Raw genomic sequence first — 55,831 nt, forward strand, 5'->3', positions numbered from 1 at the left:
GCCGTGCACGGTCGCCTCGCACCCGGCCAGCACGGCCGCGGCGCCGGCCAGCGCGATCGCGGTGTGGGCCGTGCGCGCCAACCGCCGCGGCCGTCGGATCACTGGACCTCCAAGGGTGTCAGGGGCCAGGCGCCGCGATCCTGCTCCGTCGATGGTTGCGCGCCCGGATGCCTAGAATATCGGGCGGATACCCACTTTGCGCTGGTCCGAAGACGTCGCCCAGGACACTGCGGTGGGCTGCCCGCCGGGCGGCCGGAGCCGGATTTCGGGGATGGGGCCTCCGTCTGGCACAATTGGGCAGTTGTCTGTGCATGGCCGGAGACGACATGCCGCGGCGGCCTCGCCGTAGTTGTCGCTTCGCCGCCGGACTCGCCCCAGACGCCCGAACACCATCGGCCCGCCGTGCTCGTCCCGAGCGCGTCACGGGCCGCCAACAGCAAGGAAGTGTGACCGATGAACACGCTGGATTTCGTCGACCAGACGTCGTTGCGTGACGATGTCCCGGACTTCGGCGCCGGCGACACCGTCAGCGTCCACGTGAAGGTGATCGAGGGCTCCAAGGAGCGCATCCAGGTCTTCAAGGGCGTGGTGATCCGCCGTCAGGGCGGCGGCTCCCGCGAGACCTTCACCGTGCGCAAGGAGAGCTACGGCGTCGGCGTCGAGCGCACCTTCCCGGTGCACTCGCCCAACATCGACCACATCGACGTCGTCACCCGCGGTGACGTTCGTCGTGCGAAGCTCTACTACCTGCGTGAGCTGCGCGGCAAGAAGGCCAAGATCAAGGAAAAGCGCTGACCCTGCCCGGGTGCCCCGCGCCCGGTGGGGTGCTGGCTACGCTGATCTCGTGACCGGACCTTCCGAACCCGACGACTCGCCCGAGCGCACGATCGAGAATCCCGATCCCGCCACTTCAGCCGAAGCTGCCGCTGATCCGGCGGACCCGGACTCCGGCACCGAGCAGGAACCTGCCAAGAAAAAGCGCGGTGCGCTGCGCGAATTCGCCATCCTGGTCAGCATCGCGCTGGTGCTGTACTACGTGATGCTGACGTTCATCGCCCGGCCGTACCTGATTCCGTCGGAGTCGATGGAACCGACTCTGCACGGCTGCAACGGCTGCGTGGGTGACCGCATCATGGTCGACAAGCTCAGCTACCGGTTCGGCTCGCCGGAGCCCGGTGATGTGGTGGTGTTCAAGGGGCCGCCGAACTGGAGCATCGGCTACCAGTCGATCCGCTCGGACAACACCGCCATCCGGTGGCTGCAGAATGCGCTGTCCTTCGTCGGGTTCGTGCCGCCGGACGAGAACGACCTGGTCAAACGTGTCATCGCGACCGGCGGACAGACGGTCGAATGCCGTGCCGACACCGGGCTGACCGTCGACGGCAAGCGCCTCGACGAGCCCTACCTCGACCCCAACACGATGATGGCCGATCCGGCGGTCTACCCGTGCCTGGGACCCGAGTTCGGGCCGGTGACCGTGCCCGAGAACCGGCTGTGGGTGATGGGGGACAACCGCACCCACTCGGCCGACTCCCGGACGCACTGCTCCAACCAGCCCGCCGACGCGCAGCGCGGCCTGATGTGCACCGGTGACCCGATGGCGGGCACCATCCCGGTGGACAATGTGATCGGTAAGGCCCAGTTCATCGCCTGGCCCCCGTCCCGGTGGGGAGGCGTGGACACGGTGAACCCCCAGACCTGACAGGAGCCCCTGACACGTGCCGGCTGCGTGGCCCCCGAGAGCGGTGATCCGCCGGTCATCGGGCCTGCGCACCTTCGAGTCCGCGCTCTACCGGGCCGGTCTGGGCCCGGTCGCCGGCGTAGACGAGGTGGGGCGCGGGGCGTGTGCCGGGCCGTTGGTGGTCGCGGCCTGTGTGCTCGGCCCCAACCGGTTGGGGAGCCTGGCGGCCCTCGACGACTCCAAGAAGCTCGACGAGGGCGAGCGGGAACGACTGTTCCCGGTGATCCGGCGGTATGCGCTGGCTTATCACGTGGTGTTCATCCCGTCGGAGGAAGTGGACCGGCGGGGGGTGCACGTGGCCAACATCGAGGGCATGCGCCGGGCGGTGGCCGGGCTGTCGGTGCGGCCCGGGTATGTGCTGTCCGACGGTTTCCGGGTGCCGGGCCTGCCGGTGCCGTCGCTGCCGGTGATCAGCGGTGACGCCGCGGCGGCCTGCATCGCGGCGGCCAGTGTGCTGGCCAAGGTCAGCCGGGACCGGTTGATGGTCGCGATGGACGACGAACACCCCGGCTACGGTTTCGCCCAGCACAAGGGGTACAGCACCCGTGCGCACAGCGCCGCGCTGAACCGGCTGGGACCGTCGCGGCAGCATCGCTATTCGTTCATCAATGTGCGGCGACTGGTCAACGGTGCCCTGCAAGCGGGAGAAGTGTCGGGAGAACACGCCGAGAAGGGGGAACCCGGGGAGCATGCAGACTTCGCGTGCGGGAAGATTGGGCCGATGAATCCGACGGACTCCGATGTACGGGGAGTCCGCCTGACTCCGATCTACATGAAGGACAGCTGAGCCGATGAGTGCCGAAGATCTCGAAAAGTACGAAACCGAGATGGAGCTCTCGCTCTACCGCGAGTACAAGGACATCGTCGGGCAGTTCAGCTACGTCGTCGAGACCGAACGGCGGTTCTACCTGGCCAACAGCGTGGAGATGGTGCCGCGCAACGCCGACGGCGAGGTGTACTTCGAGCTGCGCCTCGGTGATGCCTGGGTGTGGGACATGTACCGTCCGGCGCGCTTCGTCAAGCAGGTCCGGGTGATCACCTTCAAGGACGTCAACATCGAAGAGGTGGACAAGCCCGAGCTGCGGTTGCCGGAGTAGCCGGCACGGTGGCTGCCGGGCGGGCAGAACTCGACCAGGTCTTCGACTGGCGTGGCCGGCAGGTGCGGTGGGGGCGTGCCGGCCAGGGCCCGGCCGTGGTGTTCTGCCACGGCACGCCGTGGTCGTCGTGGCTGTGGCGGCCGTTCGCCGAGGCGCTGGCCGAGGACTTCACGGTGTACCTGTGGGACATGCCCGGCTACGGGATGTCCTCGAAGAGGGCCGAGCACCGGGTCTCCCTCGATGTGCAGGGCGAGCTGTTCGCCGACCTGTTGGCGCACTGGGGGCTGGCATCCGACGGCCGGCCCGCCCCGCATGTCGTCGCCCACGACTTCGGCGGCGCGGTGTCGCTGCGCGCCCATCTGCTGCACGACTCCCGCTACGCATCCCTGGCCCTGGTCGACGTCGTCGCGCTGTCTCCGTGGGGCTCGGAGTTCTTCCGGCTGGTCCGTGACCACGCCGACGTGTTCGCCTCGCTGCCCGCCGCCGTGCACGACGGTGCGGTGCGCGCCTATGTGTCCGGAGCCAGCCATGTGGGCCTGACCGCCGACCAACTCGACGGTCTGGTCGACCCGTGGACCGGAGACGACGGGCAGGCGGCGTTCTATCGCCAGATAGCCCAGGCCGACGAGGTCTACACCGATCAGATCGAAAGCCGCTATCCGAGTATGGATCTGCCGGTGCAGGTGGTGTGGGGGACCGAGGACACCTGGATTCCGGTCGACGCTGCGCGGCGGCTGGCCGCGACCATCCCGGGAGCCGGGTTGTCGCTGGTGCCCGGTGCGGGTCACCTCATCCAGCTCGACCAGCCGGTCGCGCTCGCGACGATCCTGCGGACCTGGTTGCCGGCGAGTCCCTGATCGGCGCCGGTCTGTCCTCACCGCGCCGGGGCGAGATCACCTGCTGGAAGAGTTCGGCCATCTCGTCGCCCGGTCCCGCGGGTCGCGATCGCCTGGCTGTTGACCAAAGGCAACCGGTTCGGCGTCGGCATCGCTCCGATTCCGGGCACCAATCGCGTCGGCCGCGTCGAGGAGAACGTCGCCGCCGACGCCGTCGAGCTGACCGCCGAGCAGATCGAGACACTGGACTACCTGACACCACCGGTGGGAGACCACCACAACGAGGCACAGATGGCGATGACCGACCGCTGAGCGCAGTCCCCGGCGGGGAACCGGGTTTCCTACACTGACCCGGTGACCGTCAACGCTGACCCCATGCGTCCCCTGGCCGGAGTGAGAGTCGTCGAGATCTCCAGTTTCGTCGCGGTACCGCTGGCCGGGATGACGCTGGCCCAGCTCGGCGCCGAGGTGGTGCGCGTCGACCCGATCGGCGGGGCCGCCGACTACCACCGGTGGCCGCTGACCGAGGCCGGCGACAGCATCTACTGGGCCGGGCTGAACAAGGGCAAGCGGTCGCTGGCCGTCGACATGCGCTCCGAGCAGGGCCAGCAGCTGGTCGCCCGGTTGATCGGTGACAGCGGGGTGTTCATCACCAATGCCGCCGGCCGGCAATGGCATTCCTACGAGGTCCTCAAGGGACTTCGCCCCGACCTGATCCAGGTCGAGGTGTCCGGGCGGGCTGACGGGGGCACGGCCGTCGACTACACCATCAACGCCGCCATCGGTTTCCCGTTGGTCACCGGGCCGGCCGGGCTGGCCGACCCGGTCAACCATGTGTTGCCCGCCTGGGATGTGTCCTGCGGGATCTACGCCGCGCTGTCGGTGGTCACCGCGCTGCGGCACCGCGACGCGACCGGAGCCGGCCAGCACATCGGTATTCCGCTGGAGAACGTCGCGCTCGCCACGGCCGGGAACCTGAGCCTGCTGACCGAGTCGATGGTCAACGGCACCTCGCGGGAACGCATCGGCAACGCGGTCTACGGCACCTACGGGCAGAACTTCACCAGCAGCGACGGCGTCGCCTTCATGGTCGTCGCGCTGACCGGGCGGCACTTCCGCGATCTGACCGCCATGACCGGAACCGAGCAAGCCGTTGCCGCACTGGCGGAGTCGCTGGGGGCGGACTTCACCGACGAAGGGGAGCGGTTCCGGCACCGCGACGCGCTGTCGGGACTGTTCGGCGAATGGTTCGGCACACACACCGGTGCCGAGGTCGCCACGGCGCTGGCGGCGACCTCGGTGCTGTGGGAGCGCTACCAGAGTTTCGCGCAGGCCTCCGTCGACCCCCGGGTCACCGACAACCCGCTGTTCACCGAGCTCGATCAGCCGGGTGTCGGGCGCTATCTCGCTGCGGGCCTGCCGCTGTCGATCGACGGCACCTATCCCGCGGCGGTCGCCGCCCCGGCCCTGGGTGACGACACCGCGGCCGTGCTCGGTGAATGGCTGTCGCTGGACGGCGGGGAGATCGAGGAACTGCTCGGGTCGGGCACCGTGGCGTGAGCGTGCTGCTCGACCTGCTCGACGTCACCGACGCCGGTTCTGACACCTGGCGCGGCCGGGCCAGCGGCCCGGCCGGCAAGCGGGCCTACGGCGGTCAGCTGATGGCCCAGTGCCTGGCCGCGGCCAGCCGCACGGTGGACCCGGTGAAGGCGCCGACCGTCATGCACCTGCAGTTCCTGCGCGGCGGTGACGCCGGCGAACCCGTCGACTACCGCGTCGAGCGGGTCTACGACGGCCGCACCGCCGCCTCCCGCCGGGTCGAATCGCACCAGGGCGACAGACTGTTGACGACCGCCACGGTCTCCTTCGCCGCCGCGCTTCCCGGCCCCGAACACGGTCAGCGCCGGCTGCCGCACGATCCGGCGTCGCTACCCGAGACCGGGCCGGCCGGGCCGGCGCCGTCGATGCCGCTCGACGAACTCGACATCAGGTTCGTCGACGACGCCGACGACACCGGGTTCGTGCGCCGACTGTGGTGGCGGACGAAGGTCGACGTTCCCGCAGACCCGTTGTGGCACAGCCTGGTCGCGGTCTACGTCACCGACGTGTACCTGATCGATCCGGCGTTGCAGGTGCACGGGCACTCGATGCGCTCGCGCAGCCACCGCAGCGGCACCACCGATTCCTCGGTCTGGTTCCACCGCCGGATCCGGGCCGACCGGTGGAACCTGCTGGAATGCCGCTCGCCGGCGGCGGGCCGGGGCCGCGGGGTCGTCTCCGCCAGCCTGATCGGCGCCGACGGCGAGATCGCGGCCACCCTCGTCCAGGAGGGGCTCATCGCCGAGCGCGAGTGACGAACTCGCGCAGCCGATCACATCCGTCCGTAGCGGCTGCGTACGAAGCTGTAGATGCCGAACGCGGCGATTCCGAGGGCCGCGAGGATCAACAGGAACTTCCCGAACGGCGCCTGGCCGAGCGTCTTGATCGCCGCGTCGAGCCCGCTGGCCTTCGACGGGTCGGCCTGCAGCGTCGCGACGATCACCAGGAGCCCGGCGCCGCCGAGCACGACTCCCTTGGCGGTGTAGCCCGCCACTCCGGAGGCGACGATCGCCGTGCCGCCGGAGACCCGCAATTCGTCGAGGAACTTGCGTGCCACCCCCTTGTAGACGTGGTAGCCGCCGACCGCGGCGATGCCGAGGCCGACCACGATGAGCACCGCCTTGCCCCAGCCGGACTGCATCAGCTGGGCCGACAGGCCCGCGTTCTGCCGGCTGTCGGAGGTGCCGCCGCCCATGGCGAAGCGCGCCGCCGACAACGCGATCCCGAAGCTGACGACGGCCAGCGCCAGCGATTTGGCCCGATCCCACCACGCATTGTCGTCCCCGCCGCTCTTCTCACCCGGTTTCGAGCCCAGCAGCGCCTCGGCCAGCCGCCAGAGTCCCAGTGCGGCCAATCCGATTGCGGCAGCCCACAACACGAAGGTGCCGCCGGGCTGGCCGGCCAGCGTGGCCAGGGCGCCGGATTGGTCGGCGTTGCCACCGCCGCCGCCGACGGCGAGCTGCAGCACGATGTAGCCGAGCAGCAGGTGCAGGATGCCGCTGGCGGCGAAACCCACCCGCGCGGTGTTCTCGAACGCGTTGCTGTCGGTGGCACGGTCTGCCGCGCTGTGCAGTGAGTCCGGTACCGAGCCGGATCCGGTTCTGGTGGCCATGCGGTCCTCCCGATCGACGATGGCAGCGGCATACCCCGCGGTTGACGATGCCGAAACCGCGTATCTCGGCTGGATCTGGGGATGAACCCCGGTTTGGGGAGCGATGCTGCGACCGGGCACCGACCTGTCGGGGCCGCGCCGCACGGTGAGCCCATGAGCACAACGGATCGCCGCGCCGAGATCGGCGCGTTGGGTGAGCAACTGGCCGTTGACTATCTGCAGCAGCAGGGGCTGCGGGTGCTGGCCCGCAACTGGCGCTGCCGCTACGGCGAACTGGACGTGGTCGCCGCCCACGACGCCACCGGCACCGCGGTGTTCGTCGAGGTGAAGACCCGCACCGGTGACCGGTTCGGCGGTGTCGAGCAGGCGGTGACCCCGGCCAAGGTCAGGCGGCTGCGCCGGCTGGCCGGCCTGTGGCTGGCCCAGCAGGACACCCGCTGGGCCGCGGTGCGCATCGACGTGGTCACGATCCGGCTGGGCCGCCGGCCCGCTCCCGAGCTCACCCACATCCAGGGGGTGTCGTGATGGCGCTGGGCAGAGCCTTCTCGGTGGGGATGCGCGGGGTGGACGGTCAGATCGTCGAGATCGAGGCCGACATCACCTCCGGTCTGCCCGGGGTGCATCTGGTCGGGTTGCCCGATGCCGCGCTGCAGGAATCGCGGGACCGGGTGCGCGCGGCGATCACCAACGCCGGGTTCGAATGGCCGATGGCCCGGCTGACCCTGGCGCTGTCGCCGGCGACGCTGCCGAAGACCGGATCGATGTACGACCTCGCGCTGGCCACCGTCGTGCTCTCGGCGCAGGACAAGAAGAGCTGGCCGCGGCTGGAGAAGACCGTCCTGCTCGGCGAACTCGCCCTCGACGGGCGGGTGCGTCCGGTCAACGGGGTGTTGCCCGCGGTGCTCGCCGCCGCGAAGCAGGGCTGGCAGGCGGTCGTCGTGCCGGTGGACAACCTGGCCGAGGCCAGCCTGGTGGGTGGCGTCGAGGTGTTCGGGGTGCACACCCTGCACCAGCTGTGGTCGTGGCTGGCCGGCAACCAGGACCTGCAACCGCGTATCGACAACCCGCCGGTGTCGACGAGCAGAGACATGGATCTGGCCGACGTCGTCGGTCAGACGCCGGCGCGTTACGCGATCGAAGTGGCCGCGGCGGGCGCCCACAACATCGTCATGACCGGTCCGCCGGGAGTGGGCAAGACGATGCTGGCCCAGCGACTCCCCAGTCTGCTGCCGGATCTCTCGCCGGCGGAGTCGCTGGAGGTCACCGCGATCCACTCGGTGGCCGGGCTGCTGACCGGCGAGGCCCCGCTGATCACCCGCCCGCCCTTCGTCGCGCCACACCACACCTCCAGCGTGGCCGCACTCGTCGGCGGTGGAAGCGGGCTGGCACGCCCCGGCGCGGTCAGCCGAGCCCACCGCGGCGTGTTGTTCCTCGACGAGTTCGCCGAGATCAACGCCAGGGCGTTGGAGGCGATGCGCACACCGCTCGAGGACGGTGAAATCCAGCTGGCCCGGCGCGACGGGGTCGCCCGGTATCCGTCCCGTTTCCAGCTCGTGCTCGCGGCAAACCTGTGTCCCTGCGCGCCACCGGACCCGCGCGATTGCGTCTGCGGGGCCGCCGACAGACGCCGCTACCGCACCCGGCTGTCCGGGCCGTTGCTCGACCGGGTGGATCTTCGCGTCGAGATGCACGCCTCGCGGGCGGGTTCGTTCATCACCGAGGACGGCGAGTCGACATCGGCGGTGCGCCAGCGGGTCTGGTCGGCCCGACTGGCTGCCGAGGAACGCTGGCGGCCCTACGGCATCAGCACCAACGCCGAGGTGAGCGGAGCGCTGCTGCGGCGCCGGTTCCGTCCCTGTGCGGCCGCGATGGCTCCGCTGCGCACAGCCGTCGACCGCGGGGCGCTGAGCATCCGGGGCGTCGACCGCACCGTGCGGGTCGCCTGGACATTGTGCGACCTGGCCGGGCGCACCTCACCCAGCACCGAGGACGTCACCAAAGCACTGTCCTTCCGACAGGCGGGCCCGCACTGATGGACGAACAGACCCGCCGTGCCTGGGCCTATCTGTCCCGGGTCGCCGAACCGCCCAATCCGCACCTGGCCGAACTGGCTGACCTGGTCGGGCCGGTCGAGGCAGCCGAGCGCATCCGGCGTGGCGACCTGGAAAGCCAGCCGCTGCAGCGCGCCACTTCGGCGCGCCGTGAGATGGACTGTGCACGAAAAGATCTAGAGACCCTGGACCGGCTGGGTGGCCGGCTGATGGTCGCCGGCGGCCAGGAGTGGCCCGGCGTCGCGTTCGCCGGGTTCGACCACGTGGACAAGCAACGCAGACCCCAGGGTCATCCGCCGGCGGTGCTGTGGGTGGTCGGGCCGGCATCGCTGGTCGACGTCGCCGAGCGCTCCGCGGCGCTGGTCGGGACCCGCGCGGCATCTGCCTACGGTGAGCACGTCGCCGGGGACCTGGCAGTGGGCCTGGTCGAGCGTGACGTCGCCGTCGTCTCCGGCGGCGCCTACGGCATCGACGGAGCCGCGCACCGGGCGACGCTGGCCGTCGAGGGGCTGACCGCCGCGGTGCTCGCCTGCGGCATCGACGTGCCCTATCCGTCCGGGCACTCGGCGCTGCTGCACCGGGTCGGCCGCCACGGCGTGGTGGTCAGCGAGTACCCGCCTGGGGTGCGGCCGACCCGCCGGCAGTTCCTGTCGCGCAACCGCCTCGTCGCCGCACTGAGCCGGGCCACGGTCGTGGTCGAGGCCGGGGTGCGCAGCGGTGCGGCGAACACCGCCGGATGGGCTGACGCGCTGGGACGGCCGGTCGGCGCGGTACCCGGGCCGGTCACCTCGGCGTCCTCGGTCGGCTGCCACGCGTTGCTCGCCGCCCAGCGGGCCGCGGTGATCACCCGAGCGGCCGACATCGTCGAACTGGCCGGGCGGATGGGTGAGATCGCCCCGGAGCTCGCACGCCCTGTCACCGACATCGACCTGCTCGACGACACCGAACTGTCGGTCTACGAGGCGCTGCCCCGGCGCGGCAGCCGCACCATCGACGAGATTGCCGTCACAGCCGGTCTACCGGTCACCGAGGTGTTGGGCCCGCTGACCATGCTCGACGTGCGAGGTCTGGTGAGACAGGCCGACGGCCGCTGGCAGCTGGCCAAAGGCTGACCAGATGCTGAGGCCCTGCGACCGGAATCGCGCTCGTATAGTCGAACAGGTCAACTCCAGCGCAAAGGACATGAAGTGGCAGGACGTCCCGTGCACACCTTCGAGGTGGTGCGTACCGAGCAGCTCACCCCGCATGTGGTGCGGGTGGTGCTCGGCGGTTCAGCGAAGGGAACGGGGTTCGACACGTTCACCCCGAACAACTACACCGACTCGTATGTGAAGCTGGTGTTCGTCGGCGACGACGTCGACATCACCGGGCTGGCGCGACCGCTGACCCTCGACAGCTTCAACACCCTGCCGCCGGACCAGCGGCCGACGGTGCGCACCTACACCGTGCGGCACGCCGACGTGGCGCGCCGTGAGATCACCATCGACTTCGTCGTGCACGGCGAGCACGGCGTGGCCGGACCGTGGGCCGCCTCGGCCACCCCGGGACAGCGGATCTTCGTAATGGGCCCCAGCGGCGCATACTCGCCCGACCCGTCGGCCGACTGGCACCTGCTCGCCGGTGACGAGGCGGCGATCCCCGCCATCAGCGCCGCGCTGGAGGCACTGCCCGACGACGCGGTGGGCAAGGCGTTCATCGAGGTGGCCGGGCCCGAAGACCAGGTGGAACTGACCGCGCCGGCCGGGGTCGAGGTGTTCTGGATCTACCGTGGCGGCCGCGCCGACCTGGTTGCCGAAGACAGCGCCGGCGACCACGCGCCGCTGATCGCGGCGGTCAAGGAGGCGGCCTGGCTGCCCGGCCAGGTCCAGGTCTTCATCCACGGCGAAGCCCAGACCGTGATGCACAACCTGCGGCCCTACATCCGTAAGGAACGCGGCGTCGACGCCAAGTGGGCGTCCTCGATCTCCGGCTACTGGCGGCGCGGCCGCACCGAGGAGACGTTCCGGCAGTGGAAACAGGAACTGGCCAAGGCGGAGTCGAAATAGCCCTGCCGCACCCGGTGCCGATGGCACGCTGGGGCCATGTCTTTCGGTAACTACCAACTCGAGATCTATCTGCAGGGCCTGTCCGGGGTGCTGCCGACACTGCCGATGGACTACGCGGGCTGGGAGGCCAAGGCCGAGGTGGCCATGCCCCCGTCGATCTGGTCCTACGTGGCCGGTGGCGCCGGAGACGAGAACACCCAGCGCGCCAACCGCACCGCATTCGATCGATGGGGTCTGATGCCACGGATGCTCGTCGGCGCCACCGACCGCGACCTGTCCGTCGAGCTGTTCGGCATGACCCTGCCGTCGCCGATCTTCATGGCCCCGGTCGGCGTGATCGGGCTGTGCGCCCAAGGCGGCCACGGCGACCTGCTTGCGGCCCGTGCGGCCGCCCGCACCGGCGTCCCGCTGGCGGTGTCCACCCTGACCGAAGACCCGCTCGAGGACATCGCGGCCGAATTCGGTGACACACCAGGATTTTTCCAGCTCTACACCCCGACCGATCGCGACCTGGCCGCCAGCCTCGTGTCCCGCGCCGAAGCGGCCGGATACAAGGCGATCATGGTGACTCTGGACACCTGGATCCCGGGCTGGCGGCCCCGCGACCTGTCCATGTCCAACTTCCCGCAGCTGCGGGGACGCTGCCTGGCCAACTACACCAGCGACCCGGTCTTCCGCGCCGCGCTGGACCAGCCTCCCGAAGAGAACATGGCGGCCACCGTCATGAACTGGGTGCAGCTCTTCGGCAACCCGCTGACCTGGGACGACCTTCCGTGGCTGCGTTCGCTGACCGATCTTCCGCTGGTTCTCAAAGGCATCTGCCACCCCGACGACGTCCGGCGGGCCCGCGACGGCGGGGTCGACGGCATCTACTGCTCCACCCACGGCGGACGCCAGGCCAACGGTGGACTGCCCGCCATCGACTGCCTGCCCGGCGTGGTGGAGGCGGCCGACGGTCTGCCCGTGCTGTTCGACTCGGGTGTGCGCAGCGGCACCGACATCGTCAAAGCCCTCGCGCTGGGGGCCACCGCGGTGGGCATCGGCCGTCCGTACGCCTACGGGCTGGCCATCGGCGGGGAAGACGGCCTGGTGCACGTGTTGCGCTCGCTGCTGGCCGAGGCGGACCTGACCATGGCGGTCGACGGCTATCCGACGCTGGCCGATCTCACTCCGGAAACGCTGCGGCGCGTCACCTGACCGCCACCGCCGCGGTCTGCGACGGTGGGCCGGTGGAGGCCTTCCTGGAGGAGTTCGACGAATACCTCGCACTGCAGCGGGGCCGCTCCGAGCACACCCGCCGCGCCTACCTCGGTGACCTGCGCTCGTTGTTCGCGTTCCTGGCCGAGCGCAACCCCGAAGCCGGGCCGGAGAGCCTGAACCTGCCGGTGCTGAGGTCCTGGCTGGCCGCCCAGGCCTCCGCCGGGACCGCGCGCGCCACGTTGGCCCGCCGCACCTCGGCGGTCAAGACGTTCACCGCGTGGGCGGTGCGCCTCGGCCTGCTCGCCGAGGATCCCGCCGCTCGCCTGCAGGTGCCCAAGGCCGGGCGCACGCTGCCGTCGGTGCTGCGGCCCGAACAGGCCGCGCAAGCCCTGGGCGCCGCGGAGTCCGGTGCACAGCAAGGCGATCCGCTGGCATTGCGGGATCTGTTGATCGTGGAGATGCTCTACGCCACCGGTATCCGGGTCAGCGAGCTGTGCGGCCTCGACATCGACGACGTCGACCAGTCCCGCCGGGTGCTGCAGGTGCTGGGCAAGGGCAACAAGCAACGCACCGTGCCCTACGGCGAACCCGCGCAGGCCGCGCTGTCGGCGTGGCTGGCCCAGGGGCGCCCGGAGCTGGTGACCGGGCAGTCCGGCCCCGCGCTGCTGCTGGGTGTGCGTGGCCGCCGGCTGGACCCCCGCCAGGCGCGCACCGTGGTGCACCAGACCATGGCGTCGGTGCCCGGCGCACCCGACCTGGCTCCGCACGGGTTGCGTCACAGCGCGGCCACCCACCTGCTCGAAGGCGGGGCCGACCTGCGCGTGGTCCAGGAGCTGCTGGGTCATTCCTCGCTGGCGACCACTCAGCTCTACACCCACGTCAGCGTGGCGCGGCTGCGTGCGGTGCACGAACAGGCCCACCCGCGGGCGTGACGCCCACAGGTGCTCAGGCGACCGGCTTGAGCCGGATCGGCGTGGTGGCCAGCAGCCCGACCGGGTCCACATAGTCGGCCCGCGCGGCCGGCCCCCACATCGCGCCCCAGTGCAGGCACGCCGGCGCCGCGCAGCCGGGGTGACCGGGGATGACCACCCCGAGCACCGTTCCGGCACCGACCGTCTGTCCCCGCCGCACGGCCGGGTCGACCGGCTCATAGCTGGTGCGCAGGCCGCCGGCATGCGCGATCGACACCAGCGGCCGGTCGGCGAGCTGCCCGGCGAACACCACGGTGCCGGCGGCGGCCGCATACACCGGCTGTCCGGCGGTGGCCGCCAGGTCCACGCCGCGGTGGCCGCGGTGCCAGTTCGGGGACGGCGCGTCGAACACCCGTAGCAGTGCCGGTCGTGGCCGCAGCGGCCACTCGAGGCGTGCGCCGTCGCCCCAGGCCGGTGCGACCGACAGCATCAGTGCCACACCCGCGAGCGTCAGAATTCGCATCAGCCCAGTTCAGCGGGTCGGCAGCGGTGCGCGCCAGGGCGAAGTGCCGACCCTGTGGACAACCCGGATGCGCTGGTCATCGGTGGTCAAAGCACCCTGTTACAGCGTGTAAACTGCTAACCGCAACTCGCTTGCGCGGGTTGACTTCGCGCGTCAGCGGCACGAACCCAATGGTTCGTTACCTCGCATGCCGGGCGGTCCCGTCCCCAGGTCGGGTCCGGCATCGAAGCAGGCGCCAGGGTCCGGCTCACCCGATGCCGGACGACAACCGACAACTGAAGGTAAAGCACAACCATGGCTGTTGTAACCATGAAGCAGCTGCTCGACAGCGGCACCCACTTCGGGCACCAGACCCGTCGCTGGAACCCCAAGATGAAGCGGTTCATCTTCACCGACCGCAATGGCATCTACATCATCGACCTGCAGCAGACGCTGACCTACATCGACAAGGCGTACGAGTTCGTCAAGGAGACCGTCGCGCACGGCGGCTCGATCATGTTCGTCGGCACCAAGAAGCAGGCCCAGGAATCCATCGCCGAAGAGGCCACCCGGGTGGGCATGCCCTATGTCAACCAGCGCTGGCTGGGCGGCATGCTGACCAACTTCTCCACCGTGCACAAGCGCCTGCAGCGGCTCAAGGAGCTCGAGGCCATGGAGCAGACCGGTGGCTTCGAGGGTCGCACCAAGAAGGAAATCCTGATGCTGACCCGCGAGAAGAACAAGCTCGAGCGGTCGCTCGGCGGTATCCGCGACATGCAGAAGGTGCCCAGCGCGGTGTGGGTCGTCGACACCAACAAGGAGCACATCGCCGTCGGAGAGGCCCGCAAGCTGGGCATCCCGGTGATCGCGATCCTGGACACCAACTGTGACCCCGACCTCGTCGACTACCCGATCCCGGGCAACGACGACGCCATCCGCTCGGCCGCACTCCTGACCAAGGTGATCGCCTCCGCGGTCGCCGAGGGCCTGCAGGCCCGCGCCGGCGCCGGCTCCGGTGCGGACAAGGCCGAGGCCGAATCCGCCGAACCGCTCGCCGAGTGGGAGCAGGAGCTGCTCGCGGGCGCGACCACGTCCGCACCCGACGCCGCGTCGGACGAGGCCGCAACCACTTCCTAATCGAACCTCGTCGCGAAAGGCTGAAATGGCTAACTACACCGCTGCCGACGTCAAGCGCCTCCGGGAGCTGACCGGTGCCGGAATGATGGACTCGAAGAACGCCCTGGTCGAGGCCGGCGGCGACTTCGACAAGGCTGTCGAACTGCTGCGTATCAAGGGTGCCAAGGACGTCGGCAAGCGTGCCGAGCGTGCCACTGCCGAGGGCCTGGTCGCAGCCAAGGACGGCGCGCTCATCGAGCTGAACTCCGAGACGGACTTCGTCGCCAAGAACGCCGAGTTCCAGACCGTGGCCGACCAGATCGTGGCGGCCGCCGCGGCGGCCAAGGCCACCGACCTGGACGCGCTCAAGGCTGCCAAAGTGGGCGACACCACCGTCGAGCAGACCATCGCCGATCTGTCGGCGAAGATCGGCGAGAAGCTCGAGCTTCGGCGGGTGGCGTTCTTCGACGGCACGGTGGAGACCTACCTGCACAAGCGTGCCGCCGACCTGCCGCCTGCGGTCGGTGTGCTCGTCGAGTACGAGGGTTCGGACAAAGAGGCCGCCCACGCCGTCGCTCTGCAGATCGCTGCTCTGAAGGCCCGCTACCTCACCCGTGCGGACGTGCCGGAGGACATCGTCGCCAACGAGCGGCGCATCGCCGAGCAGACCGCCAAGGAGGAGGGCAAGCCCGAACAGGCGCTGCCCAAGATCGTCGAGGGTCGGGTGAACGGCTTCTACAAGGACGTCGTGCTGCTCGATCAGCCGTCGGTGTCCGACAACAAGAAGACGGTCAAGGCCCTGCTCGACGAGGCCGGCGTGACCGTGACCCGGTTCGTCCGCTTCGAGGTCGGCCAGGCGTAGTCCCCGCGATCAGGCGCACAGGTCCCCGCACACCCCAGGGTGTGCGGGGACCTTTTTCGGCGGGAGGGTGGCGGGCTTTGCCGGTGACCCCCCACCGAGCCGCGGTACGCCCTGGTACCGTCGGGCCATGGATCGCATCAGCGCATTTGCCGACGACGCCATGGGCGAGCTCGACGCCATCGGTCTGGTGGACGCCCTGCAGGCGGGGGCGGTGTCGGCCGCCGAGGTCATCGAGGCCGCCATCGCCCGCACCGAAGCGGTGAACCCGGCGCTGAACGGACTGGCCTACGAGGCCTACGACCGCGCCAGGGCCCGCGTCCGGCTCCCCGCGCCCTACGGTGGATTCTTCGACGGAGTACCGACTTTCATCAAGGACAACGTGGCGGTCGCCGGGATGCCGACCATGGAGGGCACCGACGCGTGGGACCCGCGTCCGGCGGCCGACGACGGCGACTTCGCCCGGGCTTATCTGGCCACCGGGCTGGTGCCGCTGGGCAAGACGATGCTCTCGGAGTTCGGCTTCAGCGCGTCGGCGGAGCACCCCCGGCTGGGGCCGGTGCGCAACCCGTGGCACACCGAGCACACCGCCGGCGCCTCGTCGTCGGGCTCGGGGGCTTTCGTCGCCGCCGGTGTGGTGCCCATCGCCCACGCCAACGACGGGGGCGGGTCGATCAGGATCCCGGCAGCCTGCAACGGACTGGTCGGGCTCAAACCCACCCGGGGACGGCTCCCGCTGGACGCCAACATGCGTCAGATGCCGTTGCGCATCGTGCACAACGGGGTGGTGACCCGCACGGTGCGTGACACGGCGGCCTTCTACCGGGAGATGGAACGGGTGCATGCCGCGGCCAAACTGCCCCCCGTCGGCGACGTCACCGGCCCGAGCGCAGAGCGGCTTCGCATCGCGGTGTGCACCCGGTCCATTGCCCGCGAAGCCGACCCCGAGGTCGCCGAGCTGACGCGCAAGACAGCCACGCTGCTGGAACGGCTCGGTCACCGGGTCACGACGATCGACAATCCGGTGCCGCGCCGGTTCATGGACGACTTCCTGCTCTACTGGTCGTTTCTGGCGTTCGCCTTGGTGCGGGGTGGGCGGCGCACCTTCGGGGAGAGCTTCCAGCGCGACCGCCTCGACAACCTCACGCTCGGTCTGGAGCGCCACGCCGCGCGCCGTCTGCACAGGTTGCCGGCTGCGGTGACACGGTTGGCCCGCACGCACCGGATCACGTCGCGACTGACTTCGGATTTCGACGTGATGCTGACGCCGACGCTGGCCGATGTCACGCCGCGCATCGGTTATCTCGACCCGACCTCGGACTATCAGCAGATCATCGACCGGCTCATCGACTGGGTCGCGTTCACCCCGTTGCAGAATGCGACCGGGGAGCCGGCGATCTCGTTGCCGCTGGCCGAGTCGGCATCCGGGCTGCCGGTCGGGATGATGTTCGCCGCCGGACGAGGTCAGGAGCGGCGCCTGCTCGAACTGGCCTTCGAGCTCGAGCAGGCGCAGCCCTGGCCCACCGTGCACGGCTGACCCGCCCGTGGGGTGGGACGCAGCGGTGACGACGAAATCCGTTGCCGTGTAGACACATCGCCGTAACAGGGCGGCGGTCCTGTTAACTCCGTCGACACGGCGGACGGCTGCCGGTGAAACGAGGCGCTCGCACCATCGCTAGGTGTGGAGACCAGTCGGGCCGGCCGGGTGACTCCACGCGTCCGGACGTGCCGGGGCTCCCGGCGGCTTCCCACTCCCTGAATCGGACGACGCGAAGGATCCAGCCCGATGACCATGGACAGCACCGCGGTGCGCGACGACGAGGCCGCGGGCGCCACCGGGTATCCGCTCGACCCGCTCAGCGGAGCCGAGATCGAGGCTGCGGCCGCAATCATCGCCGGCAGTGAATACGCAACCCCGACAACTCGTTTCGTCATGATCCAGCTCGCCGAGCCGGAGAAGACCACATCGCTGACCTTCGCGGGCATGGATGTGGCGCGCCGGGCCTTTCTGACCATCTACGACTCCGCGGCCAAGATGGTCTACGAGGCCGTCGTGGACCTCGGTGCGCGGGCCATCGACTCGTGGACGCCGGTGCCGGGGCGGTTCCCGTCCTACCTCGTCGAGCACATGACCGGTGTCGAAGAGGTGGTGCGTGCCGACCCGCGCTGGCAGCAGGCGATGCGCAGGCGCGGGGTCACCGACTTCGACCTGGCGATGGTGGATCCCTGGCCGGCCGGCTACTACGGGCCCGAGGACCACTACGACGGCTCGGCGCTGATTTGCCGCCCGCTGACGTTCATGCGGGCCGCCCCGTCCGAACACGGCTACGCCCGCCCGGTCGAGGGCCTGATCGTGAAGTTCAGCCTCGACGAGATGAAGGTTATCGACATCGAGGATCACGGTGTGGTGCCGCTGCCCCCGACCGCGGGCAACTACACCGAGCAGTTCATGTTCGACCCCGACAACCGGCCGGCCTTCACCCAGTTCCGCGATGACGTCAAACCCATCGAGATCACCCAGCCCGACGGGCCGAGCTTCACCGTGGACGGCTGGAAGGTGCAATGGCAGAAGTGGTCCCTGCGGATTGGATTCAATCCCCGGGAGGGCATCACCCTGCACGAGGTCACCTACACCGATCGGGGCCAGACCCGGCCGGTCATGTACCGGGCGTCGCTGGCCGAGATGGTGGTGCCCTACGGTGACACCTCACCCACGCACTGGAACAAGAACGTGTTCGACATGGGTGAGGTGGGGATGGGTTTCTCGGCCAATCCGTTGACGCTGGGCTGTGACTGCCTTGGCGAGATCCACTACTTCGACGCCACGCTCAACGATTCGACGGGCAACGCCGTCACCATCCCGAACGCCATCTGCATGCACGAGGAGGACTTCGGGATCTCCTGGAAGCACACCGACTTCCGTACCGAAGAGGTCGAGGTGCGCCGCTCGCGGCGGCTGGTCATCTCGATGATCTGCACGGTGGGCAACTACGAATACGGCTTCTTCTGGTATTTCTACAACGACGCCTCGGTGGAGGTGGAGGTCAAACTCTCCGGCGTGCTGACCACCGGTGCAGTGCCCGACGGGGAGACGCCGCGATGGGGAAAGATGGTGGCGCCCAACATCTACGGACCCAACCATCAGCACTTCTTCAACTTCCGGCTCGACATGAGCATCGACGGGGCGCACAACAGCGTCTACGAGGTCGACTCGATCCCCGAGCCCGATCCGGCCCTCAATCCGCACCGCAACGCGTGGATCACCCGGGACAAGCTGGTGGCGTCGGAGGCCGACGGTGCCCGGGACTGGAACTGGCAGACCGGCCGGTACTGGAAGGTGGCCAACCCGTCGAAACTCAACGAACTGGGCCAACCGGTCGCCTACAAGCTGATGCCCCGCGACGTTGTGCCGGTCATGGTGCAGGAGGGCTCCTACATCTATGACCGGGCCCGGTTCGTCCAGCACAATCTGTGGGTCACCCGCTACGACCCGGCCGAGCGGTTCCCCGCCGGCGACTACATGTACCAGTGCGCCGAGCCGCAGGGCCTGCCCCAGTACATCGCCGACGACGCACCGCTCGAGGACACCGACGTGGTGCTCTGGTACACCGTCGGCGCTCACCATGTGGTGCGTCCGGAGGACTGGCCGGTCATGCCGTGCGCCTACACCGGATTCCATCTCAAGCCGATCGGTTTCTTCGACGGCAACCCGGCCCTGGACCTGCCGCCGTCCCCGCCCAAGGCCTGCCACGGTCACTGACCGGCACGCGTGGTGCTGTGTCCGGGGCGTCGCCTCCGGCGGCGCAGGCGATTTGTGAACTTCCTGACATGGGCTTTGCTGGGGAAGGTGGCCCCGGCGCGTTCAGCCATCCGGGACTTAGGTTAGGCATGGCATTGCTGAATCTGCCGATGGCGTACAGCCAGGCCCGATCGCCTCGAGTCTGAACCTGATTCGCTCGGCGTCGGGCCCGTGGCCGCGGGGAGAAGCTCGTCGATGCTCGTCCCGGCCGGCAACCCGGTTTGCCGAGTTCCCGGCCGGGCAATTCTGGCAAACATTTGGCACGGCACTGTCAGGTGGTCGTGCGAGGTGATCGCCGCTCAACCCGCCGCTCTGGCTACCGGAAACCGTTGTGTCGAGTATTGTTTGGCTGTCCATGCGATCGCCGACGGACACGAGAGGTTGTGATGGCCGTCCAAGCAGTCGAGGGCGCGCGTAGCGGGCAGCGACGAGCCCCGTCCGGGCCGAAGCGGGCCCTGCACATGGGTTCGCTGGGAACGCTGATCAAGTTCTCCGCCGATCTGATCGCCGCCTCTGTCGCCTCGGTTGTGGGCCTGATGTGGGTGCAGTCCAGCGGGCTGCCGATGCCCCCGCTGTGGATGATGGCGTTCTACGCGCCGACCGTGATCGCCCTGGCCGCACTCCGCCTGAACTACCGCCGCACGCTGAGCTGGACCTACCTCGAGGAGTTCGTCTCGGTCCAGACCACCGCGGCGCTGGGCGCGATGCTGCTGCTCAGCGGCATGGTGCTCACCGGCGTCACCGGCGACCTGGGTCAGTCGGTGGCCAGGGTCTGGATGGTCTACGCGCTGCTGCTGCCGATCGGGCGCTGGACGGCGCTGGCCGGCAAGCGCCGGCTGCGCAAACACGAGTATCTGCAGTCCCCGACGCTGATCCTCGGCAACGGGGCGGTCGCCGGCGAGCTGGCCAAGCGGTTCATCGACAGCCCCGAGTACGGCGTGCTGCCCGTCGGTCTGGTCGACGCCGACCCGCCGTGGCACTCGTCGCGCGCCGGCCCCCGAACCGACGACTACTCGATTCCGGTGGTGGGAACACCGGACACCATCGTCGAGGCCATCAAGCAGACCGGTGCCGAAGCGGTCGTCGTCGCGTTCTCGCGGACACCGGATCGCGAACTGACCCGGGCGATCCGGCTGTCCCGACTGGCCGGGCTCAAGATCTGGGTGGTGCCCCGGATGTTCGACACCGTCGGCAAGCGGGCCAGGGTGGACTACGTCGGCGCGCTGCCGCTGCTGGTGTTGTCGTCCACGAGTCCCAAGGGCTGGCAGTTCGCCACCAAGCACATCGCCGACCGCGTAGTCGGGTTCGCATTCCTGATGCTCCTCTCGCCGATCTTCCTGGTTCTGATGGCTGCGGTCCGCCTGTCTTCGCCGGGGCCGGTGTTCTACCGGCAGCCCCGCGTGGGGCGCGACGGCGTGGTTTTCGACTGCCTGAAATTCCGTTCGATGGTGGAAGCGCCCGAGTCGGAACCCACCGCCGAGTCGGAGACCGACCGCGCGCCCGGCGGCGTCGAAGGGCAGGTGGACCGGCGCACCCGGATCGGCAAGATCATGCGGGCGACCTCTCTGGACGAACTTCCCCAGTTGATCAACGTCGTCCGGGGCGAGATGAGCCTGATCGGACCCCGTCCCGAACGCCCGGAGTTCGTCGACGTTTTCAATGCCCAGGTCCGGCTCTACGGCGAACGTCACCGGGTCAAGGCGGGCATGACCGGTTGGGCCCAGGTGCACGGCCTGCGCGGCCAGACCTCGATCCAGGACCGTGCCGAATGGGACAACTACTACATCGAGAACTGGTCGCTGCTACTGGACTGGCAGATCCTGGCGATGACCATTCCCGCGCTGTTCCGCCGCGCCGAGTAGCGCGGCGTCAACCCCGCAGCCCGCGTCGGGTCCCACATGAGGCAGGATGGTCTTCGGCCTTCCTGCTGCAGGTCGGGACGGCGGCATTCATTCGAGGAGGCCGAGAAGTTCGATGGGGGAGACCACCACTGACGGAGGGCCGGCGTTGATCCGACCCGCCTACACCCGGGTGCTGCTGAAGCTGGGTGGCGAGATGTTCGGCGGCGGCGAGGTGGGCCTCGATCCCGACGTCGTGGCCCAGGTCGCCCGCCAGATCGCCGAGGTGGTCCGCAGCGGCGTGCAGATGGCGGTCGTCATCGGCGGCGGCAACTTCTTCCGCGGCGCCCAGCTGCAGCAGCGCGGCATGGAACGCACCCGCTCGGACTACATGGGCATGCTCGGCACCGTGATGAACAGCCTTGCCCTGCAGGACTTCCTGGAGAAGGAAGGTATCCAGACGCGGGTCCAGACCGCCATCACGATGGGGCAGGTCGCCGAGCCCTACATTCCGCTGCGCGCGCAGCGACACCTCGAAAAGGGGCGGGTGGTGATCTTCGGTGCGGGTATGGGGCTGCCCTATTTCTCGACCGACACCACCGCCGCGCAACGCGCGCTGGAGATCGGTGCGGACGTGGTGTTGATGGCCAAGGCCGTCGACGGCGTGTTCACCGCCGATCCCCGGGTGGATCCGGACGCCGAGTTGCTCACCGCGATCAGCCACCGCGAGGTCATCGACCGCGGTCTCAAGGTCGCCGACGCGACGGCGTTCAGCTTGTGCATGGACAACGGTATGCCGATCCTGGTGTTCAACCTGCTCACCGATGGCAATATCGCGCGTGCCGTCGCAGGTGAGAAGATCGGAACACTGGTCACCACCTGAGCGGTGGCGGCCTGGTGAGCGACAGCGACGGGAGACGAGCACAGTGATCGACGAAACCCTCTTCGATGCCGAGGAGAAGATGGAGAAGGCCGTGTCCGTGGCGCGGGACGACCTGGCGTCGATCCGTACCGGCCGCGCCAACCCCGGCATGTTCAACCGCATCACCGTCGACTATTACGGCGCTGCCACTCCGATCACCCAGCTGTCCAGCATCAACGTGCCCGAGGCCCGGCTGGTGGTGATCAAGCCCTACGAGGCCGGCCAGCTGCGCAGCATCGAGGATTCCATCCGCAATTCCGACCTGGGCGTCAACCCGACCAACGACGGCAACGTGATCCGGGTGGCGATTCCGCAGCTGACCGAGGAGCGGCGGCGCGACCTGGTCAAGCAGGCCAAGTCCAAGGGCGAGGACGCCAAGGTGTCGATCCGCAACATCCGGCGCAAGGCGATGGAAGAGCTGACCCGGATCAAGAAGGACGGCGACGCAGGAGAGGACGAGGTCACCCGCGCCGAGAAGGACCTCGACAAGACCACCCACCAGTACACCAACCAGATCGACGAACTGGTCAAGCACAAAGAAGGCGAGCTGCTGGAGGTCTGAATGTGACCGATCAGCACTCCAGCACCGTGGCAGACACGCCCGCGAACCAGCCGCCGACGAAGAAGTCGCGCGCCGGCCGAAACCTGCCCGCCGCGATCGCCGTGGGGGTCGTCCTCGGCGCCATGGCGATCGGGATTCTGCTGTTCGCACCCAAGTGGTGGCTTCTGCTGCTGGCCGTGGCGATCGCCGTCGCCACCCACGAGGTGATCCGCCGGCTGCGTGAGCACGGCTATACGCCTCCGGCTGTGCCCCTTCTGCTCGGTGGCCAGGCGATGATCTGGCTGACGTGGCCTTTCGGCGCCGCCGGCCTATTGGGTGCCTACGGCGGCACCGTCGTGGTCTGCATGGTGTGGCGGCTGCTGGGCCAGGGGCTCGGGGCGCCGCCGGTGAACTATCTGCGTGACATCGCTGCCACGGTGCTGCTCGCCACCTGGGTGCCCATGTTCGCGGCCTTCACCGCGTTGCTGATCTTCGCCGACGACGGCGGGGTCCGGGTGTTCACCGTGATCGTCACCGTCGTGTTCGCCGACATCGGCGGCTACGTCGCCGGGGTGCTGTTCGGCAAGCATCTGATGGTGCCCGCCATCAGCCCGAAGAAATCCTGGGAGGGGCTGGGCGGATCCCTGCTGTTCGGCATCGGTGCGGCGGTGTTCACGGTGACCTTCCTGCTCGACAAGCCGGCCTGGGTCGGGCTGCCGCTCGGCCTCATGCTGGTGATCACCGGAGTCCTCGGCGACCTGGTCGAGTCTCAGGTCAAGCGCGACCTGGGGATCAAGGACATGGGAACGCTGCTGCCCGGCCACGGCGGACTGATGGATCGCATCGATGCGATGCTGCCGTCGGCGGTCGCCGGCTGGGCGGTGCTGAGCCTGCTCGCCTGAGCTGCGCCGGCCGGCCCCGCAGCGCCGGAGTGCGATACTGGAGGCGATCATGTCCAATCCCCTGCCCCTGGTCTTCGACGCCCCGCGTCGCGGTATGCCGCCGCGCCACTTCGCCGACCTCGACGACGCCGAGCGCGTTGCCGCCGTCGCCGATCTGGGGCTGCCCGCCTTCCGGGCCAAGCAGCTGGCCAACCAGTACTTCGGCCGCCTGATCGCCGACCCGGCGCAGATGACCGATCTGCCCGCCGGGGTCCGCGGACAGATCGGTGAGGTGTTGTTTCCCGCCCTGCTCGAACCGCTGCGCGACATCGCCTGTGACGCGGGGGAGACCCGCAAGGTGTTGTGGCGCGCGGGAGACGGCACCACGTTCGAATCGGTGCTGATGCGCTACCCCGACCGCAACACCGTGTGCATCTCGTCGCAGGCCGGCTGCGGCATGGCGTGCCCGTTCTGCGCGACGGGCCAGGGCGGCCTCAAACGCAATCTGTCGACCGCCGAGATCCTCGAGCAGGTGCGCGCGGCCGGCACTGCGCTTCGCGGGGACGACGGGCGCCTGTCCAACATCGTGTTCATGGGCATGGGGGAGCCGCTGGCCAACTACAACCGGGTGGTGGCCGCCGTTCGGCGGATCATCGCCGCGCCGCCCGGCGGTTTCGGCATCTCGGCGCGCTCGGTGACCGTCTCGACGGTCGGGCTGGCACCGGCGATCCGAAAACTCGCCGACGAGCGGCTCAACGTCACCCTCGCGGTGTCGCTGCACACCCCCGACGACGAGTTGCGCGACACGCTGGTGCCGGTCAACAACCGGTGGAAGGTCAGCGAGGTGCTCGACGCGGCGCGCTACTACGCCGACGTGACGGGGCGTCGCGTGTCGACCGAGTACGCGTTGATCCGCGACGTCAACGACCAGCCGTGGCGGGCCGATCTGCTGGGCAAGCGGCTGCACGGCGCGCTCGGCGCGCTCGCGCACGTCAACCTGATCCCGTTGAACCCGACCCCGGGCAGCGAATGGGACGCCAGCCCCAAACCGGTCGAACGCGAATTCGTCCGGCGGGTCCGCGAGCGTGGGGTGTCGTGCACCGTGCGCGACACCCGGGGCCGCGAGATCGCCGCAGCCTGCGGGCAGCTGGCCGCCGAGGGCTGAGCGACGTCAGCCGCCGCCCGGCGGGTTGACGAACCAGACGTTGTCCTCGCGCAGGGCCCGGCTGCGCCACCCGTGCGGGGTGCGGACCAGATCGTGGTGGTAGTAGCCGCCGCAGCTGCTCTGTCCGGTCACGCCGGGCAGTTGCATCGGGTTGTAGAACATCGCGCGCACGCTGGCCGTGCGGGCATCCGTGCCGGCGCCGAAGTCGCACTCGACGTTGGTGATGTAGTGCATGCTCCACGGGATCGCGCCGAACCCGGCCGACAGCCATTCGATCACCTCGTCGCGCGGACCGGCGACGGCGCCGGCCGACGAGTAGTCGATGTGGGCGTCGTCGGAAAACACCGAGCGGTACAGCTCCCAGTCCTTGGTGTCGACGGCTCGGGCGTAGCGGTTGAGCAGCGCCTTGATCTCCAACACGTCGCTGAGCTCTTGGACGTCCATCGCGGTCTCCTCCGGTGGTCTCATTGCCCGACGACCTCCAACCGCAGGCAGGTGATCCGCCAGCCGGTCGGCGTCCTGGTCAACGTGTCATGCCAGCGGCCGGCGAAGAAGGTCGTCTCGGCCGTGCCGGGCAGGCGAACGGCGTTGAACCACATGGCCACGACGTCGGCGTCGTCGCCGGTGATGCGGCTCTCGACGTTGGTCAGGTAGTGCATGCCGATGCTCATCGCGGCGCGGTGCCGGGTCAGGTGGTCGACCGCGTCGTCGACCGTGCCCACCGGAAGCCCCGCCGCCGAGTAGTCGACCCGCGCGTCGTCGGTGAACATCGCGCGGTAGGTCGCCCAGTCCCTGGCGTCGACGGCATAGCAGTAGCGCACCAGCAGCGCCTCGATCTGCATCCCGTCGACGAGGGAGTGCAGATCCGGCACGGCCGTCACCGTCTGGTTCACCCCGGCATCACGCCGGCATGCCGATGGTCTTGGCCTCCAGGTATTCCTTGTAGCCCTCTTCGCCGTTGCGGTAGCCCAGCCCGCTTTGTTTGGTGCCGCCGAACGGACTGCCGATGCCGAAGTGGCTCTTGCCGTTGATGGTGACGTTGCCGGTGCGCATCCGGCAGGCGATGGCGAAGGCGCGGTCCACGTCGGCGCTGCTGACCTCGCCGGACAGGCCGTAGATGGTGTTGTTGGCGATCGCGACGGCGTCGTCGTCGGTGTCGTAGCCGGTGACGGTGAGCACCGGGCCGAAGATCTCCTCCTGGGCGATCTGGGAGTCCGGGTCGACGTCGGCGAGCAGGGTCGGCTGGGTGTAGTAGCCGACCGGCAGGTTCTCCGGGACACCGCCGCCGGTGATCAGCCGCGCCCCGGAGTCGATGCCGGCGCGGATCAGCCCGAGGACCTTCTGGCGCTGGCCCTCGCTGATCTGGGGGCCCTGCATGTTGCCCGGGGTCCACGGGTCGCCGACCGGGAAGCCCTCCATGATGGTCTTGAGGGTTTCGATGCCCTCGTCGTAGCGGCTGCGCGGCAACAGGATCCGGCTCGGCAGGATGCAGCTCTGGCCGGACATGACGCAGGCCATCATCGCCGCGATCGGCAGTGCGGAGGAGAAGTCGGCGTCGTCGAGGACGATGTGGGCGGACTTGCCGCCGAGTTCGAGCAGCGTCTTCTTCACCGTGGGGGCGCCGGCGGCCAGGATCGCGCGACCGGTGGCTGTGGAGCCGGTGAAGGTGATCATGTCCACGCGCGGGTCGGCAGACAGGGCGGCGCCGACCTCGTTGGCGTTGGAGACCACGACGTTGAACACCCCGGCCGGGATGTCGGTCTCCTCGGCGACGATGCGGCCGTATTCGCTGCCCGACCACGGGGTCAGCTGGGCGGGTTTGAGGACCACGGTGTTGCCGGCCATCAGGGCGGGCACCGTCTCGGCGATGTTGAGGTAGAACGGCACGTTCCACGGGGTGATCGCGCCGACCACGCCGACGGGTTCGTAGTGGATCTTGCGCCGCGCCGGCCCCAGCGGGGTGTCGTGGACGCCGTTGTCGACCAGATAGTCGAAGTTCTTGCCGTGCTCGGCCCAGTGTTTGACTTCCTCGATCGGGCTCTCGATCTGGCTGCCGGTGACCGTCACCGGGCAGCCGACCTCGGTGATCAGGATGCGGCGCAGCCGCTCCTTGTTGCGTTCCAGTGCCTCGTGCAGCTGGGTCAGGCAGTGGTAGCGGAAGTCCAGGTCGCGCGCCCAGTCGGTCTCGTCGAAGGCCCGCCGGGCGGCGCCGATCGCGCGGCCCATGTCCTCGACGGTGCCGTCGGTGGCCTGGCCGGCCACCTGCTCGCTGGCGGGGTGGATGACATCGAATGTCGCTCCGCTGGGGGTGAATTGCAGCTCACCGTCGATGAGCATCCGCTCGTCGCCGGCGAGCACGCCGGTCTCTGTCTCCGCTGTCGTCATAACAGCTAGCTTTACAAGAAATCGGCCGACTGTCACGCATGAGTTGTGACTGGCCCGGCGGCGGGGCGGCGGCGCTCAGCCGGTCTTGATGCCCACGGCGTGGCGCAGCTGGGCCAGGAACTGGTCATCGTCATCGCTGCGCACGATGTAGTGCGACACCGCCACCCGGACCGCGGTGGCCGCCTTGACCGCCCCGTTGGCGCCGGGCAGCAGCTTCTCCAGCTGGGCCCGCATCACCGGGATGATCAGCCCGAGCCGGGCGATGACGACCTCGGGTTCGATGTCGACCACCCGCACCCCGGAATACGAGCGCTGGTAGTCGGCGATGAACCGCATCGCGGCGTCGACCCGTTCGGTGCCGCGCAGGCCCGCGGTGGCCTCGACGATGCCCGACTCGAACGTCTCCCGCTCATAGACGCCGAACGCCTCCAGCAGCGCCTGCTTGTCGGCGAACCAGCGATACAGGGTGGGCCGGGAGACCCCCGCCTGCAGTGCCACCTCGGACAGGCTCAGCTTGGTCTGTCCGCTGCGGCCCAGCACCTCAGCCGTCGCGGCCAGGATCCGGTGCCGCGTCGAGGTGTCCTCGATGCCGTCGGATCCGGTTGCTGATACGCGCTGTGCCGGTTGGTTCACGGTCCTGCCTGCCTTACGGGTTCGATGTCGATCGTAAAGCGTGACGGCCGGCTGGGCCGAAGGCGCGGCGGGCGGCGTTGATCACAGTGACTTCTCCAACAGGGCCACCGTCTCGAGATCTGCCAGCGCGGACAGGCTGCGTTCGACCCCTTTGAGCGCGATGTCCTCGGCCTGCATGCCGCCCATCCCGGCGGTGATCAGCGCGGCGACGTAGGGATACAGCGCGCCCTGGCGGTAGCGGTCCCACAGGTCGTCGCGGTCCAGGTCCGGGCCGCCGCCGGCCGACAGCGCCTGCCGGTAGACGTCGAGCAGGTCCCGTTGGTGGTTCTGACGGTCCTCGGCCGTCATCGACGTGACCAGGGTGTAGGCCAGTTCCCGGCTGGGATGGCCGCGGCGCACCGCCTGCCAGTCCAGCAGCCCGGCCCGGCCCTGCCGGAAGTACAGGTTGCCCGGGTGGGCGTCACCGTGCATGACGGTGTGCGGACCCTGATCGATCAGGGTGGCGACCGCGCGGTAGTGGTCGTTGATGAATCGGCCCCGTTCCAACGGCAGGTCGCAGCGTTGCACCAACCGTTGCGAGGAGGTGCGCAGCAGCGGGGCGGTCAGCAGCGCGGCGGTGTCGGCCGAGGCGGCGTACAGCCAGCCCAGCGGACCGCTTCCGGGGCGGGGCAGCCGCCCCCAGAAAGTCGCGTGCACCCCGGCCAGCAGTTCGACCACGAGGGCGGCGCGGTCGGCGTCGATGGGGTGCAGGGTGTCGGGGAACTCGCAGGGGGAGCCGTCGGACGCGTCGCCCGGGCCCGCCAGATCCTCGAGGACGAGCACGAACCTGCCCGTCCACGGATCGAACTCGGAGCCGTAGCAGCGCGGCACGCCGGTCAGTTCGGGCGCCAGCTGGCGGTAGAAGCGCGTCTCGGTGTCGGCGAGGTTTCCCAGTTCACCCATCAGCCGGGTGGCCACCGTCTCGGCGGCCATCTTGACGAACACGGTGGCCGGGACGTCGTCGCCGGTGAGGGCAAGCCGGGCGCGCGACGAGGTGCCCGCGTCACCCCCGAGCACCGCCACCGAGGTCACCGGCCGGCCCAGCACCCGCGACATCGCCGCCGCGTCGAGGTCGGCGACGGTGCGCGGATGGGGGCGCAGCCGTCCGATCGCCGTGTCGACTCCGATACGGCGGACCCCGCGGCCCAGATGCGCGGCCAGGCCGATGGCCGGGGCCACCCGATCCTCGATGATGGACACCACGCGCCTCCTAGGCTTGGACTGCAGCCACCACAGGGTTACAAAGTGGTGATCTTTTGTAAAGATACGGCAGGACTCGACAGGACCCGACAAGAACGGCGAAAGGAACGACACGATGGCCGGTCCGCTGGAAGGCCTGCGGGTCGTCGAACTCGGGGTGTGGGTGGCCGGGCCCGCGGCCGGTGGAATCCTGGCCGACTGGGGCGCCGACGTCGTCAAGATCGAGCCGCCGGGGGGAGACCCGGCCCGCGCCTTCGGGCGCATGCTCGGCGTCGCCCCGCTCGACCGGCACCACGACAGCCCGCCCTTCGAGATGGACAACCGTGGAAAGCGCAGTGTGGTTCTGGATCTGGCGACCGAGGACGGTCGGTCCCGGGCCCGCGACCTGCTCGCCGACGCCGACGTGTTCGTCACCAACATCCGCACCGGCGCGCTGCGCCGGATCGGTCTGGACTTCGAGTCGCTGGCCGCGATCAACCCGCGGCTGGTGTACGGGCTGATCACCGGATACGGCACCGACGGACCGGACGCCGACCGGCCCGCCTACGACGTCGCCGCCTTTTGGGCCCGGGCCGGGCTGGCGCACCTGCTGACCCGGCCCGGGGACACACCGCCGTTCCAGCGCGGCGGTATGGGCGACCACTCGGCCGGGATGACGCTGGCCGGTGCGGTGTGCGCGGCGCTGGTGGCGCGGGCCCGCACCGGGACCGGCCAGCTGGTCTCGACATCGCTGTACCGGCAGGGCGCGTACACGGTGAGCTTCGACCTGACCACCTTTCTGATCACCGGCCAGTCCATCGCGATCGGCCAGCGGGAGTCCATGGGCAACCCCTGCATGAACAACTACACCGCCGCCGACGGCAGGCGCTTCTGGCTGGTCGGGCTGCAGGGCGAGCGGCACTGGCCGGCGTTGTGCGCGGCCGTCGACCGGCCGGCATGGCTCACCGACGATCGCTACGCCACCGCCCGTGCCAGGGCTGCCAACGCGGCCCAGCTGATCGCCGAGCTGGACACGCTGTTCGCCACCAGGACGCTGGCGGAATGGACCGAGATCTTCGCCGCCCATCCGGACCTGTTCTGGTCTCCGATCAACACGCTGGAGGATGTGCTCGCCGACGAGCAGTTCCACGCCGGGGGCGGAGTGGTCCACGTACCCGCCCCGGACGGTGCGAGCGTGCCGATGGTCGCCACCCCGGCCGATTTCTCCGCCACCCCGTGCGAGGTCCGCGGCTGCGCACCCGAACTGGGGGAGCACACCGCCGAGGTCCTCGGCGAGACCGCTCAGCGCACGAATCGCTCGACGTAGGGGGCGAACCGGCGGCGCAGCTCGTCCTTGTCCAGCCCGAGGTCCTCGGCGCGGTAGTCGACGGTGCCGAGCCGTCCCCGGGTGTGGCCGGCCAGGTATTCGGCCACCGCTGAGCGGGATTCGTCGCTGGGCTGGTACCCGGCGGTGTCCCACACCCGCGCCACCATCGCCAGATCGTCGGCCATGAACTCGTCGAAGCGCACGTCGATGGTCCGCTCGGGCGGGAGCTTGTCGTGGTCGCGCAGACACGCCGAAAGCATCTCGTCGATCCGGTCGATCCAGTAGCCGGCCACGGTGGGCACGTCGACCTGGTCCACGCTCATCCGCATGGTGTAGGTCATCATCGTGGCCATCGACACCGCGACGTCGACCGGGTCGCGGTGGGTGACGATGAAGGTGGCGTCGGGGAAGACCTTCATGATCGGGACGAACTGCTCGAGGTGCTGCGGGCTCTTGAGCACCCACCGCCGGCTGCGGCCGTCCTGGTGCAGTAGCACCTGCAGCATCATCCGCAGGAACTGGTATCCCGGGGTCTGATCGTTGTCGCGCAGATAGTCCGACCAGCGCGGCAGGTGGGTCAGCGTGGTGAAGAAGCCGCTGGCGAAGTCCTGCACCATCAACCCGATGTCCTCGTGGATGTGGTCGATCGTCATCTCGTGCATCAGGCCGAAGTACGGCATCAGCGTGTTCGAGATGTTCAGCGCGTCCCCGGTGCGCTGGCGACGCGGATCGATGGTGCCCTCCTCGCCGGGCGGCGGCAGCGGCTCCTGCGCCTCCCAATAGGGCAGGGAGCGCAGCGCGGGGTCGGCGGCCAGCAGGCTGTGCAGATGGGTGGTACCGGTGCGGGGCAGCCCGGCGATGATCATCGGAGCCGCGATGTCGATGTCGAAGATCTCCGGGTGCCGCTTGAGGTGGTCAATCACCTGCAGCCGGCCCTTGAGGAAGGTCAGCATCAACGAGAACGCATAGGTGCGGCCGAACTCGGTGAAGTGGGGGATCTCGTCGAATGCGGTGAGCAGTACCGCCATCCGGTCGCGATAGTCCTGCGCTCCGAAGTCGGTCAGCCCGGTCTGGGCCGAGGCCTGCTCGTGCAGGGCCTCGACGGTCAGCGGGCAGTACGGCGCCATCGCGGCCATGCCGTCGATGATCGCCTGCGCGTCCGGCGTGAACGTCGGACGGGCGAGGTCGGTGATGTGTATGGGCGCTGCCGGCGTGGCGGGACCCGGAGATTCCGTGGACGCGGTCACGCCGCGGACGCTACTCCGGCGTTACAGATCTTACAAGTAGTGTTGCGATGTAAGTTTTGCGCCTATGATCCACCCCATGTCCGGTTCTGACAGCGCGGCCGCCTGGCGCGAATTGCTTTCCGCCTTTGCGGAATTCGACAACCAATTCCTCGACGGGGCCAAGGCGGTGCGCGGCCGGACGGCGGTCGCCGAAGGCTACGCGAACCTGGCCACGATGCTTGCGCTGTCGTTGGACATGCACTTCTTCGCCGACCCCGTGGCGCCGCGCTTCATCGACACGCTGACCCCCTTCCGCCCCGATCGGCGGTGGGGCGGGGACAACACCGACTGCTACTACGGATACGCGGTCGTCGACCCCCGGCGCACCTATCGGGTCAGCGGTCGCCCCAACGACAGCGTGATGTACTCGGTCACCGTCTACAACGAGCCCGAACCCGGCGCATGGCCCAACCGCACCGTCGGGCTGCTCTACGACACCGACATGCCACTCGCCGACGACGGCCGGTTCTCCTGTGTGCTGGGCCCGCGCCGCCCGGCCGGCTACCACGGTCCCTTTCTCGAGTTGAGCGACGACGCCCGCGGCATCGTCACCCGCGACTATCACACCGATCCGGCCGCCGGGACGAGAGTGGACTGGGACATCGAGGTCATCGACCACGCCGGGCTGCCCGTGGTACCCGCGAAAACCGACGCCGACGTGGCCAGGTCGCTGCGCGCGGCGCTGCGCTTCGCCCAGGACATGTACGCGTTGATCCCGCTGATCCTGATGGAACGCCAACCTGTCGAACTCGCCGACGGCCAGTCGCTGAGCACCAACACCTTGGCGCCCCCGTACCGGGCGGGCGGTGCGACCCACGGCTACTCGATGCAGGACGCCTGCTACTGCCTGGGCGGGTTCTCCCTCGAACCCGGCGAGGCCCTGGTGATCACGTCAACACACCCAGCCTGCCGGTTCTGGAATCTGACCCTGTGGAACCAGTACATGGCCGCGCTCGACGTCGAGTACGGCCGGGCCGGCATCAACTCCGGCACCGCGGTGCCCAACTCCGATGGATCGGTGACGATCGTGGTCAGCCGCGAACTGCTCGACCATCCCAATGCGATCTCGACCAAGGACCACCCCGAAGGGCTGATGTCGTTTCGCTGGTTCCACGCCGACGACCTGCCCGAACATCCGACCACAGCGCTGGTGGCAGCGGTCGACGCCCCGACTGTGGTGTCCTGACCGGCTCAGCGGTTGCCGCGTCGTGACCGATGCGCCGGTCCGGCGTCCTGCCCGGCCCGCCGGAATGTCGTGACCGGCTCGATCCACTGGCGCAGATAGCCCCGCAACGCCGCGGGCCCGCGCGGCGGATCCGACGGCGCGATGACCATCGACTGGATCATCCGAAGTACGAACTCGACCAGGTCGTCCATCGCCGTACCGGTGAAACCCATTTCCTCCCAGTCGATATGGGTGCGTTCCAGCATGGCCCGCGAGCGGGCGATGGCCGCGGGCATGACCATCTGCCTGCTCATCACCCGCATCCGGTCGGTTTCCAGCAGCAGCGCCAGCAACGGCTCATCGGGCAGGCGTTCGATCAGGAACGCGACCGCCTCGACGAGCAGATCGGTGGCGTCGTCGAGGTCGCGGGTCATCGCCGCGATCCGGTTGGTCCAGTGCTCCAGGGCGATCTCGGCCGCCGCGGCGAGAAGTTCGCCGGTGGAGCCGAAGTGCCGGTAGATCGTCGGGCGGGTGACGCCGAGATCGGCCGCGACCTCCGACAGGGTGGTCAGCCGCGGCCCCCGCCGCTCGATGCTCGCCAGCGCGGCCTCGACGATGCGCTTGCGCGCCTCGGCATCATCGGCTGGCGGTGTACCCCGCCATCCCTTCCGGCCCATTGCTGCACACTACCCGGCGCCACTCGCCCAGATCACCCAGAGCGATCGCTGAACTCGCCACCGGGGGCGGGCAACTCGCGCGGGGGCGGTGAGTGGTCCCCGACTTGGGCGGCATGCCGAAGCTGGGCCAGGAAGCCGTCGTTGTCGTCGCTGCGGACCAGATACTGCGCGACGGCGACCCGCACCGCGGTGGCCGCCGACAGTTCGGCGTCGGGCCCGGTGCACAGGCGCTGCAGTCGCTCACGCATCAGCGGGATGACCCGGGCCAGTCGCCTGATCACCTGGTCGGGCTCGACGTCGACCATCCGCAGTCCGGGATAGGACAGCTGGTACTGCACGATGACCTGCAGCGCGGCATCGAGACGCTGGGGCGGTGGCAGGTCGGCGGTCGCCTTGGCGATGGCCCGTTCGTAGAACTGCCGCTCCCACACCACGAACGCGTCGAGCAGTTCGCGTTTGTCGGCGAAGTAGCGGTAGAGGGTGGGTCGCGAAACGCCGGCCTGGGCTGCCACATCGGACAACGACAGCTTGGTCGTCCCGTTGCGTCCCAGCACTTCTGCCGTCGCAGCCAGGATGCGCTGGCGCGTCGAACCGTCCTGTTCGGCCTCGCCCATCGGGGCACGCCCATCGCCCCGCACCGCGTCCTGCATCCTGACAGCTTTACAAATTATCGCTCAAGTGTCACGCTGATTCGGTGACTGCAGCATCGTTGCGCGAGCGTGAGTACAGCGCGATCGACATCACCTCCCACGATTTCTGGAGCCGGCCGTTCGACGAACGCGACGCGTCCTTCGCGCGGTTGCGCGCCGGCGACGGCCTGTCCTGGCACAAGCCGTTCCCGTCGCTGTTCCCGATGGAGGAGCCCGGGTTCTGGGCGCTGACCAGGCGCGCCGACATCACCTACGTCAGTCAGCATCCCGAGCTGTTCACCTCCGAGCGCGGGGTGGCTCTCGACCCGATGCCTGCCGAGGTGCAGCGGTTCGCATCGTTCTTCCTGACCATGGACCCGCCGCAACACACCACCTACCGGCGCCTGATCAGCTCGGCGTTCACACCGCGCAATGTGCGCCAGATCGAGGAACAGATCCACCGCAGTGCAGTGGCCATCGTCGACGACCTCGTCGGCGCCGGCGACATCGACTTCGTCGCCGACTGCTCGGCCCGCCTGCCGATGCTGACGATCATGGAGATGCTGGGCGTCCCGGCCGCCGATCAGCCCGCGGTCGCCAAGGCGGCCGAGAAGTTGTTCTCGATGAGCGACGACGAGTACAGCTCACTGGAGGAGCGGGCCGCCAACACCGTCAACGAGATCATGCTGCTGTCGAGCACCGGTGCCGACCTGGCGAAGTACCGGCGCAACAACCCGGGTGACGATCTGATGACCAGCATCGTCAACGCCGAGGTCGACGGCCACCGGCTCACCGACGAGGAGATCGGCGCTTTCCTGATCCTGTTGTCCTCGGCGGGCAACGACACCACCAAACAGACGACCACCCACGCGATGATGGCGCTGGTGGCCTGTCCCGAGCAGCGGCAGTGGCTGGCCGAGGATTTCGACAACCGCATCGGCCTGGCTGTCGAGGAGTTCGTTCGCTGGTCGTCGCCGGTGCTGCAGTTCGCCCGCTTCGCCACCCGGGACACCGAGATCAACGGTCACCCGGTCACCGAAGGGGACAAGGTGGGGCTGTTCTACTGTTCGGCCAACCGCGACGAAGCGGTCTTCGAGAACCCCGCGGCATTCGATCTGGGGCGCTCACCCAACCAGCATCTGGGGTTCGGTGGCGGCGGACCGCACTTCTGCCTGGGCAACCAACTGGCCAAGACCGAACTGCGGAACCTGTTCGGGGAACTGCTCACCCGGCTGAAAACCGTCGAGTTCGGCGAGCCCGATCTGCTCTACAGCAGTTTCGTCCACGGCGTGAAGCGCTTGCCCGCGCACGTCCGGTAGCAGTCGGAAAACGATCGGAGTTGCCATGAGGGTGTTGTCATGAAGATCGAAGTCGATCTTGCCAAGTGCACCGGACACGGGATCTGTGAATCCATCGCCGAAGACGTCTTCGAAGTGACCGACGACGGTTTGGTGGTCATCCACGACGCCGACCGGCCCGAATCCGACCGCGAGCGAATGCAGCAGGCGGTCACTCAGTGCCCCGCGGCTGCGCTGCGTCTGGTCGACTGACGCTGCGGCGCTACTTCGGGGGACGGGGGCGCACCAGCACGGACTGCTGGATCGCGCCGACCGGGCCGCCCTCGTCGAACAGCGTGCCCACCGTTGTCCCGATCCCGTCCGGGCCGTAGTTGGTGTCGGCGCGGATGCCGATCCACTCGCCTTCGGGGACGCGGTGGATGTGCACCACCAGATCGGTGTTGAGGAACGTCCACCTGCGGATGTCGAGTTTGGCGCCGATGCCGTTGGCATCGTCGGCCACCGCGAACAACCGTTCCAGAGCCGTCATCTGCTCGCCCTTGACCAGGTCGACCTCCGGGCGAATCCACGATTCGCCGGCGCCCTCGCTCAGCGGTTTGGTCAGCCACCGCCAGTCCAGGCTGTGCACGTAGTTGCGGTCCCAGTCCTTCTTCATGTCCCGCCCGCGCGCTTCGGACACCGGCCGTAGCGGCGGCGCGGCGGCGTGAACCAGCTCGGCGGTCTGCAGGGTCTGCAGCCGCCAGCCGCTGGCCCGGGCCACCGCACGGGGCTGCCCGTCCGGGCCCGGCGCCAGCAGCTCGGCGCTGACCAGTTCGATCTGCTTGCCGGAGCGCTCCCGCTGCGCGCGCACCCACAGATCACCCTCGGCAGGCACCGGTCCCAGCAGGTCGATCAGCACCCGGCTCAACCGGGTGTCCTCGCGCGCGTCGCACCGCTGCAGGCTGCGCACCAGCAGAGCCGACACCGGTGCCGCGTGCTGGATGGCCGCCGACCAGGTGCTTCGGACGAGGTCGGTGGCGACGAAACGCTCACCGCGGGGGTCGTCGGCGTCGACCGACACGTAGTACGAATCCGACATCGTGACCTCTCAGTTGTGCCCGGCGGCGGGTACGTCGACCGTGATCGCGTCCAGGCGGGACAGTTTGGTGCCGCGTAGCCGCTCGGGGTAGGCCTCGGTGGAGGACAGCAGGAACAGGGTGCGGCCCTCCGGGCCGCCCAGCGTGCAGGCGATGGCGACGCGGCCGTCCATGTCGATGCGGTCGGTGACCGTGGATCCGCCATCACCGTCGGAGACGATCCGCTCGAACTGGTGGGCCAGTGTCATCGCCGTCCACACCCCGCCCGCGTCGTCGAGGCAGATACCGTCGGGCGGGCCGTCCAGGGCGTCGGCGAAAACCCGGCGGCCGCTCAGTGTTCCGTCCTCGGCGACGTCGAATGCGCTGAGGCGCCGCGCGGTCGACTCGGCGACGATCAGTGTCGAGCCGTCGGCGGTCAGCGCCATTCCGTTGGGGAAGTCGAGGTCCTCGGCGACGATCCGGGCCCGCAGTCCGGGCTCCCCGTCGGGATCGATGCGCACGATCACCCCTGCGGTGCGCGCCTGTGATCCGACGTAGGCGCAGCCGTGCCGGTCGATGACCATGTCACCGAGCGCGGCGGGAACCATGCCGGACAGATCGGCGACCAGGCTGACCGACTCACCGTCGTAGCCCAGCACCTGCTTCGCCTCGGTCGAGGCGATCAGCAGGGTGCCGTCCTGGCGAAAGCCCAGCCCGGAGGGCGCATGTCCGGCCAGCTCGAGAGTGCTGATGTCACCGTTGAGTGTCACCGTATGCACCGCCTCGCCGAGCATGTCGGAGAACCACACCAGACCCTCGAACCAGCGGGGGCCTTCGCCGAAGCAGAAATCCTTGGCCAGCGGTGTCGGCGTCATCTGGCCGAGGCCTCACCGCTGCGACCGGGACGCCGGAAACAGACTTTACAAAACACGCGACAAGTGTCACGCTCGCTGGGTGCAGCTGTCAACCGTCTGCAGCCGTTGCGCACTCGCCGGTGAAGGGAAGCGCCAGATCGTGAGCCTGCCGTGAACATGAAGAAGTACCACAGCCACACCCTGCTCTACCTGCATGAGACGATCGATCTGGGCTCGGCTCGCAGCGAGCAGTTCGTCTCGGAGTTCAGCGGGGTCTATCACCCGATGATGACCGAGCTCGGCGCCCGGCTGTTCGCGATGTGGGAGAGCACGCCGTACAACGGGCACTGGCCGCAGGTGACCGTCATCTGGGAGATCGACGCGTTCGCCGACTATGCACGGATCGGCCGCGCGCAGGCCGTCGGTGGCAGCCATGAGGCAGCGATGGGCAAGTGGTCGACCTACCTGCGCGACACCGGGGCCCGCGGTGAGGGCCGGATCATGTACGCCGGGCGCAGCAACCGGACCCTGGCAGAGCTGCAGGGCGAACAATTCAAGGCCGGACTGGTGATCCAGGAGATCATGCAGACCAAGCCCGGCCGCCAGGACGACTACATCCGTGAACTCGAACGGCTCTACGTGCCGTGGTCGGAATCCACCGGTAAGCGGTGGCTGGGCTCGTTCATCACGACGTTCCGCTTCAACGAGGTCATTCACTACTGGGCGCTCGACGGCGACTGGGACTGTTTCGAGAACCACTACCCGTCCTGGAAGGACAGCCCGCCCGCCGAGATCGTCACGTGGATGAGTGTCGCCCCGGCGTTGCGCGACGGCTGGGAGGATTCCATCCTCGCCGCGCTGCCGCCGTCGCCGCTGCAGTGATTGGAACGACGAAAATGCCTGCCACACAACAGTTCACCTACGATCCATTCGACCCCTCGGTGATGGCCGATCCGCTGCCGTACTATCGCGTGCTGCGTGACGAACACCCGGTGTACTACCTGCCGAAGTGGGACACCTATGCGCTGTCGCGGTTCGCCGACATCTGGAATGTGCTGGAGATCAACGACGGAACGTTCGTCGCCTCGGAGGGAACCCTGCCCGCCGCCGAGGTGCTGGCCCACCACAACGACGGACCGGTGCCCGACCCGCCGCTGCACCCGATGCCGTTCCACGCCAACTTCGACGCGCCGCTCTACGACGACGTCCGCCGGTGCACCGCGAGCCAGTTCCGGCCCAGATCGGTCAGCAAGCTCGGCGACCGGATCCGTGCACTGGCCAACGAGCGCCTCGACGAGCTGCTGGCGCGCGGCCGGTTCGACCTGACGCAGGAGTACGGCGGTATCGTGGCCGCCTCGGTGGTATGTGAACTCGTCGGCCTGCCAACTGATCTGGCTGCCGATGTGCTGGCCACCGTGAACGCAGGCAGTCTGGCCGAACCGGGCAGCGGCGTCGAGGTCGCCAACGCCCGTCCGGGATATCTGGACTACCTCGTGCCGATCGTGGAGCGCCGACGTGCGGGCGCCGACGCAGGCGCGCTGCCGATCGTCGACAACCTGCTGGCCTATCGGCTGCCCGACGGCTCCGCGCTGACCGACATGGAGGCCGCCGTGCAGATGCTCGGGGTGTTCATCGGTGGCACCGAGACAGTGCCCAAGATCGTCGCCCACGGCCTGTGGGAGCTCTCGCGCAACCCCGACCAGCTGGCCGAGGTCCGCGCGGATCTGGACGCCAACGTCGCTGTCGCACGGGAGGAGATGATCCGTTTCTGTGCGCCCGCACAATGGTTCGCCCGCACGCTGCGCCGGCCGTTCACCCTGCACGGCACCACCATCGAACCGGGCCAGCGCATCATCTCGCTGCTGGCCTCGGCGAACCGCGACGAGCGCGAGTACGCGCAACCGGACCGGTTCATCTGGAACCGCCCGATCGAGCGGCTGCTTGCCTTCGGCCGGGGCCAGCACTTCTGCCTCGGTGCCCATCTGGCGCGGCTGGAGATCTCGATCATGGTGACCGAGTGGCTCAAGCGGGTCCCCGAATTCACCGTCGACACCGCGGCCGCGGCCCGGCCACCGTCGAGTTTCCAATGGGGCTGGAACCAACTTCCCGTGGAGGTCTGAGGTGTGGTCCTACCGGCTGGTCGCACCGTTCACCTTCGCCAAGGCCGATGTGTTGCCGCGGTCCCCGGAGTCGCTGGTGGACGGTCAGGTGTTGCTGCGGTTCCTCGCGGCCGGCATCTGCGGTAGCGATCTGCCCGGATTCCGCGGCACTCAGGGCAAGCTGCCCGGCGATACCGGTTGCTGTGCAGCAGACATGGACGGCTTCCCGATCCACGAGGTGGTCGGCGAGGTGCTGGCCAGCTGCCACCCGGCCCACCGTGTGGGCGACCGGGTCGTGGGCTGGGCTTCGGGTTTCGACGGGCTGATGGAGGAGGTGGTCGCCGACGGTGACGGCCTGGCGCCCTACGATCCCACGCTGTCACCGGCGCACGCGGTGGCGCTGCAACCGCTGGCCTGCGTGCTCTACGCCGTCGAGCAGTTGCCCGATCTCACCGGACGGCGCGTCGCGATCCTGGGGCAGGGCTCGATCGGGCTGCTGTTCTCCTACGTCGCCAAGGCCGCCGGTGCCGCCCACGTCACCGGCGTCGATCCGGTCGACCGGACCGACGTCGGCCCGGCCTTCGGTGTCGACACCGTCGTTCGCGCCACCAGCGACCGGTGGCTGCGGCACCTCACCCCGGATGCCAAGCCCGACATCGTGATCGAGGCGGTCGGCCATCAGGTGGCCACGCTGTCGCACGCGGTGGAGGCAGCCGCATTCGGCGGCACCGTGTTCTATTTCGGGGTGCCCGACGACGACACCTATCCGATCAGCATGCGTACCATGCTGCGCAACAACCTCACCCTGAAATCCGGCGTGACGCTCGAGCGTCGGCGGGTACTGCAGAAGGCCGACGCGTTCGCCCGTGCACATCCCGGGCTGCTGGAGCGCTACCTGACCCACACCTTCGCCGCCGACGAGGCGCAGGCCGCCTTCGAACTCGCCTGCCGACCGGTGCCCGGCAGGGTCAAGATCGCGATCGTGCCCTCCAGATGACCGAGATGAGTGCACTGGCCGACGCGCTGGCCACCAAGGCCCAGGTCTGGGGTGGCTGGGTGGTGGGGCCCACGATCATGGGCCCGGAGGCCTTCGCCCAGGCCGGCTACGACTATGTCGGATTCGACGTCCAGCACGGTTACCTCAGCGACGCGGACGTGGCCCTGATGCTGCGCCGCCTCGAACACGTCGCGGTCGGCACCGTGGTGCGACTTCCCTCGGCTGAGGCGGCGCCCATCGGCCGGGTTCTCGACGCCGGCGCCGACGCAGTCGTCATCGCGATGGTCGAGACCCCCGAACAGGCCGCCGCCGCGGTGGCGGCCACCCGCTATGCCCCGCGCGGGGTGCGCAGCTTCGGGCCGCTGCGCCCGAGCATGGGGGTGGACCCCGCCGCCCTGGAAGCCCGCGCATCGGTGTTCGCGATGGTCGAGACCGCCGCCGGCGCCGCGGCGGTCGACGACATCTGCGCCGTCGACGGACTCGCCGGAATCTACGTCGGACCGGCCGATCTGGCGATCTCGATGGGGTGTCCGCCCGTGCCGGCCTGGACTCAGCCGCAGGTGCGCGAGGCGATGCTGCGCATCCAGCACGCGGCCGCGGCGGCCGGCCTGGTCAGCGGGGTGCACGCCAACAGCGGAACCCTCGGCAACGAGTTGGCCCAGCACGGATTCCGGATGATCACGCTGGCATCGGAGTCGCAGGCGCTGCGCCGCGGGGCACTCGCACACCTGGCCGAGGCCCTCGGTTCGGCCGAATCGGGCAGCCCGTCGGCGGGAGGCTACCAGTGACGGGCACAGACAGGGTCGCGCTGGTCACCGGAGCCGCCCGGGGCCAGGGCGCCGCGATCACCTCGCGGCTGGCGGCCGACGGGTTTCGGGTGGCGGCCTGCGATCTGCGGACCGACGAGCTGGACGCCACCGTGCGATCACTGGACACCGACCGGGTGACGGCGGTGACGCTCGACGTGACCTCGGCCGAGCAGTGGGCCCGTGCGGTCGCCGCCGCCGTCGAGCGGTTCGGGGCGCTGACCGCACTGGTGAACAACGCCGGCGTACTGCACCGCGCATCGCTGGCCGACGAGACACCGGCAGGGTTCGAGGGAAGCTGGCGGGTCAACTGCCTGGGCCCGTTCCTGGGGATCCAGGCCGCACTGCCGCATCTGCGCGACGCCACCGGGTCCGCCGTGGTGAACACCTGCAGCACCGGGGCCATCCGGGCGTTTCCCAACCACAGCGCCTACGGGTCGTCGAAATGGGCGCTACGGGGTCTGACCCAGGTGGCCGCCGTCGAACTCGCACCCTCGGGCATCCGCGTCAACGCCGTGTTCCCCGGCCCCGTCGAGACGCCGATGCTCGACGAGCCCACCCAGACCAGGCTGGCCGCCGATGCGCTGATGGGTCGCATCGGCAAACCCGTGGAGATCGCCGATGCGGTCGCGTTCCTGGTCTCCGAGCATGCCTCCTTCATCACCGGATCCGAGCTCATCGTCGACGGTGGGCAGACCTTGAAGATTGGATGACAACCGTATGGCGAAGAACCTCTCCGTAGGCATCATCGGGGCCGGCCCGGGTGGGCTGGCACTGGGAATCTTCCTGCGAAAGGCCGGGTTCGACGATTTCACGATCTTCGACCGCGAGGACGGCGTGGGCGGAACGTGGCGAATCAACACCTACCCGGGGCTGGCGTGCGACGTGAAGTCCCACCTGTATTCGTATTCGTTCGACCTCAACTCGGACTGGTCGCGGCTGTGGCCCGAACAGCCCGAGATCCTGGACTACTTCGAAGAGTGCGCCCGCCGCTACCGCCTGGCCGGCAATCTGAAGCTCAACACCGAGATCGTCTCCGCCCGGTGGCAGACCGACACCGACACGTGGCTGCTGCGCAGCGCCGACGGCGAGGAGTACACCTTCGACATCGTGGTGTCCGCGGTCGGCGTGTTCACTCAGCCGGTGATGCCCGAGCTGGCCGAGGAACAGCCGTTCACCGGCACCGTCATGCACACCGCCCAATGGGACCACTCGGTGGATCTGACCGGCGCGCGGGTCGCGGTTCTGGGAACCGGATCGACCGCCTCACAGCTCGTTCCCGAGGTCGCGAAGGTCGCGGCCAAGGTCTACTCGGTCCAGCGTTCGCCCACCTGGGTGCTGCCGAAGCCGGACCGGGCCTACACCGACCGGGAGAAGTGGATGTTCGCCCACATCCCGCTGGCCAAGCGGATCTACCGCACCCGGTTGTGGCTGCGCAGCGAGTCGAACATCTCGGTGATCGAGAACGGCAGCGACAAGACCCAGGAGTTCAGGAGCATCGCGCTGCGCACCCTGGAGGCCACCATCGACGACGAGCAGCTGCGCCGGGCGCTGACCCCGGAGCATCCGCTCGGGTGCAAGCGACTGGTGTTCGCGACCGATTACCTGCAGACGCTCAACCAACCGCACGTCGAGGTGGTGTCCAGCGCGGCCCGGGCGTTGCGGTCGCGGTCGCTGGTGACCGAGGACGGCACTGAACTCGACGTCGACGTGGTGTTGTGCGCCACCGGCTACGCGGCCGCGGACTACCTCGGGCAGATCGAGGTCGTCGGTGCCGACGGGGCCGCCCTGAGCGATGTCTGGCGTGACGGCGCCTATGCCTACCTCGGGATGGCGGTGCCGGGATTCCCGAACTTCTTCATGCTGTACGGGCCCAACACCAACGTCGGGTCCAACAGCGTGATCTTCATGTTGGAGGCCCAGGCGCACTACATCGTGCGGGCGCTGAAGTACATGCGCCGCAAGAAAAAACCCTACATCGAAGTGCGCTCCGACGTCACGAGCAGGTTCCTGGCCCGCGTCGACAAGTGGATGCAGGGCACGGTCTGGCTGACCCGGTGCAGCAACTACTTCCGGGCCGCCAACGGCAGGGTGGTCACCCAGTGGCCGCGCAGTGCACGCGACTTCTGGGGTATGACGCGGTGGTTCCGGTCGGGCGACTACACCTTCGACCCGCCCGTGGTGCGGCCCCCGATCGAGGTCGGCGCCCAGACCGCGGTGAAAAGGTAACGCGCCGTGACCGACCCGGAGATGCCCGGCTCCGATGTCGCCGGACGGCTGGCCCCGGCACTGCAGCATCTGGTCAGCGCCCGCACCGACCTGTCGCCGTCGGTGCTCGGGGCGGTTCGGGATTCGCTCAACCAGCGGCGCGCTGAGACCGCGCCGACGGTCGACGACGTCGGCGTGGAGGTGGAGCAGCGGGAGATCCGTTTGCCTGCAGGGCGATTGATGAGCGTCCGGATCTACCGGGGGGCGCCTGCCCCGTCACCGGGTGTGCTGTACTTCCATTCGGGTGCCTTCGTGCTGGGCAATCTGGACACCGACCACCGCCAGTGTGTGGAATTGGCCCGCCGGGGCCGGTGCACCGTGTTGTCCGCCGACTACCGGTTGGCGCCAGAGCATCCGTTCCCCGCCGCGGCCGACGATGCGCACGACCTGCTGCAGTGGGCCGTCGGCGCCACGGCCGAACTGGGTCTGGACGACTCGGCCATCGCGGTGGCCGGCAGCAGCGCGGGGGCGTCGCTGGCGGCCCGGCTGGCCCAGCGCGCCGCGGCCGGGCAGGCTCCCGCCGTGGTATTCCAGCTGCTGCACCAGCCGGTGCTCGACGACAGGCCGTCGCCGTCGAAACAGGAGTTCACCGATACGCCGGGCTTCGACGCCGAGGCGGCCGGGTGGATGTGGCGGCACTATCTCGGCGGGGCGTCCCCGTCGGCGGATGCCGCCCCCGCCCGAGCGGTTGAGCTCGGCGGGACGGCACCGGCCCTGATCACCTGCTCGGAACTCGACCCGCTGCGCGACGAGGCGATCGACTATGCGCTACGCCTGATGTGGGACGGTGTCGCCACCGAGTTGCACGTGTTCCCCGGGACCTGTCACGGCTTCGACTCGCTGGTTCCGGAGTGGGAGGTCAGCCGGCAGCTCTTCGACATCCAGGGAGCGGCGCTGCGCCGGGTCTTCTGGTGATTTCGGTGTGGTTGTCTGCGCCAGGCGCAGACAACCACACCGAAATCACCCCAACTCGCGGGCGACGGCGGCGTGGTAGGCGTCGATGTTGGCGGGGTTGACGGTGCGGAAGAACCCGTCTGGCAGCGGTGAGTCCTTGTAGGCCTCGATGGTCATGGTGCGCCGGAACAAGGTGATCCCCTGGCCGGGGGTGCTGAACTCGTAGAGCACCGTGATCCGCCCCGGCATGCCGCCGTTGCCGTCGCTGTCGTGGCCCAGGTTGCCGACCGAGGTGAACATCCACAGTTTGGGCCGGGTCGCCATGGCCAGATGCCAGGTGAAGATGCGCTTGCCGTCGGGACCCGTCTCGGTCCACCTGTCGCCGATCTCGAGGGGCAGCTTTTCGGGCACCCGCCCGACGTGTGCGCTGCCCGGATAGGTCTTGGTCCAGTTGACCGGGTTGGTTACGAAGTCGTAGACCTCTTCCGCGGATTGGGTGAAGGCCGTCTCCGACGACGTCGTCACGATTCCCACAGTTCTCCGTCCGCCGCTGCTTGTGGCCGGCCGTCTGGCAGCCTGGGACTGACTTTACAAAGAACTGATCAAATGTCACGCTTCGGGTGGGCGCTTGGGCCAGGAAAGGACGGGACCGTCACATGGACTTCTCCCCAGTGGTGCTCTCCGATGCGGACCGCGCGTTCCAGGAGGAGTTGCGCGCCTTCCTGGCCGGGATCGTGACCGAGGACGTCCTGCGCCGCGACCGGGAGACCGGTGACAACTTCGACGAGGGCGTCCATCTGGCGCTGGGGTCCGCCGGTTATCTCGAGCGGGACTGGCGTCCCGAAGCCGAGGGCGGGTTCAGTGCCGTGCAACGGCGCATCTGGGAGCTCGAGATCGGGCGGGCCCGCACGCCGTGGTTCCACTGGGGCACCACGGCGATGGTCGCCACCGCGGTCAACGCCTTCGGTTCGGCCGAACTCAAGGACGAGGTGCTGCCCAAGACGCTGTCGGGGCACTACCGGCTGTGTCTGGGCTACACCGAGCCCGAGGGCGGCTCCGACGTCGCGACGTGCAAGACCCGCGCCGTGCGCGACGGCGATGGATGGATCATCAACGGCTCGAAGATGTTCACCTCCAACGCCCACAACGCCCAGTACGTCTTCCTGATCACCAACAGCGAACCGGCCGCGCCCAAGCATCAGAGCCTCACCATGTTCCTGGTGCCGCTGGACACCGAGGGTGTGGAGATCCAGGGGATCCGCACCGTCGACGGTGACCGCACCAACATCACGTACTACAGCGACGTGCGCGTCGCGGACCGCTACCGGGTCGGCGAGGTCAACGGCGGCTGGGCGGTGCTGCGCGAGGCGCTCAACGCCGAACACGGCACGGTCGAACGCGACGACAGCGGCCTGCACAAGATCGCCGTGATGACCGAGCACGCGCTGCTGCTCGCCGAGGCGACCGACGCGATCGCCGCCGAAGTGCCGCTCGACGACGAGGCGGTAGGCTACCGGCTGGGCCGCAGCATCGCCCGGCTGGAGACGGCGTTGAGCACACCGGAGATGTTCGGCCGCGTCGCGATCGCACAGACCATGCGCGACACGACCATAGACCTGATGGACCTGTCGGGGGCGGCGGGTGCGCTGCCCGGCGACACCGCGGCCGGGCGGGTGGAGTACGTCCACCGGCTGGCCGGGCCGACCGGCATCTACGGCGGAACGCTGGAGGTGTTCCGCAACATGATCGCCCAGCATGTCCTCGGCCTGGGAAAGCCGGCCTACGCGCCGGCGGCCAAACGCGGCTAGAGCTGGAGCTTGGGGATCACCTCGCCGGTCAGCGTCTCCAGCGTCGTATCCGAGCACCTGTCGTGGGTGAACAGCACGATCTGGCCGAAGCCCAGCTCGACCAGTTCGCCCAGCCTGTCGACGACCGCGGGTGCGGTCCCGATCAACCCCGCTTCGTGGAGGCCGAAACCAGGTTCGCTGAAGCGTTTTTCGGCGGCCGCACGAACGTCTGGCAACGCGGCGTCATCGGGGGCCAGCGCCATCACGGCCTCCACCGACAGCACGATCTCGGCCGGGTCGCGCCCGATGTCCTGACAGATCGACCGCAACGTCGCCAGCTTGGCCCCGATGTCGCCCAGCGCGTAGGTGGGGACGTTCCACACGTCGGCGTAGCGCGCGACCAGCGGCAGCGTGTACTTCTCGCCGACACCTCCGACGACGATCGGGGGCCTGGGCTTCTGCACCGGACCCGGTTTCACCGGCATGTCCGAGACGGTGAAGTGCTCGCCGGAGAAGTCGATCCTCTCGTCGCTGAACGCCTGGTGCAGGATCTGCAGGGTTTCGCCCAGCTGCGCCGACCGTTCGGCGAAGCTGCCCCAGTCCAGCCCCGCGCGACGGTGCTCGTCCTCGATGGACCCACTGCCGATTCCCAGCGAGAGCCGGCCCGCGGAGATCTGGTCGAGGGTGGTGGCCATCTTGGCCAGCGTCACCGGGTGGCGGAACTGATTGCACAGCACCATGTGTCCGACCCGGATCCGGTCGGTGCGGGCCAGCAGCGCGGTGGCCAGGGTCCAGGCCTCCATCGAGGGGTAGTCGGGCATACCCGGTCCGTAGAGGTGGTCGTAGAGCCACAGCGAGTCGAGCCCGAGGGACTCGCAGCGCCGGGTCCGCTGCAGTACCTGGTCGAAGGACAGACCCATGTGGGGCAGATAGATGCCGATTTCGGGTCTGTCCATGTGTGCTGCTCGCCCCTTTTCCGAATGCGCCTGCGCTGTACTTTCCGCCGTCTGCATGGTAACGACATTCTCATAGATGGAGAAGCAAGTTCCGCCAGTTCGATCCCGCAGGTGTCCAGCCGAGGAGGGCCGCCCATGAAGTTCGCCATCACCCATCCGATGCACAGTCATCCCTACAACCCCGAGTTGGTGACAGGCGCGGGCATCGCCCGCGTTGCGGCGGCCGCCGAGTCCGCCGGCTTCGACGGCTTCGGCTTCACCGATCACCCGGCGCCGTCCCAGCGGTGGCTGGAGTCCGGCGGACACGATGCGCTGGACCCGTTCGTCGCGATGGGGTTCGCGGCGGCCCACACCACGACCCTGCGACTGATTCCCAACATCGTCGTGCTGCCCTACCGCAATCCGTTCGTGGTGGCCAAGGCGGGGGCAACGTTGGACCTGGTATCGGACGGGCGTTTCACCCTCGCGGTCGGCGTCGGGTACCTCAAGCGCGAATTCACGGCTCTCGGTGTCGACTTCGACGAGCGGGCGGCCCTGTTCGAGGAGTCCCTGCAAGCCATCCGCGCCGTCTGGACCGGTGATGACCTGACCTTCGAGGGCAAGCACTTCACCGCCAAGGGGATCACCGCCCATCCCCGCCCGGTGAGCACGCCGCACCCGCCGATCTGGATCGGTGGCAACACCTCGGCGGCGCGTGCCCGGGTGGCCGCCCACGGTCAGGGTTGGTGTCCGTTCCGGGCGCCGGCAATGCTCGCCCAGACCGCGCGGACGGCGGCACTGGACTCGGTGGAACTGCTGGCCGCCGGGGTCGAGGACCTGCGCCGGCGCCTGGAGAAGGCCGACCGCGATCCGGCGGAGGTCGACGTCACGTTCACCAACGACGCCGGGGGGAGCCCGGGCGACGAGGGCTTCGACGCCGACGCGTTCGCCGACGGCGCCGCGGAACTCGAGGCCGCCGGGGTGACCTGGATTCAGGTGACCGTGCCCGGCGACAGCCTGGCGCACACGCTCGAAGCCATCGAACAGTTCGGCGCCGAGGTCATTGCCCGGCGCTGAGCGCGGGGCCGACCCAGCGGTGCAGGAACTGCCGTAGCGCGGCGCCGTCACGGGCCGGTTCGACCGGTGCGATCACCATGGACTGGATGATCCGCAGCAGGAACTCGACGAGTCCGTCGAGTTCCGCATCGGTGTGATAACCCAGATCTGTCCAATTGATGCGACTGTGGCGCAGTATGATTCGGCACCGGGCGATGACCTCCGGGGCGAGCATGCGCCGGCTGAACTGATTCGTCCGGTCGTTGTCGAGCAGGAACGTCAGCAGCGGTTCGTCGGGAAGCCGTTCGATGATGAAGGCCACCAGCTCCACCAGTTGGCCCGAGGCTTCGTCGATGTCTGCGGTGACTGCCTCGATCCGGGCGACGAAGCTGCCCAGCGCCACCTCGGCGGCCGCGCTGAACAGGTCCTCGGTGGTGGCGAAATAGCGGTAGACGGTCCGGCGGGTGATGCCCACCGACTCGGCGACGTCGGACAGCGTGGTCTGGCCGGGGCCGCTTCGCTCGATGCAGGTCAGGGCCGCGTCGATGATGCGCTTGCGGGCATCGTCGTCGTGCAGCGGGGGAGTACCCGCCCACCCTTTGCGCCCCATGGTCATTGACTCCTTCGGCGGTTCCGGGTCATCATGACAGAAGATACACCAGATGTATCAGTGTGTAATGTGAGAGGTGCTGCCATGACCGACCTCGAAGTCCGGCGCCCCCGGTTCGACTTCACCGCGCAACCCGTGCCGTGGCAGTGGAACCCGGACAACCCCGGCTTCTCGTTCTTCATGAACGCTACCTCGATCATCGCGGTGTGCTTCGAACAGATGATCGTCGCAACGGTCACCGAGGCCAAGCCGCTGATCACCGATCCGGAGGTGGCCGCCGAGGCGACCGCGTTCCTGCGCCAGGAAGCCCAGCATTCGGCCAGCCACCGCAAGCACGTCAACGCGTTGATCGCGCACTACCCCGGTCTGCAGCACACCCTGGACGCCGCGGCGGCGCGCTACGACGAGCTCACCGCCTCCACGTCGCTGCAGTTCCGGCTGGCCTACATCGCCGACCTGGAGGCGACGTTCACGCCCAGCTTCAAGCTGATGCTCGACAACGAGTCGACCCTGTTCCGACCCGGCGACGAACGGGTCGCGTCGTTGTTCCTGTGGCACTTCGTCGAGGAGGTCGAACACCGCAGCTCGGCCCTGGTGATCTTCGACGCCGTGGTCGCAAAGCCGTGGTATCGCCTGCGGATGGTGCCCGCGGTGGTCCGCCACCTGCTGGGGGTGCTGGACGTCATCGCCGAAGGTGTCAACGCCCACATACCGGATTCCGACCGCAAGGTGGACGCACGCACCCTGCTGCCCCTGTTCGGACTGGTCAGCGCGCTGCGGCAGCGGGTGCCGATCGGCCCACCGGATCCGCCGTCCGCGCCCGCAGCGTTCTCGTCGGTTCCGCTGCGGGAGAAGATGATCGCCGGATGGCGCGTGCTGCTCAGCCAGACTCCGTTTCACGACCCGGCCGACGAGCCGCTGCCGGCGTTCGCCGACGAGTGGTTCGCGCGGTGGGACCGGGGCGGCGATGTGATCCGGTGGTATTCCGCCGAATCGGCCAGCTGAGCGGGGAGGCTACGTGGCCGCGCAATGCACCGAGACGTTCGACCGCCTGGCCGGCGCACTGGGCGGGTTCAGCTGCCGCGACGCGCCGGCTGTCGTGCATGTGCGCAGTCCGCTCGAATTGTCGAACGCGACACTGCCGGTGCTCGAGCTGACGATTGTCGTCATCGCGGTGGCTGCACTGGTGCATGCGATCAGGCGGCTGCACCGTGACGGCGATCCGGTCAACCTGGCGCTGTGGTTCGCCACGGTCGTCTATCTGTTCGTCATCGAGATTCCGCTGTACTTCCCGAACGTGTTCGGCGTCGAGGATGCACTGGGTATGGTGTTCGCGCACAACGTGTTCACCGTACAGTTCCTGTTCGACCGGCTACCGCTCTACATCGTGGCCCTGTACCCGGCGATGATCTCAGTGGCCTACGAGATCGTCCGCACGCTGGGGGTGTTCCGGGATCGCGGCGTTCTGCTCGGGGTGATCTGCGTCGGATTCGTCCATCACTGCTTCTACGAGGTGTTCGACCAGCTCGGTCCGCAACTGCGGTGGTGGGCGTGGAACATCGACAATCCACTGAACCAGCCTTGGCTGGCCGGCGTCCCGATGACCAGCATGTTCATCTTCGCGACCCTCGGGCCGGTGGTGGTGACCGCGCTGGTGATGGTGCTGGTGGGTCGGCGCGCACCCGCGCCACGCGGCGGTGGGCTGGTCTGGCGGACGGCGCTGGCCGGCGTGGCGACCCCGCTTGGTTTGGTGATCCTGAGCATCCCGACCTCATTGTTCGGCGGCGATGAGCCGAATGTGGGCGCACAGGCGATCGTGTTCTCGGTGGAGATCCTGGTGGTGGCGGTCGTCGGGGCGGTGGTGCTGGCGGGGCAGTGGCATCGAATCCGGTCCGGCATCGCAGTGCGGACCGAACCCAACACGTTCCTGCGTGTCTTCGGGACCGGCTATCTGGGCGTGTTGGCGATCCTGTGGGTCACCGCGTTGCCCGACTACTTCGGCGCTTCGTCGGGGATCACGGTCGACGGCACCCGGATCGGGAGCCTGCCGTACGCGGCAACGGTGTTCGCCGCGGCCGTGCTGTGCTTGGCCGCCGCCCTCAGCGCGACAGGGGCGCGGGCGTCGGTGCCGGTAGCCGCCACCCGCCAGCCGCAACCGGCCGGCCTGCGGCGAGGCGCCCGTCGCTGGCCTATCCCTTGGCCGCCGCGAGAGCGCTGAGCAGCCCGAACACGGCCGCACCGGCGATCGAGGCGTTGCGGTTGGCGGTGGGCAGTCCGGGGGAGCCCACGGCGACACCCACCTCGGCGCCGGCCAGCAGCGCCGTCACCGCAAGGGCGCGGCGGCGCTGGCTCGACGTTGCGGTGCTGAGCAGGATCGCCCCGAGCGCGGTCTCACGCAGCGCCCACATTCGGGTGAGGTAGTCGGACTGGTCGGTGCCTCCCAGCTCGGTGGACGCGGCGGACGCTGCGGGTTTCAGTGCGGCTGAGGCGCCGACGCCGAGCATGGTCGCTCCCAGCGCGGTCTGGATGAGACGTGTGATCATCTACGGTGGTGTCCTTCCGGCGAGGATCGAGTCGGTCAGAAGTGGCTTCAGAAATAGCCACTGAAGCGGCGGGTGTACTCGTCGAGCATCGCCGAGACCTCACCGGCCTCCAACCCGAAATCGCCGAGCGAGTAGCGGTGCCGGCCGTACTTCTCGCGTGGCCGGTCACGCAGATAGGACAGCATCGCGGCGCGCTTGTCGGCGCGGAAATCCAGCCCCAGCTCGGCGTGGATCTCGGCCAGCGTGGCGGCCGGGTCGGAGAGGAACCGGGTGAACGCCACATCGCAGATCTGATCGTCCATCTCGGGGTGGTCGCGGCGGAACTGCATTGCGCGCCCGACGATGTCGGCGGCGTACGCGGCGTCGGCGGCGGCCTGTTCGCCGACGGTGACCTCGTCGGAGAAGCCGCGCCGCAACGTGGCGTAGAGACTGCACAGCGAGGCGATCACCTCGGTGGGCTCGCGGTGCGGATTGACGACCTTCGCATCCGGATACACCCCGAAAAGCTCCGGCAGGTACGCCGCGTGGGTCGGCGCCTTGAGGATCCACTGCACTCCGGGGGTGCCTGCCTGCAGGTAGCGCAGTCCGCGCAGGTGCCATTCGTAGACGCTGCGGTGGTCGCCGGTGAGCAGGTATCGGCGGTAGGTCGGCGCCCAGGCCAGCGCCGCGAACTGTTCGGAGCAGAGGTCGAGTGCGGTCAGCCCGATGCATTCCGAGGGGGTGTGGGCATCGTAGAAGTGAATGGCGGAGAAGCCGGGGACCAGCTTGTCGGTTCGGGCGATGTTCGCGTCGATCTTCGCGACCCGCTTGTCGGTGCGGGAATCGGTCACCGAGTGCGCCAGCCGATAGTCGGTGATCTCCCACTGCAGCGGGGCCCGGTTTCCGGGTGCGGCCGCCAGCGTTTCGTGCAGGATCGTGGTGCCGGTTCGGCCGAGTCCGAGGATCACGACGGGCGAGGGGACCGGCGCCGCCGCCAGGTCGGGGTTGGCCTTCTCCCACGCGACCACGGTGAGCCGGTTGGCCAGCGCTTCGACGATCTGAGCGGCTACCGCGATGCGGCCGAACTGGTTCAGCCGCGCCTCGTGGTGCAGCGACACCAGCAGCGCCTCCAGGCCGGGAAGGTAGCTGTCGGAACCGAAGTCGTCGTGGCCGGCCTTCTTCGTGGCGGCCGTCCGCAGCGCTTCCACGCTGAGGGTCGGCCGGTTGACCCCGACAGCCTGCAGGGCGCGGCCGGCGAGGTTGACGGCTCGCACCACCGGTGGACGCGCCGGTCGAGAGTTCACCGGCGTGGCGCCGGCGGTGGTCATCGCGGCGCCACCTCGACGGCCGCGGGCATGGAGTAGCGGCCTTCGATCAACTCGAGCCCCGGCTGGTAGAACCGGCAGAGGATCATCAGATCCGCTGGGGGAGCGGGCAGCCAGTTCGCCTCGGCGGCGCTGGGCTGGCCGCGCTGCACGATGAGGTCGAGGCTGCCGTCTTCGCCGTAGTGGAGATCGGTGAAGTTCGAGCCGATGGCGTATCTGTCGATGGGGTTGTCGACCAGTCGCATGCCGGGCATCGAGTACATGGTCATCGACCAGAACGCATCGACCGGCGGGATGGCGTCGGCGGCGAAATGCAGCCGGTAGCTCTTCTTTCCGGTTAGCGGTGTGCCGTCGGCGGCGGTGACCAGCGCGGCGTAGGTCGCTTCGGCGGCCACTTGGAAGCCCGGCGCGTCGATGTTCATCCGCGCCCGCAGCTTCGGGTCGAGCGGGCCCGTGTCGCGGATCGGGGTACTGGTCAGCCAGGGTCCGTCGCCCAGTATGCCCATCGGCTGAACGGCGCGGATCTCTTTCAGTGCCCGGCCCAGGGCGTCGTCGAGCAGGGCGGCCACCGCCGGATCGGCCGAGGGCCGGCGCCCGGGGCCGATGCCGACCGCGCTGAATCGCTCGAGTTCAGCGGCCTCGTCGTGGGGGGTCGATTGCACCGTCAGGGCCTGGCAGAGGCGGTCGAAGAACCCTGCGCCCATGCCGTCGAGGTCGATCACCGGGAACCGGTCGCCGGTCGCGTCGGCTTCGCCGACCGGTGTGTTCCGCGCGTGCGGGTGGGTCGCCAACGCACCCAGCACCAGGCCTCCGAGCAGCCGAGCCGCCTCGGCCACGTCGGCGGGGTCGTGCGCGTCGCGCACCTGCATTCGGGGCATGACGTAGACCAGGGTGGTGCTGAAGTCCAGACGCGTCATGCCTGCCGGTGTGGCCGTGGTGTCCCCGGGGCCGGCGAGCAGGAACGTGGCCGCTGTGGTCCCCGTGGTGCGGCGCCCGACGTAGGCGACCGTCTGGAAGAAGCTGTCGAAGAACTGCAGGCAGTAGTAGCGGTCCTCGGTGTCGGGCACGTCGAGCACCTGGGGCCCGTCGGTGAGATCGAGCCACGCGAACCCGTACAAGGTCTCGACGTTGGCGCCGCTGGTCTGATGCGCTGGGGTCGCCAGGTTGCAGTCGAAGTAGAACCGGTTGCGCTCGACGCCGCTGTCCTCGCTGATCTTCAGGTATTCGTGGAACTGCACGAGCGTGGTTCCCCAGATTGCCGCGCGGACCAGCTCGTCGCGCACGTCGGTCTCGGCGGTCGTCACGATTGCGAGACTCCTTCGCGCAGTGGACTGATCCGGTTCCCGCCGATCGCGACGTGGGTGGCGGGCCCATCGAGAGCCGGGTTGCGAACTGCGTCCCGGAGCTCGGCTGCTATGCCGTAGGTCACACCGAGACCCTATACGGAACGTTACAGACTTAACAAGATCTGTATCGCCGTAAGATCTGGCTGCGGCGGATCATTCCGGCGCCTGGCCGGCCCGGGGTGCGCTGGACACGATCGGGGCGATGTGCCGATGCAGGTATTCACGCAGCTCGGCGCCGGTGCGGGGCGGATCGCGCGGAACCGAGACCATCGATTGGACGATCCGCAACACGAACTCGACCAGATCGTCGAGTGCGGATTCGTCGAAGCCGATGGCCGACCAGTCGACCGAACCGTGTTCCAGCATTATCCGTGATCGCTCGACGGCGGTCGGGTTGATCCACTGCCGGTTGATGACCCCGGTGCGGTCGCTGTCGATGAGCATGGCCAGCAGCGGTTCCTCGGGCAACTGCTCCACCTGGTAGGCCACCGCCTCCACCAGCATCTGCGCCGGGTCGGTGATGTCGGCGGTGAGCTCGCGGATCCGGGCCGTCCACCCCGCCAGTGCCACCTCGGCCACCGCGGCGAGTAGGCTGTCGGCGCCGGAGAAGTACCGGTAGAGAGTCGGACGGGAAATGCCCACGCGGTCAGCGACATCCCCCAGCGAGAGCCGGCTCGGGGACTGGCGCTCGATGATCTGCATCGCCGCGTCGACGATGCGCTTGCGCGCCTCATCATCGTCAGCCGGCGGTATTCCGCCCCAGCCCTTCCGTCCCAACGACACACCCCACGTCTTTGTGTCCGCATCGGGTGGGTCCCGTGCGCGGACACGCCTCTGGCGCAGAGACTACCGATGCCGGCCGCGGCACGCGGGTTATGTGCTCAGCCGACGCGAACCAGCGTCTTGCCGATGTTCACGCCGGTGAACAGCCCGTTGAGGGCGTCCACGCAGGATTCGAGGCCCTCGAAGATGTGCTCGCGGTGCACCAGCAGGCCCTGCTCCTCCCACTCGCGCAGCGCGGCGAACGCCTCGTCGAAGCGGCCCCATTCGTCGAGCGCGTTGAAGCCCTGCATCAGCGCGGTTTTCGCGAGCAGGTTGACGTAGTTCGACGGGCCGGGATGTTCGCCGGTCAGGTAGCTGGAGATCACCCCGCACAGCACCACCCGCGCCCTGGGGGCCAACCGGCCGAGCACCGCGTCGAGGATCGGGCCGCCGACGTTGTCGAAGTAGACGTCGACGCCTTTGGGGCAGTGGGTGCGCAACGCGGTGGGCAGGTCGTCGTTGCGGTAGTCGATGCAGGCGTCGAATCCGAAGTCCGACACCACAGCTCGGCACTTGTCCGGGCCGCCGGCGATGCCGACCACCCGGGCGCCGGCGATCTTGGCGATCTGGCCGGCCACCGACCCGGTGGCACCCGCGGCCGCCGAGACGACGACGGTTTCCCCGGCAGCCGGACGGCCGATCCCGGTCATGCCGAAGTAGGCCGTGGCCCCGGTGGGGCCGTAGATGGACATCACCGCGCGCTGGTCCACCTGGTCGCCGGGCCCGGGCACCGGCGTGGTGAACAGATCGTCGCGCACGATCGTGTACTCCTGGAACCCGGTCAGCGTCGTGACCACGTCGCCGACGGAATAGGCCTCGCAACGGGATTGCACGACCTCCCCGATGCCGGCGGCGCGGATCACCTCACCGAGCTGCACCGGGGGCAGGTAGCCGGGCTGGTCGTCCAGCCAGGTCCGGGCGGCGGCGTCGATACCCACGTAGGTGGTGCGCACCAGCGCCTCGCCGTCGGCGGGTTCGGGCGCATCCGCGACGACGAGTTCGGTGTCTTCGGGGGCCACCAGGCCGTGCGGTCGGCGGCGCAACAGGATCTGGCGATTCGTCAACGTCGGCACGCGCCAGAACCTACGGCACCGCTACGGGCTCGCGGAGAGGTTCCGCTGA

Annotated in this window: 58 protein-coding genes; 38 read left to right on the top strand and 20 right to left on the bottom strand. The window is 68.9% G+C overall.

Translation table 11 applies throughout. The features are described 5' to 3' along the window. Positions 1-453: 453 nt before the first annotated feature. The 8 genes from rplS (at position 454) to ACXAID_RS01230 (ending at position 6,028) form a co-directional block, all read left to right on the top strand. A complete protein-coding gene (gene rplS / locus ACXAID_RS01195) occupies positions 454-795 on the top strand; it encodes a 50S ribosomal protein L19 (protein WP_475020345.1) in 342 nt (113 codons plus the stop codon). A gap of 49 nt (positions 796-844) precedes the next feature. Then, the gene (gene lepB / locus ACXAID_RS01200; RefSeq protein WP_475020346.1) at positions 845-1,702 is read left to right on the top strand and encodes a signal peptidase I; all 858 of its coding nucleotides are present in this window, start codon (positions 845-847) and stop codon (positions 1,700-1,702) included. A gap of 16 nt (positions 1,703-1,718) precedes the next feature. After that, positions 1,719-2,528: a ribonuclease HII gene (locus ACXAID_RS01205; protein ID WP_475020347.1), complete on the top strand. Its 810-nt coding sequence runs from the start codon at positions 1,719-1,721 to the stop codon at positions 2,526-2,528. A gap of 4 nt (positions 2,529-2,532) precedes the next feature. Then, positions 2,533-2,838, top strand: a complete 306-nt coding sequence (locus tag ACXAID_RS01210; protein WP_043407609.1) for a DUF2469 domain-containing protein — start codon at positions 2,533-2,535, stop codon at positions 2,836-2,838. Positions 2,839-2,846: 8 nt separating this feature from the next. Then, on the top strand, positions 2,847-3,695 hold the full coding sequence (locus tag ACXAID_RS01215; RefSeq protein ID WP_475020348.1) for an alpha/beta fold hydrolase: 849 nt from the start codon (positions 2,847-2,849) through the stop codon (positions 3,693-3,695). Between the two features lie 99 nt (positions 3,696-3,794). After that, a complete protein-coding gene (locus ACXAID_RS01220; protein ID WP_475020349.1) occupies positions 3,795-3,986 on the top strand; it encodes a hypothetical protein in 192 nt (63 codons plus the stop codon). Positions 3,987-4,049: 63 nt separating this feature from the next. After that, on the top strand, positions 4,050-5,234 hold the full coding sequence (locus tag ACXAID_RS01225) for a CoA transferase (RefSeq protein WP_475020424.1): 1,185 nt from the start codon (positions 4,050-4,052) through the stop codon (positions 5,232-5,234). Then, the gene (locus tag ACXAID_RS01230) at positions 5,231-6,028 is read left to right on the top strand and encodes an acyl-CoA thioesterase (protein ID WP_475020350.1); all 798 of its coding nucleotides are present in this window, start codon (positions 5,231-5,233) and stop codon (positions 6,026-6,028) included. Before ACXAID_RS01225 ends, ACXAID_RS01230 begins: the two co-directional genes overlap by 4 nt. A 17-nt stretch (positions 6,029-6,045) precedes the next feature. On the opposite strand, the gene ACXAID_RS01235 is transcribed toward ACXAID_RS01230, so the two are convergent. Then, complete coding sequence (locus tag ACXAID_RS01235; protein WP_475020351.1) at positions 6,046-6,885, bottom strand: DUF1206 domain-containing protein; 840 nt, start codon at positions 6,883-6,885, stop codon at positions 6,046-6,048. Positions 6,886-7,038: 153 nt separating this feature from the next. On the opposite strand from ACXAID_RS01235, the gene ACXAID_RS01240 reads away from it, so the two are divergent. From ACXAID_RS01240 to ACXAID_RS01265, 6 genes are all read left to right on the top strand, one after another. Continuing rightward, positions 7,039-7,410: a YraN family protein gene (locus ACXAID_RS01240; protein ID WP_475020352.1), complete on the top strand. Its 372-nt coding sequence runs from the start codon at positions 7,039-7,041 to the stop codon at positions 7,408-7,410. After that, complete coding sequence (locus tag ACXAID_RS01245; RefSeq protein ID WP_475020353.1) at positions 7,410-8,918, top strand: YifB family Mg chelatase-like AAA ATPase; 1,509 nt, start codon at positions 7,410-7,412, stop codon at positions 8,916-8,918. Before ACXAID_RS01240 ends, ACXAID_RS01245 begins: the two co-directional genes overlap by 1 nt. Further along, a complete protein-coding gene (dprA, locus tag ACXAID_RS01250; protein ID WP_475020354.1) occupies positions 8,918-10,048 on the top strand; it encodes a DNA-processing protein DprA in 1,131 nt (376 codons plus the stop codon). The genes ACXAID_RS01245 and dprA overlap by 1 nt, the downstream gene beginning before the upstream one ends. 75 nt (positions 10,049-10,123) lie before the next feature. After that, positions 10,124-10,981 (top strand): siderophore-interacting protein, encoded by an 858-nt coding sequence (locus ACXAID_RS01255; protein WP_475020355.1) that lies wholly within the window; start codon positions 10,124-10,126, stop codon positions 10,979-10,981. A 36-nt stretch (positions 10,982-11,017) separates the two neighbouring features. Continuing rightward, on the top strand, positions 11,018-12,178 hold the full coding sequence (locus tag ACXAID_RS01260; RefSeq protein WP_475020356.1) for a lactate 2-monooxygenase: 1,161 nt from the start codon (positions 11,018-11,020) through the stop codon (positions 12,176-12,178). A gap of 32 nt (positions 12,179-12,210) precedes the next feature. Further along, the gene (locus ACXAID_RS01265) at positions 12,211-13,113 is read left to right on the top strand and encodes a tyrosine recombinase XerC (protein ID WP_475020357.1); all 903 of its coding nucleotides are present in this window, start codon (positions 12,211-12,213) and stop codon (positions 13,111-13,113) included. 13 nt (positions 13,114-13,126) lie between these two features. Here ACXAID_RS01265 and ACXAID_RS01270 read toward each other — a convergent pair whose 3' ends face one another. After that, a complete protein-coding gene (locus ACXAID_RS01270) occupies positions 13,127-13,615 on the bottom strand; it encodes a M23 family metallopeptidase (RefSeq protein WP_475020358.1) in 489 nt (162 codons plus the stop codon). A gap of 294 nt (positions 13,616-13,909) precedes the next feature. Here ACXAID_RS01270 and rpsB point away from each other — a divergent pair, with 294 nt between their 5' ends. The 9 genes from rpsB (at position 13,910) to rlmN (ending at position 24,715) form a co-directional block, all read left to right on the top strand. Beyond that, complete coding sequence (rpsB, locus tag ACXAID_RS01275; RefSeq protein ID WP_475020359.1) at positions 13,910-14,731, top strand: 30S ribosomal protein S2; 822 nt, start codon at positions 13,910-13,912, stop codon at positions 14,729-14,731. Between the two features lie 25 nt (positions 14,732-14,756). Beyond that, positions 14,757-15,572 carry a translation elongation factor Ts gene (gene tsf / locus ACXAID_RS01280; RefSeq protein WP_475020360.1) on the top strand — a complete coding sequence of 272 codons (816 nt, stop codon included), beginning with the start codon at positions 14,757-14,759 and terminating at the stop codon, positions 15,570-15,572. Positions 15,573-15,699: 127 nt separating this feature from the next. Then, on the top strand, positions 15,700-17,106 hold the full coding sequence (locus ACXAID_RS01285) for an amidase (RefSeq protein ID WP_475020361.1): 1,407 nt from the start codon (positions 15,700-15,702) through the stop codon (positions 17,104-17,106). Positions 17,107-17,355: 249 nt separating this feature from the next. After that, entirely contained in the window at positions 17,356-19,329 is a 1,974-nt protein-coding gene (locus tag ACXAID_RS01290) for a primary-amine oxidase (protein ID WP_475020362.1), read from the top strand. Positions 19,330-19,754: 425 nt separating this feature from the next. Beyond that, positions 19,755-21,230, top strand: coding sequence for a sugar transferase (locus ACXAID_RS01295; RefSeq protein WP_475020363.1), 1,476 nt, complete (start codon positions 19,755-19,757; stop codon positions 21,228-21,230). A 112-nt stretch (positions 21,231-21,342) separates the two neighbouring features. Continuing rightward, positions 21,343-22,089 carry a UMP kinase gene (gene pyrH / locus ACXAID_RS01300; RefSeq protein ID WP_475020364.1) on the top strand — a complete coding sequence of 249 codons (747 nt, stop codon included), beginning with the start codon at positions 21,343-21,345 and terminating at the stop codon, positions 22,087-22,089. 43 nt (positions 22,090-22,132) lie between these two features. Continuing rightward, the gene (gene frr, locus ACXAID_RS01305) at positions 22,133-22,690 is read left to right on the top strand and encodes a ribosome recycling factor (protein ID WP_475020365.1); all 558 of its coding nucleotides are present in this window, start codon (positions 22,133-22,135) and stop codon (positions 22,688-22,690) included. A gap of 2 nt (positions 22,691-22,692) precedes the next feature. Then, the gene (locus ACXAID_RS01310; protein WP_475020366.1) at positions 22,693-23,571 is read left to right on the top strand and encodes a phosphatidate cytidylyltransferase; all 879 of its coding nucleotides are present in this window, start codon (positions 22,693-22,695) and stop codon (positions 23,569-23,571) included. A gap of 49 nt (positions 23,572-23,620) precedes the next feature. After that, positions 23,621-24,715 carry a dual-specificity RNA methyltransferase RlmN gene (gene rlmN, locus ACXAID_RS01315; RefSeq protein WP_475020367.1) on the top strand — a complete coding sequence of 365 codons (1,095 nt, stop codon included), beginning with the start codon at positions 23,621-23,623 and terminating at the stop codon, positions 24,713-24,715. 6 nt (positions 24,716-24,721) lie between these two features. Here the strand turns inward: rlmN and ACXAID_RS01320 are convergent, their stop codons facing one another. From ACXAID_RS01320 to ACXAID_RS01340, 5 genes are all read right to left on the bottom strand, one after another. Beyond that, positions 24,722-25,159 carry a nuclear transport factor 2 family protein gene (locus ACXAID_RS01320; RefSeq protein ID WP_475020425.1) on the bottom strand — a complete coding sequence of 146 codons (438 nt, stop codon included), beginning with the start codon at positions 25,157-25,159 and terminating at the stop codon, positions 24,722-24,724. 20 nt (positions 25,160-25,179) lie between these two features. Continuing rightward, positions 25,180-25,596 carry a nuclear transport factor 2 family protein gene (locus ACXAID_RS01325; RefSeq protein WP_475020368.1) on the bottom strand — a complete coding sequence of 139 codons (417 nt, stop codon included), beginning with the start codon at positions 25,594-25,596 and terminating at the stop codon, positions 25,180-25,182. Positions 25,597-25,615: 19 nt separating this feature from the next. Further along, complete coding sequence (locus tag ACXAID_RS01330; RefSeq protein ID WP_475020369.1) at positions 25,616-27,100, bottom strand: aldehyde dehydrogenase family protein; 1,485 nt, start codon at positions 27,098-27,100, stop codon at positions 25,616-25,618. Between the two features lie 75 nt (positions 27,101-27,175). After that, complete coding sequence (locus tag ACXAID_RS01335; RefSeq protein ID WP_475020370.1) at positions 27,176-27,733, bottom strand: TetR/AcrR family transcriptional regulator; 558 nt, start codon at positions 27,731-27,733, stop codon at positions 27,176-27,178. An 81-nt stretch (positions 27,734-27,814) separates the two neighbouring features. Then, complete coding sequence (locus ACXAID_RS01340; protein ID WP_475020371.1) at positions 27,815-28,972, bottom strand: phosphotransferase; 1,158 nt, start codon at positions 28,970-28,972, stop codon at positions 27,815-27,817. 115 nt (positions 28,973-29,087) lie between these two features. Here ACXAID_RS01340 and ACXAID_RS01345 point away from each other — a divergent pair, with 115 nt between their 5' ends. Beyond that, positions 29,088-30,278 (top strand): CaiB/BaiF CoA transferase family protein, encoded by a 1,191-nt coding sequence (locus ACXAID_RS01345; protein ID WP_475020372.1) that lies wholly within the window; start codon positions 29,088-29,090, stop codon positions 30,276-30,278. On the opposite strand, the gene ACXAID_RS01350 is transcribed toward ACXAID_RS01345, so the two are convergent. Then, the gene (locus tag ACXAID_RS01350; protein WP_475020373.1) at positions 30,254-31,525 is read right to left on the bottom strand and encodes a sulfotransferase family protein; all 1,272 of its coding nucleotides are present in this window, start codon (positions 31,523-31,525) and stop codon (positions 30,254-30,256) included. The two genes, ACXAID_RS01345 and ACXAID_RS01350, sit on opposite strands and share 25 nt — an antisense overlap. A gap of 76 nt (positions 31,526-31,601) precedes the next feature. Between ACXAID_RS01350 and ACXAID_RS01355 the strand changes: the two genes are divergently transcribed. Beyond that, a complete protein-coding gene (locus tag ACXAID_RS01355) occupies positions 31,602-32,750 on the top strand; it encodes a DUF1214 domain-containing protein (RefSeq protein ID WP_475020374.1) in 1,149 nt (382 codons plus the stop codon). A gap of 5 nt (positions 32,751-32,755) precedes the next feature. On the opposite strand, the gene ACXAID_RS01360 is transcribed toward ACXAID_RS01355, so the two are convergent. Continuing rightward, positions 32,756-33,406 (bottom strand): TetR/AcrR family transcriptional regulator, encoded by a 651-nt coding sequence (locus tag ACXAID_RS01360; protein ID WP_475020375.1) that lies wholly within the window; start codon positions 33,404-33,406, stop codon positions 32,756-32,758. A gap of 32 nt (positions 33,407-33,438) precedes the next feature. After that, on the bottom strand, positions 33,439-34,056 hold the full coding sequence (locus ACXAID_RS01365) for a TetR/AcrR family transcriptional regulator (RefSeq protein WP_475020376.1): 618 nt from the start codon (positions 34,054-34,056) through the stop codon (positions 33,439-33,441). A 44-nt stretch (positions 34,057-34,100) separates the two neighbouring features. On the opposite strand from ACXAID_RS01365, the gene ACXAID_RS01370 reads away from it, so the two are divergent. Together ACXAID_RS01370 and ACXAID_RS01375 are read left to right on the top strand one after the other, a co-directional pair. After that, on the top strand, positions 34,101-35,354 hold the full coding sequence (locus ACXAID_RS01370) for a cytochrome P450 (protein ID WP_475020377.1): 1,254 nt from the start codon (positions 34,101-34,103) through the stop codon (positions 35,352-35,354). 39 nt (positions 35,355-35,393) lie between these two features. Next, positions 35,394-35,585 carry a ferredoxin gene (locus tag ACXAID_RS01375; RefSeq protein ID WP_475020378.1) on the top strand — a complete coding sequence of 64 codons (192 nt, stop codon included), beginning with the start codon at positions 35,394-35,396 and terminating at the stop codon, positions 35,583-35,585. 10 nt (positions 35,586-35,595) lie between these two features. On the opposite strand, the gene ACXAID_RS01380 is transcribed toward ACXAID_RS01375, so the two are convergent. Together ACXAID_RS01380 and ACXAID_RS01385 are read right to left on the bottom strand one after the other, a co-directional pair. After that, the gene (locus tag ACXAID_RS01380) at positions 35,596-36,411 is read right to left on the bottom strand and encodes a thioesterase family protein (RefSeq protein ID WP_475020379.1); all 816 of its coding nucleotides are present in this window, start codon (positions 36,409-36,411) and stop codon (positions 35,596-35,598) included. 9 nt (positions 36,412-36,420) lie between these two features. Then, complete coding sequence (locus ACXAID_RS01385; RefSeq protein WP_475020380.1) at positions 36,421-37,263, bottom strand: SMP-30/gluconolactonase/LRE family protein; 843 nt, start codon at positions 37,261-37,263, stop codon at positions 36,421-36,423. Between the two features lie 156 nt (positions 37,264-37,419). Here ACXAID_RS01385 and ACXAID_RS01390 point away from each other — a divergent pair, with 156 nt between their 5' ends. Genes ACXAID_RS01390 through ACXAID_RS01420 form a run of 7 tightly spaced genes read left to right on the top strand, consistent with a single transcriptional unit; the run spans position 37,420 to position 44,327 of the window. Next, positions 37,420-38,124 carry an NIPSNAP family protein gene (locus tag ACXAID_RS01390; protein ID WP_475020426.1) on the top strand — a complete coding sequence of 235 codons (705 nt, stop codon included), beginning with the start codon at positions 37,420-37,422 and terminating at the stop codon, positions 38,122-38,124. A gap of 14 nt (positions 38,125-38,138) precedes the next feature. Further along, a complete protein-coding gene (locus ACXAID_RS01395; protein WP_475020381.1) occupies positions 38,139-39,362 on the top strand; it encodes a cytochrome P450 in 1,224 nt (407 codons plus the stop codon). 1 nt (position 39,363) lies between these two features. After that, entirely contained in the window at positions 39,364-40,338 is a 975-nt protein-coding gene (locus tag ACXAID_RS01400; RefSeq protein ID WP_475020382.1) for a zinc-binding dehydrogenase, read from the top strand. Further along, entirely contained in the window at positions 40,335-41,126 is a 792-nt protein-coding gene (locus ACXAID_RS01405; RefSeq protein WP_475020383.1) for an HpcH/HpaI aldolase family protein, read from the top strand. Before ACXAID_RS01400 ends, ACXAID_RS01405 begins: the two co-directional genes overlap by 4 nt. Next, complete coding sequence (locus tag ACXAID_RS01410) at positions 41,123-41,857, top strand: SDR family NAD(P)-dependent oxidoreductase (protein WP_475020384.1); 735 nt, start codon at positions 41,123-41,125, stop codon at positions 41,855-41,857. Before ACXAID_RS01405 ends, ACXAID_RS01410 begins: the two co-directional genes overlap by 4 nt. A 7-nt stretch (positions 41,858-41,864) precedes the next feature. Then, complete coding sequence (locus ACXAID_RS01415) at positions 41,865-43,373, top strand: flavin-containing monooxygenase (RefSeq protein ID WP_475020385.1); 1,509 nt, start codon at positions 41,865-41,867, stop codon at positions 43,371-43,373. A 21-nt stretch (positions 43,374-43,394) separates the two neighbouring features. After that, positions 43,395-44,327, top strand: coding sequence for an alpha/beta hydrolase (locus ACXAID_RS01420; protein ID WP_475020427.1), 933 nt, complete (start codon positions 43,395-43,397; stop codon positions 44,325-44,327). Between the two features lie 45 nt (positions 44,328-44,372). On the opposite strand, the gene ACXAID_RS01425 is transcribed toward ACXAID_RS01420, so the two are convergent. Next, complete coding sequence (locus ACXAID_RS01425; RefSeq protein WP_475020386.1) at positions 44,373-44,840, bottom strand: SRPBCC family protein; 468 nt, start codon at positions 44,838-44,840, stop codon at positions 44,373-44,375. A 122-nt stretch (positions 44,841-44,962) separates the two neighbouring features. On the opposite strand from ACXAID_RS01425, the gene ACXAID_RS01430 reads away from it, so the two are divergent. Further along, positions 44,963-46,114, top strand: coding sequence for an acyl-CoA dehydrogenase family protein (locus ACXAID_RS01430; protein WP_475020387.1), 1,152 nt, complete (start codon positions 44,963-44,965; stop codon positions 46,112-46,114). Here the strand turns inward: ACXAID_RS01430 and ACXAID_RS01435 are convergent. Then, positions 46,111-47,049, bottom strand: a complete 939-nt coding sequence (locus tag ACXAID_RS01435; RefSeq protein WP_475020388.1) for an LLM class flavin-dependent oxidoreductase — start codon at positions 47,047-47,049, stop codon at positions 46,111-46,113. The two genes, ACXAID_RS01430 and ACXAID_RS01435, sit on opposite strands and share 4 nt — an antisense overlap. A 135-nt stretch (positions 47,050-47,184) precedes the next feature. Between ACXAID_RS01435 and ACXAID_RS01440 the strand changes: the two genes are divergently transcribed. Then, positions 47,185-48,105, top strand: coding sequence for an LLM class F420-dependent oxidoreductase (locus ACXAID_RS01440; protein WP_475020389.1), 921 nt, complete (start codon positions 47,185-47,187; stop codon positions 48,103-48,105). Here ACXAID_RS01440 and ACXAID_RS01445 read toward each other — a convergent pair. Then, a complete protein-coding gene (locus ACXAID_RS01445; RefSeq protein ID WP_475020390.1) occupies positions 48,089-48,700 on the bottom strand; it encodes a TetR/AcrR family transcriptional regulator in 612 nt (203 codons plus the stop codon). The two genes, ACXAID_RS01440 and ACXAID_RS01445, sit on opposite strands and share 17 nt — an antisense overlap. A 78-nt stretch (positions 48,701-48,778) precedes the next feature. Here ACXAID_RS01445 and ACXAID_RS01450 point away from each other — a divergent pair, with 78 nt between their 5' ends. Together ACXAID_RS01450 and ACXAID_RS01455 are read left to right on the top strand one after the other, a co-directional pair. Then, positions 48,779-49,699 (top strand): metal-dependent hydrolase, encoded by a 921-nt coding sequence (locus ACXAID_RS01450; RefSeq protein WP_475020391.1) that lies wholly within the window; start codon positions 48,779-48,781, stop codon positions 49,697-49,699. Between the two features lie 13 nt (positions 49,700-49,712). Then, a complete protein-coding gene (locus ACXAID_RS01455; RefSeq protein WP_475020392.1) occupies positions 49,713-50,912 on the top strand; it encodes a hypothetical protein in 1,200 nt (399 codons plus the stop codon). Here ACXAID_RS01455 and ACXAID_RS01460 read toward each other — a convergent pair. The 5 genes from ACXAID_RS01460 to ACXAID_RS01480 form a co-directional block, all read right to left on the bottom strand. Next, positions 50,884-51,237 carry a hypothetical protein gene (locus ACXAID_RS01460; RefSeq protein WP_475020393.1) on the bottom strand — a complete coding sequence of 118 codons (354 nt, stop codon included), beginning with the start codon at positions 51,235-51,237 and terminating at the stop codon, positions 50,884-50,886. The genes ACXAID_RS01455 and ACXAID_RS01460 overlap by 29 nt on opposite strands. Positions 51,238-51,284: 47 nt before the next feature. Continuing rightward, positions 51,285-52,544 (bottom strand): sulfotransferase family protein, encoded by a 1,260-nt coding sequence (locus ACXAID_RS01465; protein WP_475020394.1) that lies wholly within the window; start codon positions 52,542-52,544, stop codon positions 51,285-51,287. Beyond that, complete coding sequence (locus ACXAID_RS01470; protein ID WP_475020395.1) at positions 52,541-53,845, bottom strand: DUF1254 domain-containing protein; 1,305 nt, start codon at positions 53,843-53,845, stop codon at positions 52,541-52,543. Before ACXAID_RS01470 ends, ACXAID_RS01465 begins: the two co-directional genes overlap by 4 nt. A gap of 195 nt (positions 53,846-54,040) precedes the next feature. Then, on the bottom strand, positions 54,041-54,670 hold the full coding sequence (locus ACXAID_RS01475; RefSeq protein ID WP_475020396.1) for a TetR/AcrR family transcriptional regulator: 630 nt from the start codon (positions 54,668-54,670) through the stop codon (positions 54,041-54,043). A gap of 98 nt (positions 54,671-54,768) precedes the next feature. Next, positions 54,769-55,782, bottom strand: a complete 1,014-nt coding sequence (locus ACXAID_RS01480) for an NADP-dependent oxidoreductase (protein ID WP_475020397.1) — start codon at positions 55,780-55,782, stop codon at positions 54,769-54,771. Positions 55,783-55,831 lie beyond the last annotated feature (49 nt).

This window comes from Mycobacterium sp. ABE4_509 (genome assembly GCF_056160785.1).

What these genes read in the sequence shown, in the direction of transcription:
- rplS (WP_475020345.1), top strand. Translation starts at nt 454, where the DNA reads ATGAACACGCTGGATTTCGTCGACCAGACGTCGTTGCGTGACGATGTC.
- ACXAID_RS01210 (WP_043407609.1), top strand. Translation starts at nt 2,533, where the DNA reads ATGAGTGCCGAAGATCTCGAAAAGTACGAAACCGAGATGGAGCTCTCG.
- ACXAID_RS01225 (WP_475020424.1), top strand. Translation starts at nt 4,050, where the DNA reads ATGCGTCCCCTGGCCGGAGTGAGAGTCGTCGAGATCTCCAGTTTCGTC.
- ACXAID_RS01235 (WP_475020351.1), bottom strand. Translation starts at nt 6,885, where the DNA reads ATGGCCACCAGAACCGGATCCGGCTCGGTACCGGACTCACTGCACAGC.
- ACXAID_RS01240 (WP_475020352.1), top strand. Translation starts at nt 7,039, where the DNA reads ATGAGCACAACGGATCGCCGCGCCGAGATCGGCGCGTTGGGTGAGCAA.
- ACXAID_RS01245 (WP_475020353.1), top strand. Translation starts at nt 7,410, where the DNA reads ATGGCGCTGGGCAGAGCCTTCTCGGTGGGGATGCGCGGGGTGGACGGT.
- dprA (WP_475020354.1), top strand. Translation starts at nt 8,918, where the DNA reads ATGGACGAACAGACCCGCCGTGCCTGGGCCTATCTGTCCCGGGTCGCC.
- ACXAID_RS01260 (WP_475020356.1), top strand. Translation starts at nt 11,018, where the DNA reads ATGTCTTTCGGTAACTACCAACTCGAGATCTATCTGCAGGGCCTGTCC.
- ACXAID_RS01270 (WP_475020358.1), bottom strand. Translation starts at nt 13,615, where the DNA reads ATGCGAATTCTGACGCTCGCGGGTGTGGCACTGATGCTGTCGGTCGCA.
- rpsB (WP_475020359.1), top strand. Translation starts at nt 13,910, where the DNA reads ATGGCTGTTGTAACCATGAAGCAGCTGCTCGACAGCGGCACCCACTTC.
- tsf (WP_475020360.1), top strand. Translation starts at nt 14,757, where the DNA reads ATGGCTAACTACACCGCTGCCGACGTCAAGCGCCTCCGGGAGCTGACC.
- ACXAID_RS01285 (WP_475020361.1), top strand. Translation starts at nt 15,700, where the DNA reads ATGGATCGCATCAGCGCATTTGCCGACGACGCCATGGGCGAGCTCGAC.
- ACXAID_RS01290 (WP_475020362.1), top strand. Translation starts at nt 17,356, where the DNA reads ATGACCATGGACAGCACCGCGGTGCGCGACGACGAGGCCGCGGGCGCC.
- ACXAID_RS01295 (WP_475020363.1), top strand. Translation starts at nt 19,755, where the DNA reads ATGGCCGTCCAAGCAGTCGAGGGCGCGCGTAGCGGGCAGCGACGAGCC.
- pyrH (WP_475020364.1), top strand. Translation starts at nt 21,343, where the DNA reads ATGGGGGAGACCACCACTGACGGAGGGCCGGCGTTGATCCGACCCGCC.
- rlmN (WP_475020367.1), top strand. Translation starts at nt 23,621, where the DNA reads ATGTCCAATCCCCTGCCCCTGGTCTTCGACGCCCCGCGTCGCGGTATG.
- ACXAID_RS01320 (WP_475020425.1), bottom strand. Translation starts at nt 25,159, where the DNA reads ATGGACGTCCAAGAGCTCAGCGACGTGTTGGAGATCAAGGCGCTGCTC.
- ACXAID_RS01330 (WP_475020369.1), bottom strand. Translation starts at nt 27,100, where the DNA reads ATGACGACAGCGGAGACAGAGACCGGCGTGCTCGCCGGCGACGAGCGG.
- ACXAID_RS01345 (WP_475020372.1), top strand. Translation starts at nt 29,088, where the DNA reads ATGGCCGGTCCGCTGGAAGGCCTGCGGGTCGTCGAACTCGGGGTGTGG.
- ACXAID_RS01355 (WP_475020374.1), top strand. Translation starts at nt 31,602, where the DNA reads ATGTCCGGTTCTGACAGCGCGGCCGCCTGGCGCGAATTGCTTTCCGCC.
- ACXAID_RS01360 (WP_475020375.1), bottom strand. Translation starts at nt 33,406, where the DNA reads ATGGGCCGGAAGGGATGGCGGGGTACACCGCCAGCCGATGATGCCGAG.
- ACXAID_RS01365 (WP_475020376.1), bottom strand. Translation starts at nt 34,056, where the DNA reads ATGCAGGACGCGGTGCGGGGCGATGGGCGTGCCCCGATGGGCGAGGCC.
- ACXAID_RS01375 (WP_475020378.1), top strand. Translation starts at nt 35,394, where the DNA reads ATGAAGATCGAAGTCGATCTTGCCAAGTGCACCGGACACGGGATCTGT.
- ACXAID_RS01380 (WP_475020379.1), bottom strand. Translation starts at nt 36,411, where the DNA reads ATGTCGGATTCGTACTACGTGTCGGTCGACGCCGACGACCCCCGCGGT.
- ACXAID_RS01385 (WP_475020380.1), bottom strand. Translation starts at nt 37,263, where the DNA reads ATGACGCCGACACCGCTGGCCAAGGATTTCTGCTTCGGCGAAGGCCCC.
- ACXAID_RS01390 (WP_475020426.1), top strand. Translation starts at nt 37,420, where the DNA reads ATGAAGAAGTACCACAGCCACACCCTGCTCTACCTGCATGAGACGATC.
- ACXAID_RS01395 (WP_475020381.1), top strand. Translation starts at nt 38,139, where the DNA reads ATGCCTGCCACACAACAGTTCACCTACGATCCATTCGACCCCTCGGTG.
- ACXAID_RS01405 (WP_475020383.1), top strand. Translation starts at nt 40,335, where the DNA reads ATGACCGAGATGAGTGCACTGGCCGACGCGCTGGCCACCAAGGCCCAG.
- ACXAID_RS01415 (WP_475020385.1), top strand. Translation starts at nt 41,865, where the DNA reads ATGGCGAAGAACCTCTCCGTAGGCATCATCGGGGCCGGCCCGGGTGGG.
- ACXAID_RS01420 (WP_475020427.1), top strand. Translation starts at nt 43,395, where the DNA reads ATGCCCGGCTCCGATGTCGCCGGACGGCTGGCCCCGGCACTGCAGCAT.
- ACXAID_RS01430 (WP_475020387.1), top strand. Translation starts at nt 44,963, where the DNA reads ATGGACTTCTCCCCAGTGGTGCTCTCCGATGCGGACCGCGCGTTCCAG.
- ACXAID_RS01435 (WP_475020388.1), bottom strand. Translation starts at nt 47,049, where the DNA reads ATGGACAGACCCGAAATCGGCATCTATCTGCCCCACATGGGTCTGTCC.
- ACXAID_RS01440 (WP_475020389.1), top strand. Translation starts at nt 47,185, where the DNA reads ATGAAGTTCGCCATCACCCATCCGATGCACAGTCATCCCTACAACCCC.
- ACXAID_RS01445 (WP_475020390.1), bottom strand. Translation starts at nt 48,700, where the DNA reads ATGACCATGGGGCGCAAAGGGTGGGCGGGTACTCCCCCGCTGCACGAC.
- ACXAID_RS01450 (WP_475020391.1), top strand. Translation starts at nt 48,779, where the DNA reads ATGACCGACCTCGAAGTCCGGCGCCCCCGGTTCGACTTCACCGCGCAA.
- ACXAID_RS01460 (WP_475020393.1), bottom strand. Translation starts at nt 51,237, where the DNA reads ATGATCACACGTCTCATCCAGACCGCGCTGGGAGCGACCATGCTCGGC.
- ACXAID_RS01465 (WP_475020394.1), bottom strand. Translation starts at nt 52,544, where the DNA reads ATGACCACCGCCGGCGCCACGCCGGTGAACTCTCGACCGGCGCGTCCA.